Source organism: Polaribacter sp. (genome assembly GCF_051251875.1).
GTDB lineage: Bacteria > Bacteroidota > Bacteroidia > Flavobacteriales > Flavobacteriaceae > Polaribacter.
In genome coordinates, this window is record NZ_JBPOGL010000022.1 from 1 (window position 1) to 57,671 (window position 57,671).

Genomic DNA, 57,671 nt, shown 5'->3' on the forward strand with positions numbered 1-57,671 from the left:
AATGATCCAATGTCTTTTTTTATCACAAAGATCTAATTATTTTTACGCTTCACACACAACTTTTGAGATTGATCCAATTAGGATCAAGTCTAAAACTTGTAGGATTTAGGAATTATACATAAATATTACTTAGTCTAAACAGAAAGAATTTAAATATCAAAGTGCTTAATTCTTATACAACTCCACAACTTTTTGTATTAATCTCTGGTGCAAGCAATACAAAGCTGTGGAGTAGTAAAACAAATATTAGAATAAATTATAAAAACTGTATAATCTCTAATTTTATGAAGAGAAACAAATCACAGAAACTTATTTTTTTTTGAAATTTTAAAAAATTATTTTTTTCTATTAAATTATTAATCGTAATATTGCAATGAATAAATAAAGAACCAAAATGGGATTAGCAAAAACAGAAATGTTTACCGATGAACAAAATGAAATTGCACTGTTTGCAAAAGTGTTTGGGCATCCGGCAAGAGTAACAATTTTACAACATTTATTTAAAATTGATTCTTGTGTTTGTGGAGACTTGGTAAGCGAAATAGGATTGGCACAACCTACCATTTCTCAGCATTTAAAAGAATTAAAACACTTAGGTTTGATAAAAGGAAGTGTAGAAGGAACTCGTGTTTGCTATTGTATTCACAAAGAAAACTGGACAGCAATGAAAACTGTGATGTCTGAGTTTTTAAATCAAGATCTATCTCAACAAACAGGTTGCTGTTAAAAAAATTTACATTCATTAATCGTAAAATTGCAATAAACAAATATAATATTATGAAACTATCAGAAGTTAAATTAGCTTTAAACAACTTAAAAACCATTGGTTTTCAATTACCAAACGGCCAATTAGTACCTAGCCACTTTCATGTTACAGAAGTAGGTAAAATAACAAAACATTTTATTGATTGCGGTGGAACCGTAAGAAATGAAGAAGTAGTAAACTTTCAACTTTGGAATGCAGATGATTATGACCACAGATTGCATCCAGAAAAATTGATAAACATTATAGAACTTTCTGAAAAGGTTTTAAAAATTGAAGATCTAGAAATTGAAGTAGAATACCAAGCAGAAACCATTGGTAAATTCGGACTTGATTTTGACGGAACAAATTTCTTATTAACTTCTAAACAAACAGATTGTTTGGCAAAAGACCAATGCGGAATTCCAGAAGAAAAAACAAAATTACAATTTTCAGAACTATCAGCAGGAAACTCTTGTGCTCCAGGTAGCGGATGTTGCTAAAATAAAATCTATAGATCTAGTATTTATGATACCTGTAAAAAAAATTGTGATCTCTTGTGTAATCAGCGAGTAATAATTTTAAAATATTCCAAAATTATCTCGCAGATTTTACAGATTCACTCAGCGTAAATAAAAGAAAAACAAACAATCAATTTTTAAAAAAATGACCACAACACAAACAACACTATTTTCTGAAATAGAAAACGTAATTAAAGGTTTAAACCCTGCAACTATTTCCGAAGAACGTAAAATTGTTTTACAACCTTTAGCAGATTTTATTCAATCTAAAGTTGCTACTCAACAAAAAATTAGCATCAACTTTATTTGTACACACAATTCTAGAAGAAGCCATTTATCTCAAGTTTGGGCGCAAACAATAGCAAGCTATTTTAATATTAAAAATGTATTTTGTTATTCTGGAGGAACGGAAGCTACCGCACTTTTCCCAATGGTTGCTAAAACATTAAAAGGTGCTGGTTTTAAAATTAAAACAATTGCAGAAACAAACAATCCTATTTATAGTATTAAATATGGAGAAAATGCACATCCTATTATTGGGTTTTCTAAAAAATTAGATGATGATTTTAATCCAACATCAGAATTTGCGGCAATTATGACTTGCTCGCAAGCAGATGGCGGCTGTCCGTTTATTGCTGGCGCAGAAAAACGCATTCCTATTACGTTTGAAGATCCTAAGGCATTTGATAACACACCTGAACAAGCAGAAAAATACAAGGAAAGAAGTTTGCAAATTGCAACAGAATTATTTTACGTTTTCTCTCAAGTAAATTTATAAAAATGGCTTTAAAAAAATTAAGTTTCCTAGATAGTTATTTAACTTTATGGATATTTGTTGCCATGGCTTTTGGTGTTGGTTTGGGATTTTTTATTCCTAGTTTTCCAAACATTATCAATTCATTTAGCAGCGGAACCACCAATATACCTATTGCAATTGGTTTAATTCTAATGATGTATCCGCCTTTGGCGAAAGTAAACTACGCGCTTTTACCTAAGGTTTTTAGAAATACAAAAATCTTATCAATTTCACTTCTTTTAAACTGGGTTATTGGTCCTGTTTTAATGTTTATTCTGGCAATTACATTTTTACGTGAGTATCCAGAATACATGGTCGGTTTAATTTTAATTGGCTTGGCGCGTTGTATTGCCATGGTTTTGGTATGGAATGATCTTGCTGAAGGAAGTAGCGAATATGGTGCGGGTTTGGTAGCTTTAAATAGTATTTTTCAAGTATTTGCTTACAGCTTTTATGCATGGCTTTTTATCACTGTACTTCCACCCTATTTTGGTTTTGAAGGTGCCATTGTAGATATTTCTGTAGCAACCATTGCAGAAAGTGTTGCAATTTACTTAGGAATTCCATTTATTTTAGGCATTTTAAGTAGACTTATTCTAGTAAAATTAAAAGGTGAAGATTGGTACACAAACAAATTTATTCCAAAGATTTCTCCATTAACATTAATTGCATTGTTATTTACAATTGTAGTCATGTTTTCTTTAAAAGGAGAATTAATTGTTCAAATTCCTATGGATGTTTTAATTATTGCTGTTCCTTTATTAATCTATTTTACTTTGATGTTTATTATTGGATTTTTCTTTACCAAAGCAACAGGTGCCGAATATGATAAAACAGCAGCGGTAGCTTTTACGGCAGCAGGTAATAATTTTGAATTAGCCATTGCTGTAGCAATAGCCGTTTTCGGATTAAATTCCGGACAAGCATTTGCAGGAGTTATTGGACCATTAGTTGAAGTTCCTGCTTTAATTTTATTAGTGAGAGTTTCTTTTTGGTTGCGAAAAAAATATTATAAAAAAATAACCATTTAAAAAATAAAAACAGAATAATAATCAGCATTTTAATGTATAAAAGTTAAATTTGTCTTTAGTCATTATAAGAAATTAAAAGAATGAATTTAACCATTGAAAATATATTATTAGTTGGTTCTATATTACTTTTTATAAGTATTATTGTTGGTAAAACTTCCTATAAATTTGGAGTACCAACTTTAATACTTTTTTTAGCTATAGGAATGATGGCGGGTTCGGAAGGTATTGGTGGCATTCGTTTTAACGACCCAAAAGCCGCACAATTTATAGGAATTGTTTCCCTTAACTTTATTTTATTTTCTGGTGGTTTAGACACCAATTGGACTGCTATAAAACCAATTCTTAAAGAAGGGCTTGTATTATCTACTGTAGGTGTTTTACTTACAGCACTCTCATTAGGTACCTTTGTTTGGTTTGTTACAGATTTTACCATTTATGAAAGTATGCTGCTGGGTTCTATTGTATCTTCTACAGATGCTGCTGCCGTATTTTCTATTTTAAGATCGAAAAATTTAGCGTTAAAAAACAACTTAAGACAAACTTTAGAGCTAGAAAGCGGAAGTAATGACCCCATGGCTTATGTATTAACATTGGCTTTTTTAACCTTGGTAATTAATCAAGATTTAAGCATTACAGCTATAATTCCTATGTTTTTTCAACAAATGATTTTTGGCGGAATTGCAGGTTTTGGTTTTGGTAGATTAAGTAAAATAATCATAAATAGAATAAAATTAGATTTTGAAGGATTGTATCCTGTTTTGGTCATAGCACTTATGTTTATCACTTTTTCTGCTACAGATGCTGTTGGTGGAAATGGATTTTTAGCAATTTACATCTGTGCTGTGTATTTAGGAAATCAAGATCTTATACATAAATCTACCATTTTAAAAATGTTTGATGGTATTGCTTGGCTGATGCAAATTGTATTGTTCCTTACTTTAGGATTGCTTGTTTTTCCTTCGCAAATAATACCGTATATGGGTATTGGAATCTTAATTTCTATTTTCTTAATTCTAATTGCAAGACCCATTAGTGTTTTTATAAGTCTATTGTTTTTTAAAATGAAACTTCAAAGACGATTTTATATTTCTTGGGTTGGTTTGCGTGGTGCTGTGCCAATTGTATTTGCAACATATCCGCTTTTAGCGGGAATAGACAAAGCAAATATCATTTTTAATATTGTGTTTTTTATTTCAGTAACATCGGTATTAATTCAAGGTACAACCTTATCTATTTTTTCTAAATGGCTAGATGTTGCTTTGCCAGAAAAAATAAGACCTATAGCAGAAAACGATCGGTATATTTTAAATTTACCAAAATCAGCCATGAAAGAAATAGAAATTCCTGCAGATAGTTCTGCTGTAAATAAACGCATTATCGATTTACATTTTCCAACATCAGCATTTATAAGTATGATAAAAAGAAAAGGAAAATTTGTACGTCCGGGAGGTGCAACTATTATAGAAGCAAACGATACACTTGTTGTTTTATTAGATAATGAAGAAAGTTTAAACGAGGTGTATAAATTATTTCATGAAAACAACATGGATTATAAAGATAAAACAACCGAAGTATAAATATTGATAAGATTACAAGTTGCTTATGTTTCTTATTTTACTTTCACAAAACAGAATTGCCTATTTAAATATTGAAAGTTCGCAGCAATAAGAAGAAAAAAAATAAACTTTAGGCATTACTACCACAAAAAATAACTTTGGCAAAAATTGTTGTTTTGATATTTAGTGCAAATAGCCTTGGCTAATTACAAGTAAATTAATTTCAACAGCGAAACCAAACAAAATATTTTCATCTTTAGAAGAAGTTTAGAATCAATACCTAATTTTATTGTTTTAAATTTATAGGCATGAAATATCTTATAGCTGAAGACGAAATAGAATTACAACAATCTATTGTTACTTATTTACAACGCGATGGAAATATTTGTGAAGTTGCTTCAGATTATAGAGAAGCTTCAGAAAAAACGGAAATTTATGATTACGATGTCATTATTTTAGATATCAATTTGGTTTCTGGCAGCGGTTTAGAAGTGCTAAAAACATTAAAAAAAGAAAAGAAAAAAGCGGGTGTTATTATCATTTCTGCCAATAATTCTTTGTCTGATAAATTAGAAGGTTTAGATTTGGGCGCTGATGATTATATTACAAAACCTTTCCATTTAGCTGAGCTTAACGCAAGAATTAATGCAGTACTTAGAAGAGGTAAATATGGTGGTAATGACATTATAGAATTTAATGAAATACAAATTAACACCAAGGCCAAAACTACCCATATTGATGGAAAACAGATTTCATTGACTCGCAAAGAATACGATTTATTAATCTTTTTTATTTCTAATAAAGGACGTGTTTTATCAAAAGAAATTATTGCAGAACACCTTTGGGGAGATGATAGCGACTTACTAGATAATTTTGATTTTATTTATGTACACATCAATAATTTGAGAAAAAAACTAACGACAGAAGGAGCAAAATATATTAAAACCGCTTATGGTAGTGGCTATAAATTTATTGAAGATTAACCCATGTCTAAAAAAATAACACTGTTAAAAAAAACCTCTAAAAGATTCTTATTTACAGGTTTATTTTTAGCCTTTATAAGTACTGTAGCCTTATATTTTTATACAAAACACCTTTTAAAAAGTGAAATTGAAGAAGAACTTTACTCTACAGAAGCAAGAGTTGTTGATGCCATAAAAAAAGGAGTTATAGGATTCTCACTTCCACCAGTTACAGAAGTAATTGTTATACAGCACTTAAAAAATAAAGTTTTAAAAGACACTATTATTTATGATCCTTCACAAGATGAAATGGAACTATTTAGAGAGTTGTCTACTTTTAAAAATATTAATGGAAAAAACTATAAAATAACTGTTCGTAATTTAGTTGTAGAGTCCGAAACCTTTTTAGTAGCCATTGTAATTTCTAATATCATTATTTTGGGATTGACTTTTATCTTTCTCTTTTATTTTAATACAGCAAGAAACCTTCAATTATGGAATCCATTTTTTAAAAATTTAGCGCAAATGAAACACTTTTCTCTAACATCTAAAGAACCAATTGCGCTTATAGATAGTGATATTCTAGAATTTTCAGAATTAAAAAATGAAATTGAATTACTCACGAATAAAGTAAAAACAGACTACGAAAATTTAAAACAGTTTTCCGAAAATGTATCTCATGAAATGCAAACGCCTTTAGCTATTATTCAAGCTAAAATAGATAATTTAATAAATGAACAAGGAATTAATGACAAACAATTTGTGCAAGTAACTTCCATTCAAAATGATATTCAACGACTAAAACAACTGAATAAAAAAATCACCATTCTTACTAAAATAGACAACAATCAGTTTATACATATAGAAAATGTAAATCTTTCTAAACTTATCAATGAAAAAATTGAAAACTTTCAAGAATTAAAACAAGTACATTTAGCTCACAATTCAGAAAAAGAATTAATAATTCCTATGGATTCTTACCTGGCAGATATTCTTGTAAATAATTTAATTTCTAATGCCATAAAGCATGGTAAAAAAGATAAAGAGATTACAATTTACACCAACAAATCTATGATGAGTATTTCTAATTTTGGTGAAAAAGCACTTGTAAATCCCGAAAGTATATTCTTACGATTTTATAGAGAATCCAATAGAAAACACTCCACAGGGTTGGGCTTAGCCATTGTTAAAAAGATTTGCGACTTTTATAGCTTTACGCCATCATATTCTTTTAATGAGCATCAACATTTTTTCTCTGTTCACTTTAAATAATGCAATTATCAAAACTTAAGAATAACTTAAGATTTCAACCTTATTATTGCAAGAAAACATTAATATAATGCTCAAAAAAGTAATATTATTTGTCGTAGCACTTTCATTTTCTACCACCTTATTTTCTCAAAATAAAGTCACCATTTCCGGAAACGTATTAGAAAACAACAGTGAAAATGCCATTGCATACGCAAATGTAGTTTTAAAGTCGAAATTAGAAAATGCCTTTGTAGCAGGAACCGCAACAAATGAAAATGGTTTATTTACAATAAGCAATGTAACGTCTGGAAACTATTTTTTAGAAATTTCTAGTATTGGTTTTCTAACACATAAAGAAGCTATTTATATAGGTACGTTATCTAATTTTATCAATTTAAAAACAATACAACTTACGGCAGATGTTACTAGTTTAAATGAAATTGTAATAGACACTAAACAGCAAGAAGTAAGTGCTAAAATGGATAAAAAAACCTATTCTCTAAAAGACAATATCAATCAAAGTGGTGGATCTGTATTGCAAGCCATGCAAAATTTACCAAGTGTAAGTGTTTTAGATGGCAAGGTAAAGTTACGAGGAAATGATAAGGTTATTGTACTTATTGATGGAAAACAAACAGCACTTACTGGTTTTGGAAATCAAGCTGGTTTAGATAACATTCCGTCTTCTGCCATTGATAGAATTGAGGTGATTAATAATCCTTCTTCTAAATATGATGCCAACGGAAATGGAGGTATTATAAACATTATCTACAAAAAAAATAAAGTACAAGGTTTTAACGGAAAAATAGGTTTTACAGGAGGCTTGGGTGCTTTGTGGGAACGTAAAGAAAACCTGCCAAATATAAGACAGCAATATTCTGCAACGCCAAAAATAAATCCATCGTTATCTTTAAATTATAGAAAAAATAACGTTAATATTTTTTTTCAAGGTGATTATTTATATACTGAAACGTTGAATAAAAACGAATTTGTAACTAGAACTTATGATGATGGTACCGTTATTAAACAACAATCTAAACGAAATAGAGACACACATTTTTCAACCTTAAAATCTGGAATAGATTGGAATATAGATGACAAAAACACCTTTACTTTTTCTGGTTTATACGGTACTGAAGTAATTATTGACAATGGAGATCAACCTTTTTTTAATGAAGATTTGAGTGAGCGATTTAGGCTTTGGCAATTTCTAGAAGATGAAGTAAAAATAACAGCAATGGCAACCGCTAGCTATTTGCACAAATTTAAAGAAGCCGGACATCACTTAACACTTGGTTTTAATTACACGTTTCACAGAGAAGATGAAAAATATTTTTTCGATAATATTTTACCAAACCAACCTGTAAGCAAAAACTCTTTTAAATTACTTTCAGACGAGCAGGTATACGATTTTAATATCGATTATGTGAAACCATTAAAATATGGTAAAATGGAAACGGGGATAAAAGTTAGAAAAAGAAATATCCCTATAAACATGCAGTTTTTTCCAGGAACCAATACACCACTTGATATAGAAGCTGGTGGAGAAGCAGAATACAAAGAACTGATTCCTGCCGTGTATGGAAATTATATTTTTGAAAATGAAAAGTACGAAGCAGAAATAGGTGTACGTGTAGAATATGTTGATTTAAACTATTACGTAAATCCAGACCATAATACTTATAAAAATGGTGGATATGATTATTTTGAACCGTTCCCAAATGTTCGATTTGCTAAAAAAATTGACGAAAACAATAAAATTTCTATTTTTTATAACAGACGTGTAGACAGACCCAACGAAGTTGATATTCGTATTTTTCCGAAATATGACGACGCAGAAATTATTAAAGTAGGAAACCCTAATTTACGTCCGCAGTTTACAAACTTATTAGAATTAGGTTATAAAACTAGTTGGACTTCCGGTAGTTTATACGCTGCTATGTACCATCGTTTTGCAGACGGAACTATTACTAGAATTTCTAGTACTGTTGGCAATGATTCATTAATTTATGCCATTTTTCAGAATGCGGGTAAAAGTTACAATAGTGGTATAGAAATGGTGTATGCACAAGAAGTTTCAGATACATATTCTTTTAACTTCAATGGAAATATGTATCAAAATACTATAAATGCTTTCTCTGTAGTAAATCTATATCCAAGTGAAAATATTTTTTCCGCAGGTAAACAAAAAATAACTTCCGGAACGTTAAAACTAAACAATACCTTTCATTTTTCTAACAAACTAGACGCACAAGTAACGGCAAGCTATTTAGCTCCAGATATTATTCCGCAAGGTAAAAGAGCTGCAATGTTTTCTTTGGATGTAGGACTTAAAAAATCGATACAAAAAGGAAAAGGAGAACTCTTCTTTAACGCCACAGATTTACTTAATACAATGGTTATCAAAAAAACAATTGAAGGAGAAACTTTTAATTATACCAGTAATAATTATTACGAAACACAAGTTATTCGATTGGGGTATACGTATAAATTTTAATTCGCTTTAGAATGTCTTAAGATTTCTTCATTAATTTTAAAACTAAATACTTTTAAATTAAATGAATACAAAATGCACAAAAACGCTTTTAGTTAACTTTATTATAATAGTTTTCCTAAGTTCATCGCTTTTAGGGCAAAACAATAATACTACAAAAACAACTCAAAAAATTGGAGACGTACTACTCTTTGCAGTGCCAATAGCAACTTTGGGAACTACTTTTATTATTGATGATAAAAAAGGTGTTTGGCAATTTACAAAAGGCTTATTAGCCTCAAATGCCATTACCTACGGATTAAAACTAAGTATCAATAAACAACGACCAGATTTTAGCAATAACAATTCATTTCCATCCGGTCATACATCTACAACATTTCATAGCGCAGGATTTATACACAGACGTTTTGGATTTAAATATAGTATTCCTGCTTATGTTCTTGCTGGGTTTGCTGCTGCAAGTAGAATCGATTCAAATAAACACGATATTCTTGATGTATTAGCCGGAGCTGCAATAGGGCTTGGCAGTAACTTATTATTTACATCAGAATATAAGCAAAAACACATGGAACTTACTTTTAACACACGTAATAATGAATATTTATTAGGATTTAACTATAACTTTTAAAGCGATCCTTTACATTTTATAAAAACTAAAAAAACCTTGATAATTGATATCAAGGTTTTTTTATAATATTAAATTCGAAAAATAATATCTTATTTAGCCAACATTTCTTTAGTTGCAACAGTTCTAAAACCAATATGATCTGAACCAGAATTTGGCTCCATTCCCATTCTTGCAGAAATTCTAAAACTTGCACAGTAAGATTCATGACATAAAAAAGAACCACCTTTCATTACATATTCTACTTGATACGGATTGCTTGGCGTGTAAGACTTGTCTGCTCCTTTTGGATTTTTTAGAATTGCCGCTGGATCTAATGTTTGATAGTAATTCACATTAAACAAATCTGAAGTCATTTCCCAAACATTTCCAGCCATGTCAAATATTCCAATATTGTTTGCTGGATACGATTTTACAGGAGAAATATATTCAAATCTATCTTCAGACATATTTTCAGTAGGAAATTTACCTTGCCAAGTATTTGCATTTGCATTTAAATCTTCATACTTATTTCCCCACGTATAAATATTATCTTCAAATTTACCTTGAGCTGCAGCTTCCCATTCTGCCTCTGTTGGCAATCTTCTGTTAGACCATTTACAATATGCCAAGGCATCTTCTTGAGCAACATGCACAACTGGTAAATTATCTTGACCTTCAATAGAACTTCCTGGTCCTTCTGGCTGTTTCCAATTTGCACCAATTTTCCATGCCCACCATTGCCCATAATCATCCATAGAAACTTCACCATTTGCATGTTTATTAAAAATTAAACTACCCGGTTGCAAAACTGAGTCTGCTGGCTTTGGAGTATTTGGTGGCAAATCTTTTTTCATTTCTTCCCAATCTATTGGCCTTTCTGCAACGGTAACATATTTTGTAGCATCAACAAATTTCTTAAATTGTTTATTGGTTACTTCACTAGCGTCTATAAAAAAGCCATCAACTGCTACTTTATGAGCAGGTTTTTCACGCATCATTGCGAATGTATCGCCCTCTTTTGCGCCCATTAAAAAAGTTTTAGAATCAACCCAAACCATACCTTCTGGCGCTGCTACTTCACTGGTATTTTTTACCGTTTTTGTTGCTGTATCTTCTTTTGATGTTTTCTTTTTATCACAACCAATAACAAAAATTGAAAGAGTTAAAAAGGCTATTAATAATGGTTTTACATTCATGTTCATATTTAATATTTAAGATGTTTTGAGCAAATATAGATATTCTTCTAATGAATAGATTTAATTCAATTAAAATCATTTTTTTATTTAACAAAAAATTATTGTTTAACAAAATCATAATTACGTTAAACATTTGTATCTTTACATAAATTCAATACAATATGGCGCGCAAGAAAAACATCAACAAAGACACTCTAATTTCCTGGTACATGGAATTTGTTTTAGAAAATGATCATCAACCAAAATCAGTATTTAGTTTTGCGAAAGAAAATAATTTTGAAGAAGCAGACTTTTATAAATTCTTTGGTTCTTTTGATGCCATAGAAGAAGCCATTTTTTCAGAATTTTTTAATCATACTATAAAAGTTTTAGAAAAAAGTGACGCGTATAAAAATTACGACCCAAGAAATAAACTTTTAAGTTTCTATTTTACTTTTTTCGAAATTCTAACAGCCAATAGAAGTTATGTAGTATACGCTTTAGAAAATGCGCAAAAAGATCTTAAAAAATTAAAGTGTTTAAAATCTTTAAGAACAACGTACACAACTTATGTTGAAAGTTTAAATATTGAAAGAATAGACTTAAAACAAGAAACTTTAGAAAAAATTCAAAACACAACTATTAAGGAATCTTCTTGGATTCATTTGGTAATAACAATGAAATTTTGGCTAGATGATGTTTCTCCTTCTTTTGAAAAAACGGATATTTTTATTGAAAAATCTATCAACGCACGTTTTGATTTAATGGACATAAAACCTTTACAGAGTATTATAGATTTTGGGAAATTTATTTTAAAAGAAAAAGTGAATTTCAATTAATTAGAAGACATTAATATAAAACTAGCGCATATGAAAACTATTGATTCTATTCCTACTTCAAAAATACAACGTGCTTCTAAACTTGTTACTACAGGCGCAAAAATTGGTGTAAATTATCTTAAATATTATGGAGATAAAATAACCAAAACGGAAGATGAAGCAAAAGCGCGTTTAAATGAAAATAATGCTGAAGATATTTATGATGGCTTAAAAACTTTAAAAGGAAGTGCTTTAAAAGTTGCTCAGATGTTAAGTATGGAAAAAAGCATTTTACCGCAAGCTTATGTAGAAAAGTTTTCACTTTCGCAATTTTCTGTTCCGCCACTTTCTCCTGCGTTGGTTACAAAAACATTTAAAAAGTATTTTGGTAAAAACCCAAGTGAAATTTATGATAAATTTGATGCCGTTTCTGTAAACGCAGCAAGTATTGGTCAGGTTCATAAAGCCGAAAAAGATGGTAAAAAATTAGCTATAAAAATTCAATATCCGGGTGTTGCACAAAGTATTGCATCAGATTTAGCTTTGGTAAAACCTATTGCAATTAAAATGTTTAATATTAGAGGTAAAGATTCTGATAAATACTTTAAAGAGATTGAAAACAAGTTAATTGAAGAAACAAATTATATTTTAGAAGTTGCCCAAAGTAAAGAAATTGTTGCAGCTTGTAAACATATTCCAAACCTTAATTTTCCTGAATATTATGCAGATTTATCATCTGACAGAATAATTACAATGGACTGGATGCAAGGTGTTCATTTATCTGAATTTAAAACAGACAATCAAGACGTTGCCAATAAACTAGGACAAGCATTGTGGGATTTTTACATGTTTCAAATTCATACATTAAAGAAAGTGCACGCAGATCCGCATCCTGGAAATTTTTTAATTTCTCCTGAAAATGAATTAATTGTAATTGATTTTGGCTGTATGAAAACAATTCCTAATAGTTTTTATATTCCTTATTTTGAACTCGCTAAAAAAGAAAACATTTCTAATCCTTCTTATTTTGAACAAAAATTATATGAATTAGAAATATTAAGAAAAGATGATTCTAAACAAGAAATAGTTTTCTTCAGCGCAATGTTTCATGAAATGTTAAGTTTATTTACCCAACCTTTTCACCAAGAAACTTTTGATTTTTCCGATGAAGTTTTCTTCGGTAAACTTTCTGAACTAGGCACAAAATACGCCAAAAGTACAGAACTAAAAGACATGAATGGCAATAGAGGTTCTAAACACTTTATCTACATTAACAGAACCTTTTTTGGCCTGTATAATTTAATGCACGACTTAAAAGCAAAGGATATAAAAATTAATAATTATCAATATCTATAATGGCCTTTTTTAACAACAGAAAAATACAAGATTTAGAACATCTGTATAAGATAAATTTAATAAACAATTGCCTTACCAAAGACCTAAAAATACAGCATAAAAACTATGAAAATTCTTGTAACAGGAGCAACCGGATATATTGGTAAACGCTTAATTCCGTTATTAGTAAATGACGGACACACTATAATTTGCCCTGTAAGAGATAAAAAAAGAGCTGAAAGTTATTACAAAAATCAAAAAAAAGTACAACTAGTTGAAGCTGATTTTTTAGATAGCGATAGTTTAAACAAAATTTCAAAAGACATAGACACGGCCTATTACTTAATTCATTCTATGTCTAATTCCGCAAAAGAATTTCACCTTTTAGAAGAAAAATGCGCTATTAATTTCAAACAATTTTCAGAAACTACATCCATAAAACAAGTAATTTATTTAAGCGGAATTACCAACGACACCAAATTATCTAAACATTTATTGTCAAGAAAAAATGTAGAAGACACCTTGTCATCAGAAAAATATGCTTTGACAACTTTTAAAGCAGGAATTATTGTAGGATCTGGAAGTTCTTCTTTTGAAATTATTAGAGATTTAGTTGAAAAATTACCGGCAATGATTGCTCCTAAATGGTTAAACACAAAAACCCAACCTTTAGCAATTAGAGACGTGTTAGCTTTTTTATATAAAGCATTAGAAAAAAAAGAATTATACAATACTTCACATGATATTTTTGGACCAGAAATTCTAACTTATAAAGAAATGCTTTTACAATTTGCTGAAGTAAGAAAACTAAAAAGATATATTGTAACGGTACCAGTTATGACACCAAAATTATCTTCTTACTGGTTGTATTTTGTAACCTCTACTTCCTATAAATTAGCAAGTTCTTTAGTAAATTCTATGGGTGTAGAAGTTATTGGCAACAAAAGCAACATTAACCAATTACTAAACATTACACCAATGTCTTACAAGAAAGCTGTAGAACTAGCTTTTAAAAAGATTGAACAAAATAGTATTATTTCTAGCTGGAAAGATTCTTACATCAGTAGCGGAAAACTAAAAAACTATGTACACGAATTCATCAATGTACCAGCATATGGATGCTATAAAGATTTAAAGAAAAGAAAAGTAAAAAACAGCAAAAATGTACTTGATAAAATTTGGGCAATTGGCGGAAATACAGGCTGGTATTATGGCACTTTTCTATGGAAAATTCGCGGATTTATAGACCAACTTTTTGGAGGAACAGGACTACGTAGAGGAAGAAGACACCCTACAGAACTAAACGTAGGAGATGCTTTAGATTTTTGGCGTGTTATTTATGCCGATAAAGAAAAAGGAATACTACTACTCTATGCAGAAATGAAACTACCTGGAGAAGCATGGTTAGAATTTAAAATGGAAGAAGACATTTTGTACCAAACAGCCACTTTTAGACCTCATGGATTAGCAGGCAGAATGTATTGGTATGCCGTAATTCCGTTTCATTGGTTTGTTTTTAACGGAATGATAAACAACATTAATAAATAGCCATAAACAATAACACAAGATCCTTAAAAACACTATTTCTTATAGAAAAACAGTACAATAAATACCTAATACACAAACCCTTAAAAAACATAATGTTATGTTAATTTTTGTTTAACATTAATACACGTTTGTTAAACATTTATTATATTTGAAGAAATAGGTTTTAAATCAATGAATAACATTTTTTTCTGATTTCTTAATGTTTATTATCTAAGTACAATTAATTTTTTTTAGATAAGATTTTTTCAATTAATGATAATCTATAAATAAAAAAATCCTGAAAGCATTTCAGAAGTTTTACGACAAAGTAGTTAGGCAAAACCTCTAAAACAACAAACTATACCGTTATAAAATAAATCTATCAACACCCCTTATAAACGGCATAACAATTGACCAATTATAGGTAGAAAACGCTAAGTAAAACTAAATTTATAAAAATAACATTAAAAAATAATTTTACAAACTATCAATCCGTGCTTTGCTTTTAAGAGTAAAATTTCTTAAAGACAGCACATTAAAAAGACCAAAATGATTAAAGAATTAGAAGTTAAAAAAAATAAAGTTTCAACTAAATTAAACGGATTCTCATTTGAAGAAGTTGGAGACGAGCATTTTTTTACCGGACTTGAAACACCTATGAAAAAACAAGCTTTTAAACTTTCTGATGAAGAAAAGAAAGAAAAAATTGAAGGTTTATTCTCGCAAATAATGGATGTTATGGGACTAGATTTAACAGATGATTCTTTACAAGGCACACCTAAAAGAGTAGCCAAAATGTATATTGATGAAATTTTTTCTGGTTTAAACCCAGCCAACAAACCTAAAATTGCGTTGTTTGATAATAAATATCAATACAATCAAATGTTGGTAGAAAAAAATATTACTTTTTATTCCAATTGCGAACATCATTTTGTACCAATTATTGGTAAAGCACACGTGGCTTACATTTCTTCGGGAAAAGTAATTGGTTTGTCTAAATTGAATAGAATTGTACAATATTACGCAAAAAGACCTCAAGTACAAGAACGATTAACAAATCAAATTGCTGCAGAATTAAAAGCAGCTTTACATACGGAAGATATTGCCGTTATTATTGATGCAAAACATCTTTGTGTTGCATCAAGAGGAATAAAAGATGATACTTCTAGCACAGTAACCTCTTATTTTGGAGGAAAATTTAACACATCAGAAAAAATAGCAGAATTACAAAACACCTTAAAATACTAAAGAATGAAATTAATAGATAAAGCATTAGAATTTGAAACAAGAAAAATGAGATTTCCAACTACTAGCGATAGAATTATGGCCGCTAGAGAAGCAAAGGATTTAATTTTAAGCTTAAATGAAGTTTATAAAGAAAGCAAAGATTCTGAAATAATGGATGTTATGAAAAGATTGACTTTAATTAAGCAAAAAATTGAAAGACGTTTAAAAGGAAAACCATTAACAGCATAATAAATTCAATTTTGTATTGCTTTTCTAACTTTTATAATTATATTCGGAAATTATAGCATAAAACAGAGAAACACAGAATGAATTTATTAGAAAGATCTGAAGAATTTGAGAATAGAAAATTCTCTTTTAAAACCACAAGTGATAGAATTTTAGCTTCAAGAGAAGTAAAAGCATTAATACTAGAACTTAATGAAGTTTATAAAGTAGAGAAAGATCCAGAAATTATGGATTTAATGAAGCGCCTAACCGCAGTAAAACAAAAAATTGAAAAGCGCTTGAAAGGTAGACGATAAAAACCGATGAGAAAAATTTTAGTTGTAGGAGGAAGCAAAGGAATTGGAAACGCAATTATAACATCTTTAGTTGATAAAAATTCAATTATTAATATCAGCAGATCAGCTCCTTTACTTTCCCACACTAACCTCTCGCACTTTACCTGTAATATTCTTACAGATGACTTACCTATAATTAAAGAAATAGATACCTTCATCTATTGTCCAGGAAGCATCAATTTAAAACCAATTTCTAGACTTAAACTAGAAGATTTCAGAAATGATTTTGAAATAAACGTAATTGGTGCTGTAAAAGCTATTCAACATTATTTACCTTCTTTAAAAAAAGGAAATAAACCATCAATACTATTATTTAGCACGGTTGCAGCAAAATTAGGAATGCCTTTTCACGCTAGTGTAGCCGCAGCAAAATCTGCTGTAGAAGGCTTAACAAAATCTTTAGGTGCAGAATTAGCACCATTCATTCGTGTAAACGCAATTGCGCCCACGGTTACAGATACAGATTTGGCTTCTAAATTATTGCGCAATGAACGAATGATGGAGAACATCAAAGAACGTCATCCTCTAAAAAAATATTTAGTACCACAAGAAGTTGCAGACTTGGCTACTTTTTTAATTTCAGAAAAAGCAAGTGCTATTTCAGGTCAAATTTTTGAGTTAGACTGCGGAATTGTCAGTTTTAAACTATAAATAAATTAGAACAAAATGAATATTTACGATATAGAGATTAATAGTCTCCAGAATACTCCTATTCTTTTATCAGATTTTAAAGGTAAATATATACTCTTTGTAAACGTAGCTTCTAAATGCGGCTTTACACCGCAATACAAAAATTTAGAAGAATTACATAAAACTTTTAACAACAAAATAGTTGTTGTAGGAGTTCCTTGCAATCAGTTTGGACAACAAGAACCAGGGAACTCAACAGAAATTCAAGAATTTTGTGAAGCAAATTATGGGGTCTCCTTTCTAATTACAGAAAAAATTGACGTAAAAGGTACACATCAACATCCATTATATGCATGGCTAACATCAAAGAAATTAAACCATAAAAAAAGTTCTTCTGTAAAATGGAACTTTCAAAAATACTTAGTTTCTCCAGAAGGAAAATTAATTGACTATTATTTTTCAATTACAAAACCAATGAGTTCAAAAATTACAAAACATTTAAAACCATAAAAATAATGTTTGGCCTGTTTAAAAAGAAAAGTGAACTAGAAAAGTTACAAGATTCCTATAAAAAAATAATGGAAGAAGCTTATAAATTGCAATCTATAAATAGAACTAAAAGCGATCAGAAATACTTAGAAGCAGATAACATCTTAAAGAAAATAGCTTCTTTACAATCAAAATAATACGTTTATGAAACAAGTTAAACTTACACTATTATTTTTAGTTATTAACTTTGGTGGCTTGGCTATTGGCAGTTATCTAATGAATAACGGACCGCTTTCTGACTGGTACATCAACTTAAACCAAGCACCTTGGACACCACCTGGTATTGCTTTTGGCATTGCTTGGACATTAATAATGATTTGTTTCTCTATCTATTTAGGAAAACTTTTTACCGTAGAAAATACACAAAAAAATAAACTTATATTTTTAATTCAGTTTATTTTAAACGTTAGTTGGAACTTCATCTTTTTCAATCAACATTTAGTTTTGGTAGGCTTGGTAACCATTACACTACTCACTTTACTACTATTCTATTACTTTTTTAAAGTAAGTAAAAACACAGCTAACTATAAATATGTTTTACTACCCTATATGATTTGGTTGTGCATTGCAACGTCTCTAAACCTCTACATTCTAATTCATAATTAAAATGAAAATTTACACATTCCAAAGAAAACAGAATTTACCAATATCAGTAAAAAAGGCTTGGGAGTTTTTATCAAATCCGAAAAACTTAAAAACCATTACGCCAGATTATATGAGTTTCGACATTCTTTCAGGAGCAGAAAAGCCCATGTTTGCGGGTCAAATTATACAATATATTGTTACTCCAATTCTTGGGATAAAAACCAAATGGGTTACAGAAATTACGCATGTAAAAGAAAATGAATACTTTGTAGATGAACAACGTTTTGGGCCTTATGCGTTATGGCATCACAAACATTTTATCAAAGAAATTAAAGGTGGCGTAGAAATGGAAGACATTATAGATTATAAAGTTCCTATGGGAATTTTGGGTCAAATTGCACAACCAATTCTGGTAAAACCAAAATTAGAAGAGATTTTTGCCTACAGACAGAAAAAGTTAATTGAACTTTTTGGAGAATACAAATAAATGAAGGAAAATATCAACATTTTTTGGTTTAGAAGAGATTTGCGGTTAGAAGACAACTGTGGATTATATCACGCATTAAAATCAGGAAAAAAAATAACACCTATTTTTATTTTTGATAAAGAAATTCTAAGGAAACTTGATAAAGAAGATGCCAGGGTTTCTTTTATACATCAAGAAATTGTAAACATAAATAATCAACTACAAGAAATAGGAAGTTCAATTGCTATTTTTCAAGGAAAACCCATGGATATTTATGCGGATTTATCAGAAAAACACACCATTGATACTGTTTTTACAAATCATGATTATGAGCCTTATGCCATAAAAAGAGATTTAGAGGTTAAAGAATATCTAACATCAAAAAACATTCACTTTAAAACTTTTAAAGATCAAGTAATTTTTGAAAGGAACGAAATTGTAAAAAAAGACGGAACACCGTATAAAGTATTTACACCCTATTCAAAAAAATGGATAGAAGCATTTTATTTTAAAGAACTAAAATTTTATCCCTCTGAGGAAAATCTTGAACATTTTATCAACAATAAAAAACAACCTTTTTTAACCTTAAAAGAAATTGGGTTTACTAAATCTTCCATACACGTTGCTTCCTATAACGTTTCTACCACACTAATAGACACCTATGAAGAAACTAGAAACTTTCCCTCTAAAGATAGTACTTCTAAACTAGGTACACATTTGCGTTTTGGTACAGTTAGCATTAGAAAAATAGTCAACAAGGCTTCAAAAAGCAATCAGAATACATTCTTAAAAGAATTGATTTGGCGCGAATTTTTTATGCAAATTTTATGGCATTTTCCGCATACTGTTAAAGACAGCTTTAAACCAAAATACGATAGAATTCTATGGAGAAATAATGAAATTGAATTTAAAAAGTGGTGCAAAGGAGAAACGGGTTATCCATTGGTAGACGCAGGAATGAAAGAATTAATCCAAACCGGTTTTATGCACAACAGAGTTAGAATGTTAGTGGGTAGTTTTCTATGCAAACATTTATTGATAGATTGGCGTTGGGGCGAAGCTTATTTTGCAGAAAAACTACATGATTATGAACTATCTAGCAATATTGGTAATTGGCAATGGGTTGCCGGCTGTGGTGTTGATGCTGCTCCTTATTTTAGAATTTTTAATCCCACTACACAAATTCAAAAATTTGACAAAGAACTAGAATATATTAAAAAATGGGTTCCAGATTTTCAGGAGCTCAACTATCCCACACCCATTGTAGAACATAAGTTTGCAAGAGAACGCTGCTTAGAAACCTATAAAAAAGCATTAAAAGATTTCTAATAAGCATTTAAAATTTCATAACTTTGGTGTCAACTTAAAAATTTATACAGATGAACACACAACAAGTGGCAACAAAATGGCAAGAAATGTGCCTGCAAGGTAAAAATTTAGAATGTATTAATGAATTATACGCAGACAATATCATAAGTAAAGAAATGCCAGGAGTACCTTATGGCGAAATTGTTTCTGGAAAAAAGGAAGTATATGAAAAAGCAAAACAATGGTTAGAAGATGTTGTAGAATTTCATAAAAGTGATATTACAGACCCCGTAATTGCAGAAAGTTTTTTTTCAAGTAAAATGTCTTTTGATGTTACTTTTAAAAGTAGAGGAAGACAACAGATGGAAGAAGTTTGTGTATTTGAAGTACAAGATGGCAAAATTAAATCGGAACAATTTTTCTATAAAATGTAATGTGATTTTTACACAAAACAAAGTTTTAAGTACTTTGAAAATTTATTTAAAATAATTGAAATTTCTTTTGGTACTTTTTAAAATTTACACTTAATTTGCGCTCTCGAAAATAAAAGCCGATGTAGCTCAGCTGGCTAGAGCAGCTGATTTGTAATCAGCAGGTCGTGGGTTCGAGTCCCTCTATCGGCTCAAATTAAAAAAGTCTCAAATTAATATTTTGAGACTTTTCTTTTTATATTAGCAATCATATACCAAACAAATTTTAAAATGACAAACTCAAAATTTGAAATCTATTTGGCCATATTCGGGATGTAGCTTAGTCCGGTTAAAGTGCTGGTCTGGGGGACCAGAGATCGGAGGTTCGAATCCTCTCATCCCGACAATTATTCTACCTATTTTTATCGTAGTAATCTTCGAATTAATTTAAATTAATCATCTTTGTAAAAATTAAAATTTTATATCTTTATAAGATATTTAATTTTTACTAATATAAGTATCAAAATATACAAATTATATGCTCATAATTGGAATAGCTGGGGGAACAGGAAGTGGAAAAACCACCGTTGTTAATCAAATTGTAAAACATTTACCTTCGGATGAAGTTTGTGTAATATCTCAAGATTCATATTATAAAGAAACAGATGGTTTATCTTATGAAGAACGCACAAAAATTAATTTTGATCATCCAAGAGCCATCGATTTCGATTTATTAGTAAAACATTTAAAAGCCTTAAAAGCGGGAAAAATTATAAATCAGCCTGTTTATTCATTTGTAACACACAATAGAACCAAAGACACCGTAAAAACACACCCTAGAAAAGTAATTATTGTAGAAGGAATTTTAATTTTTAATAGTGAAGAATTGCGTAGTTTGTTTGATATAAAAATATTTGTGCACGCAGATACAGATGAACGTTTGATTCGAAGAGTGAGAAGAGATATTTCTGAACGAGGAAGAGATATAGATGAAGTTTTAAACCGTTACCAAAACACCTTAAAACCTATGCATCAGCAATTTATAGAACCTACTAAAAATTTTGCAGACATTATTATACCTAATGACAGACACAATACAGTAGCAATAGATATTGTTAGAACCGTGATAAATGAACGTTTATAAAAACATGATTTTACATAATTTAAAAAATAAAAAAGCAGTAAAATTTATTACAAATATTTTTGTATTAATTTTAATACCGTACATAATTTGGATGTTTTTTTTCGATGAAAATTCCTATCTGGTACACAGAAGATTTGATAAAGAAATTAATGAATTAGAAAACAGCATTACATTTTACAAAACTAAGATTGAAAAAGACAAAGCAACTATAAAAAAATTACAAGACTCGCTACAATTAGAAAGGTTTGCAAGAGAACAATATGTAATGAAAAAGGAAAATGAAGATATCTATATTATAGAATTTGATACCATAGAAAAATAATGAGCGCATTTCTGTTTACTGAATTTGAAGGTACTTTGCCAGCTGCTTGGAAACAAAAAATTCAAGTAGATTTGAATGGTGCAGATTATAATGAAACCCTACTTTGGAAAACCAATGAGGATATTGTTGTCAAACCTTTTTACACAAAAGAAGACAGAAATCATGAAGTAATAAATTTGCCAAAAAAAGGTTTTTCTATTTGTCAAACTATTTTTGTTGATGATGAAAAAATAGCAAATTCCTTAGCTGTAGACGCCATAAAAAGAGGCGCAAATTCCATTCAGTTTAAAGCCGAAAAAAAATTTAATTATACTGTTTTATTGCAAAATTTAGATGTAAAAAAAACGACTCTTTATTTTAATTTTTCTTTTTTAAATGATGAATTCCAAATAGCACTTTCAAATTTCATCAACTCTAAAAACACCTATTTTCAAACAGACATCATTGGCAATTTAGCAGTTACTGGCAATTGGTTTGTAAACTTAAAAGAAGACCATAGAAAACTAGAAAACTTAGTAAAAAAAACTAGTAATTGTATTACAATTTCTGCTGATGTTTATCAAAATGCTGGAGCAAACTGTGCACAACAATTAGCCTATGCATTGGCGCATGCAAATGAATATATTCATCATTTTGGAGAAGAAGTAACTTCTGCAATTCATTTTAATTTTGCCGTTGGTAGCAATTATTTTTTCGAAATTGCAAAACTAAGAGCTTTTAGAATCCTTTGGAAAACACTTTTATCAGAATATAAAACAACACAAACAGAAGCCCATATTTTTGCGCAACCCACTTTACGCAACAAAACTTTATACGATTATAACGTAAATATGTTGCGTACAACATCTGAATACATGAGCGCCATTTTAGGAGGCGCCAATACAATTGCTAGCATTTCTTATGATGCATTGTTTCATAAATCTAATGAATTTGGTGAACGAATTGCAAGAAACCAATTGTTAATACTACAAAAAGAAGCTGGTTTTTCAGAAGCTCAAAACATTGCAGATGGCACCTACTATATAGAATCTTTAACGCAGCAACTAGCGGAAAAAGCGCTCGTTATTTTTAAACAAATTGAAAAATCTGGAGGTTTTTTACATCAATTAAAAGCGGGTGTTATTCAGAAGAAAATAGACGAAAGCGCTAAAAAAGAAGATGCAGATTTTAACAATAAAAACATTGTTTTATTGGGCACAAATCTTCAAGTAAACAAGTATGATACAATGAAAAACAATTTAGACCTGTATCCTTTTGTAAAACAAAGAAATATAAAAACCATCATAACACCAATCATTAAAAAACGACTTTCAGAAACCATAGAAAAAGAAAGATTAGCCAAAGAAAATGTCTAGAAAATCATTCGAACATATAAAAATATCACCTAATACTTCAAAGCCCAAATTACATTTTCTTCACGAAGATTTTGTAGCCGGAATTGCACCCAATTTACGTGGCCCCTATGCTACAATGTATGTAAGAAGACCTTGGACTATTAGACAATATGCTGGTTTTTCTACAGCCGAAGAAAGCAATGCTTTTTATAGAAGAAATTTAGAAGCGGGTCAAAAAGGACTTTCCGTTGCATTTGATTTAGCCACACATAGAGGTTATGACTCTGATCATGAACGTGTACAAGGAGATGTTGGCAAAGCCGGTGTTGCAATTGACTCTGTAGAAGATATGAAAATTTTATTTGACCAAATACCGTTAGATAAAATGTCGGTTTCTATGACAATGAACGGAGCCGTTTTACCAATTTTAGCATTTTATATTGTTGCTGCAGAAGAACAAGGAGTTGCAGCAAACCAACTTTCTGGAACTATTCAAAATGATATTTTAAAGGAATTTATGGTGCGCAACACCTATATTTATCCACCAACTCCATCCATGAAAATTATTGCTGATATTTTTAAATACACCAGTAAAAACATGCCAAAATACAATTCAATTTCTATTTCTGGTTATCACATGCAAGAAGCAGGTGCAACCGCAGAAATTGAATTAGCATATACGCTTGCAGACGGAATAGAATATATTAAAAAAGGTATTGAAGCCGGAATGGATATTGATACTTTTGCTCCAAGATTGTCTTTCTTTTGGGCCATAGGCATGAATCATTTTACCGAAATTGCCAAACTAAGAGCAGCAAGAATGTTATGGGCAAAAATGGTAAAGCAATTTAACCCAAAAAATCCAAAATCTTTGGCTTTAAGAACGCATTGCCAAACAAGCGGTTGGTCTTTAACAGCACAAGATCCTTTTAATAATGTAGCAAGAACAACCATAGAAGCAATGGCTGCCGCTTTTGGTGGCACACAAAGCTTGCACACCAATGCATTAGATGAAGCCATTGCATTGCCCACAGATTTTTCGGCAAGAATAGCAAGAAACACGCAAATTTATTTACAACAAGAAACGCAAATTACCAAAACAGTAGATCCTTGGGCAGGCAGTTATCAAATAGAAAAATTAACAAATGAAATTGCCAATAAAGCTTGGCTCTTAATCAAGGAAATAACCCAATTAGGTGGCATGACAAAAGCCATTGAAAAAGGAATTCCTAAAATGAGAATTGAAGAAGCTGCCGCAATAAAACAAGCAAAAATAGATAGCGGTAAAGATGTAATTGTTGGTGTTAATAATTATCAACTTAAAAAAGAAGATCCGCTACATATTTTAGATGTTGATAATGAAGCTGTGCGTATATCTCAAATAAAAAAACTACAACACTTAAAAGCTACTAGAAATAACAAAGAAGTTCAAAAATCTTTAATAGCACTAACTGAAGCAGCTAAATCTGGAAATAATAATTTACTAGATGTAGCAGTAACAGCAGCTCGAAATAGAGCTACTTTAGGTGAAATTTCCGATGCTTTAGAAATTGTTTTCGGAAGACATAAAGCACTTCATAAAACCATCTCTGGTGTGTATAGTAAAGAAATGAAAGACGACAAACTCTTTCAAAAAGCAACTGAATTAGCCAATAAATTTACGGAATTAGAGGGCAGACGACCACGTATAATGATTACCAAATTAGGGCAAGACGGTCATGATAGAGGTGCAAAAGTGGTGGCTTCTGGTTATGCAGATTTAGGCTTTGATGTAGATATTGGTCCTTTATTTCAAACCCCACAAGAAGCAACCAAACAAGCTGTAGAAAATGATGTACATATTTTAGGAATTTCTTCTTTAGCGGCTGGTCATAAAACCTTAGTTCCTAGAGTTATTGCAGAATTAAAAAAATATGGTCGTGATGATATTATGGTTATCGTTGGTGGTGTAATTCCTGCACAAGATTATCAATTTTTATTTGACGCTGGTGCTGTTGGTATTTTTGGCCCTGGTACTAAAATTTCGCAAGCAGCTATAGATTTATTAACTATTTTAACCAACGATATGGTTGATTAATAAAATCTTACATAAACAAATGCTCTTTATTTGATACATTTTCTTTTGATCCTTTACTATAAAATTCCTATTAGGGATAATATGATTGAGACCATAAAAAATTCAAGAATAAAACTAGTTACTTCTTTAAGAAATTTTGATTTTCTCTCAGATTTCTTAGAAAAGATATTATGATGCCAGGAAGTTCAACTGATTTACAAGAAAAATTTGTTCATCAAAATTTAAAGAATTAAAAATTATGAAAAAAGCAATAAGTATAAACCCTGCCACAGAAGAAGAAATTGCAAGTTATGAAAGAATTTCAGATAAATCAGCAAAAGAAAAAGCAGCCAAAGCAAACGAAGTATATCAAACTTGGAAAAAAACAAACTTTAAAGAGCGTTCTAAATTGATGCATAAACTTGCCGTTATTTTTGATGAGAATAACGAGAAATATGCCCAATTAGCAACCCAAGAAATGGGTAAAACCATTGCCCAATCTAGAAGTGAAATAGCAAAATGCGCACTTATTTGTAGGTATTATGCAGATCATATAGAAGAATTATTAGCAGATAAAATTATACAGACAGAAGCAAGTAAAAGTTATGTTGTTTTTCAACCATTGGGTGTAACTTTAGCTATCATGCCATGGAACTTTCCTTTTTATCAAGTTATTCGTTTTGCTGCTCCTGCTATCATGACAGGAAACACAAGTGTGATAAAACATGCATCAAACGTGCAAGGTTGTGCTTTTGCATTAGAAAATGCTTTTACCGAAGCGGGTTTTCCCCAAGGAGTTTTCACAAACCTAAACGTTTCTTCATCCCAAATTAAAAACATTATTGAAAATAAAAATATTGTTGCAGTAACATTAACAGGAAGTGAACCAGCAGGACGTTCTGTTGCAAAAATTGCCGGAGAAAATTTAAAAAAAACAGTTTTAGAATTGGGCGGAAGTGATGCTTATATTATTCTTGAAGATGTGGATTTAGAAAAAGCCACAGATGTAGCTACTTTTGGACGATTACAAAATAACGGCCAAACTTGTATTGCTGCAAAACGTTTTATTGTTTTAGAAGAAATTTATGATGATTTTCTAAAACTATTCTCTAAAAAAATGAAAGCTGCAAAAATGGGAAACCCCACAAAAGAAGATGTTTATTATGGTCCTATGGCGCGTATAGATTTGCGTAATGAAATTCATCAACAAGTAAAAAAAACAATACAGCAAGGCGGAACATTAATTTTAGGAGGTAAAATTCCAGATAGAAAAGGCGCCTATTATCCGGCAACAATTTTAACAGATTTAAAACCTGGAATGACGGCTTTTGATGAAGAACTTTTTGGACCTGTTGCTTCTGTAATTAAAGCAAAAGACGAAAAAGAAGCCATTGAATTAGCAAATAAATCAAATTTTGGCTTGGGTTCTGGAGTACTTACAAGTGATACTAAAAGAGGAGAAAAAATTGCATTACAATTAGAAGCCGGTAATAGTTTTGTAAATAAATTAGTTACCTCCGATCCCAGATTGCCTTTTGGCGGTATCAAAAATAGTGGTTATGGTAGAGAACTTTCTAGTTACGGAATTAAAGAATTTGTAAATACTAAATCTATTTGGATAGCATAAATAAGAATCATTTGGTTTGATAGATTTTCAATATTAAACCACAGAAAATTAGTGTGTTTAGATTTTTACCCCTAAAATTAACACAGGTTTTTCATTTAGGCTTTATCCTTGTTATTTCTATTTTCTACCAACACCATAATTTCTTCGGGAGATAAATAATATTTTTTAATTCTATTTTTATAAACTTCAGAAATGTCTGCATTGTTTAAAATAAAATTCTTCGTTTTTAAAATATAGTCTTCCATTTTATGCTTTACAGCAAAGCTATCAGCAGCTCTTTCAGCTTCAACAATATGATTTTCAGAAAACAAATATTTAATCCCAAACCATATTAAATTCAATTTATCTCTATTTTGATAATCCATAATATGGCCCAACTCATAACCAATCCAACCAATAAAAATATCCTTAGGAATTTCTGTAGTTAAAAACTGTTTATCAGAAATTTTAAACTTTTTACTAATCAAAATTACATATTTTCGTTTATTTTTTCTTCTAAAAAAACTATCAAAAGTAGGTCTTGCCTGCATGGTAGATTTTTTTATACTTTTCTTAAACTTAAACTCTAAATTTACATTTTTTAATTCTGGGTAAAACGCTAAAGCAACCAATACTTGCTCTTTAATATTTACTGGTATAATGTGTGTTTTACTCATATAGTATCACTGTTTTGTTTTAAAATTATAAGATACAAATAGCACCTATATTTTCATAAAATAACTTGTTAATTCTCACATAAATTTCATTTTCCTTTTTTTAACAAATCTTAACAGTAAAAAAGACTTTCCTACATGTAGATTTCTGTCTTTTATCCCTAAATTTGCAACACTTTTTAAAGCACAACTTTCGGATGAAAAAAATATTAAATATCCTCTATTCTACTCGTTTAACAGCACTTTTATTTCTAATTTTTGCAGCAGCAATGGGGATTGCCACATTTATAGAAAATGATTTTGGAACTCAAACCTCTAAAGCTCTTGTTTACAACACCTGGTGGTTCGAGGGAATTATGATTTTCTTTGTTATTAACTTTTTTGGTAACATTTTCAGATATCGTTTATACAGAAAAGAAAAATGGCCTGTTATGCTATTTCATGGTGCATTTCTATTTATTTTAATTGGCGCTGGTGTAACTAGATATGTTGGTTACGAAGGCATTATGCTCATTAATGAAGGTGAAACCACCAATGAGTTTTTATCTGAAACTACGTATTTAAATGTAGTTGTTGATAATAGCGACGTTCAAAAAACTAAACATAAACCACTTCTTTTATCTGCTTGGGGAAAAAATAATTGGTCTTTTTCTGATGATTTTAAAGGCTCTAATTATACGATTAATTTGGTTGATTACATTCCTTGGGCGGAAAGAAAATTAGTAGAAGATGAGAATGGTGAAGAACATTTGTTCTTTGTTGAATCATCAGAAGGCAGTCGTCATGAACATTGGATTAAAAAAGGAACTTTACAAAATATTCATGGAATTTTAGTTGGTTTTGATGCCACTGACAATAACGCTTCTATCAACTTTACAAACGAAGGTGGTAATTTAAAAATGCTAACCAAAGCCGATGGAGATTGGTTTAGAATGGCAGATCAACAAAAGGGAAAAATAACGAAAGATTCTATTCAGAATTTCCAATATTTAACGCTTCATAACATTGCAGGTTTGCAATTTGTAATTCCAAGACCCGCTGAAAAAGGTATTATGAAGACTATTAGCGGGCCGAAAGATGACCAAAAATTAGATGTAATAATTTTAGATGTAACTGCCAATAACAAAACAGAAAGGGTAGAATTAACTGGTGGAAAATACAGTAGTGATAATGCGGAAGAATTTTCAATTGCCAATTTAAATTTTAGAATGTGGTACGGTGCTAAAACACTGCGAACACCTTTTAGTGTAAAACTAAATGATTTTCAATTAGAAAAATATCCTGGTTCTGAAAGTGCAGCATCTTACGCCAGTGAAGTTACTGTTATTGATGGAGAAGAAAAATTTGATTTCCGTATTTTCATGAATCATATTTTAGATCATAAAGGCTATAAATTCTTCCAATCTAGTTATGATTTATCTGGTGAAACCGAAGAAACACACTTGTCTGTAAACCACGATTTTTGGGGTACTTTAATTACCTATTTTGGTTATTCTCTTTTGTATACGGGTTTAATCTGTATTCTTTTTGCTAAAAACACACGTTTTGATGATTTAAAAAATGGGTTAAAAAAAATAAGAAAGAAAAAATTAACCTTATCTGTGATTGCTACCTTATTTTTATCTAGCATTACTTTTTCTCAGCACACAACTCATCAACCAAACAACATTACCAACCAACAAATAGATTCTATTTTACAAGCCAATTTAGTGGATGTAAAACATGCAGAAAGTTTTAATAAATTGGTAATACAAGATGCGGGCGGACGCATGAAACCAGCTCACACATTTGCTTCTGAATTGGTTAGAAAAGTTAGCCAAACAGAAAACTTTAACGGCATGAACCCTAGTCAGGTTTTATTGTCGATCATAGAAAACCCTAGACTTTGGTACGAAGTTCCTGTTATTTATTTAGAAGATGGAAACACTAAAATTAGAGAGGTTTTAAATGTAGATAAAGACGCTAAATACGCTCGTTTAGCAAATTTTATTACTCCGAAAGGTGTGTATAAAATTAAAGATCTAGTGGCCGAAGCTCAAAAGAAAAATGTTAAAAATAAATTTGAAAAAGATCTTATTAAAATAGACAGAAGAGTTGGTTTATTGTACAGCGCCATTGGTGGAGGAATATTGCGTATTTACCCTATTCCTAATGATGATAACAATACCTGGGTATCGCAACCAGAAACGTTAAACGCTGGTTTTAAATCTACAGACTCTGTGTTTGTACGCCAATCTTTACCTGTATATATTCAGTTTTTACAAGAAGCTAAACAAACTAAAGATTATACAAAAGCAAATCAAATTTTAGATGGAATTAAAAAATTTCAACAAAAATTTGGCGAAGACGTGCATCCTTCAGAAAAAAGAATTGATTTAGAAATTGCATACAATAAGGTTCAACCATTTCAAAGACTTTCAAAGTATTATGGTTTTTTAAGTTTATTTCTAATCATCTTTGTTATTTGGCAAATATTTAGTACTAAAAATTGGATAAATTACGTTGTAAGATCTTTAACAGCAATAGCTCTTGCTTTATTTGTTTTTCATACTTTAGGTTTGGCGTCACGTTGGTATATAAGTGGTAATGCACCTTGGAGTAATGCCTACGAATCTATTATTTATGTTGCTTGGGCAACCATGTTGTTTGGATTATACTTCGGAAGAAAATCATCTTTAACAATTACTGCAACTACTTTTTTAACGGCTATAATTCTAGCATTTGCACATCAAAATTGGTTAGATCCAGAAATTGCAAACCTACAACCTGTATTAAATTCTTGGTGGTTAATGGTACATGTTTCTATTATTGTAGCAAGTTATGGGCCTTTTTCTTTAGGGATGATTTTAGGAATATTTGCACTCTTTCTAATAATTTTTACCAATGAAAAAAATAAACATAAAATAGGTTTAAACCTTAAAGAAATTACAATTATTAATGAAATGGCCATCACCATTGGTTTGGTAATGTTAACCATTGGTAATTTCCTTGGCGGAATGTGGGCTAATGAAAGTTGGGGACGTTATTGGGGTTGGGATCCTAAAGAAACTTGGGCGTTAATATCTATTATGATCTATGCTTTTGTGTTACACATGCGTTTAATTCCTGGATTGCGTGGTAGATTTACTTTTAATCTATGGTCTATTCTTGCCTATTTTTCAATAATGATGACGTATTTTGGTGTAAACTTTTACTTATCCGGATTACATTCTTATGCAAGCGGAGACAAAGTAATAACACCAACTTCTGTGTATTATTCACTTGGTTTTGTTGCTATTTTAGGAAGTTTAGCGTATTATAAATATCTTAAATATTATAAAAAATAACTTCATTACTACAAGGTTTTGCTACTTCCTTTATTTCAGTATCAAACCTTGTAGGTATTTTAATTTTAAAATGTATTTTTGCATCTCAATTTAAATAACTTCTCTACGATTCTCGAAGAGACCATTAAAAAACAACTTCATGTTTCATAAAAATATAAAATTAGGTTTAGCAGGTTTAATTACGGTTTGGGCAATATATCAATTTGCGCAAGGAAATATAATGAACGGAATTTCTATCTTACTTTTAGCAGGAATTTTTGTCTTATTCTATTTTAAAAACGAGTTTATCTTATTAGCTTTTTTACAATTACGTAAGCAAAATTTTGAAGGTGCTAAAAAATGGCTAGATTATATTAAAAACCCTGAAGCTGCTTTAATTACAAAACAACAAGGATATTTTAATTACTTACACGGTATTATGTTAAGTCAGACCAACATTACACAAGCTGAAAAGTTTTTGCGAAAAGCTGTTAAATTAGGTTTGTCTATGGATCATGACTTGGCAATGGCTAAGTTGCAATTAGCAGGGATTGCAATGACAAAAAGACGCAAACGCGAGGCTACAAACTTAATGGCAGAAGCTAAAAAATTAGATAAAAACGGCATGCTTAAAGAGCAAATGCAAATGATGAAACAACAAATGAAGAAGATTTAAAACTTCATTTGTTTTTCAATCTTATAGAAACAACAGTTTTCCAATCAAAAAAAAATCCGCTTTTCAACGGATTTTTTTAGTTTTATTTTGTAGCGTATTTACAAGTATATCATTTTGTTTTATAAAAATACTTCGATAAAACAAATGCTCTATTTCAATCTAATCAAGCTTAAATCAGGATTGTATTGTAAAATAAATAAGCCATTATTCTCAGAAACTCCAAATAGTTTAGAATGATAATCAAACTTACTTTCTATTCTAAAGGAAGCACCTTCTTTAAACGTTGATTTTAAATTGTTACCAGAAGCCAATCTTATTAAAATATCATAGGTTATATCGAAACCTTTGGTAGCATAATCAGACGGTAATGCATTGTTTTTATCAGAATATTGCTTGTTAAATAATTGTGTAATTTTTGATTTTTCATCAACATACTCATCACTCACATAGGTAAAACCGATTTTTGCGAGCTTTAAATTATCGATTTTATCAAAAGCAACTCCTTTATCATAGGTAAATACTTTAACCGTAGTTTCTTCTGGCAAACTTATTAAACTATTGATGGCATCTGCCATAATAACATTATCATTAGTACTTAAAATTACCCAATTTTTTTGATTTGGTTTTAAGATACTTAAAAAACGATCCTTTTTAATATAGCCATTTTCAGGTTTTAAGATATGAACCTTAGAAATAGAGTCAGAAGTTATTAATGCTTGTTGTATTTGATAAGCAGCGCTATTAGATGCCGATTTTCCATCACCAACTATAATAAGATTTCCTGTATTAAAATTATCTTTTATATAACTCACCAACTCGTCTCTAAAAACTTTTTTCTCTGGTGATGACTTTATAATTTTAGAAGAAGTAAACTTATATTGATTTCTAGAATACAAAGGAAAAATTACCGGAACATCTACCTTTTTTGCAATAATTTCTGCTTCTTCAGAATACAAGGGCCCAATAATTACAGAATTATCATTTAAATTTTCTGAAGCAATAATGGCATTAATTCTACTTCTATTTGTACCCGTATCAAAAACATTCAATTCAATTTTTACACCTTGTTTTCTTAAAGAATCTATTGCTATTTCCGCTCCTAAATAAAAATCTGTTACAATGTTAGCCAACTTACTTCTACTAAAAATATGGTCCGATGAAACCGTATCATACTTTATGGTTTTAAAGGGTAATAATAAAGCTACTTTTAAAAGAGAATTTCTATCTATAATATCTTCATAAACATTATTTTCTACAATTTCTTCTCCTTTAACTATTGGTTTTATTTTTATGATTTGACCAATTTTAAGACCTTCAGACAAACTAGGATTTAAAAGCAACAAATCTTCTTCGGTTACATTATAGAATCTCTTTAAACCATAAATTGTTTCTTTTGGTTTTACTACATGTACTACAAACTCTTTTCTTAGTTCTTCTAAAAGTTTGTCTTCCTTTTCTTTAACCTCCTCTTTATCAGTGTCTTTTATTTCTATATCCGGATTGGTTATATCAACCTTATCTGTTAATTTTGCCATCTTTTTATTAGGAACAATAATAACGGTATTGGCTACAGGTCTTCTTTTAACTCCAGGATTTAAACGAAATAAATCTTTAGTATTCATTGCCAATCTCTTGGCAATACTACTTATAGATTCTCCTTCTTTTACTTGATATTCAACGTATTTTTTTTGTTGACCGCAAGAAACAGTAAACGTTAAAACACATAGGAAAACAAAAAATTTTAAATGTTTCATATATTCTATTCCCATTCTATAGTTGCAGGCGGTTTAGAGCTAATATCATAGACAACTCTGTTAACACCTTTTACTTGATTTATAATTTTATTAGACGTTTTTTGTAAAAATTCATACGGTAAATTCACCCAATCTGCGGTCATACCATCTGTACTTTCTACCGCTCTTAAAGCGACTACTTTTTCGTATGTTCTTTCATCTCCCATTACGCCCACAGAATTTACAGGTAGTAACATTGCACCGGCTTGCCAAACTTTATCATACAAACCATCTTCCTTTAAGCCGTTTATAAAAATGGCATCTACTTCTTGTAAGATTCTCACTTTTTCTGCAGTAATATCTCCTAAAATTCTTATTCCTAAACCAGGTCCTGGAAAAGGATGACGCCCTAATAATTCTGGATCAATACCCATAGAAGTCCCTACTCTTCTTACTTCATCTTTAAAAATCATTTTTAAAGGCTCAACAATTTTTAATTTCATAAAATCTGGCAAACCTCCCACATTATGATGACTTTTAATAGTTGCTGATGGACCTCCATTTACAGAAACAGACTCTATAACATCCGGATAAATAGTTCCTTGTGCTAACCAAGTTACATCTGAAATTTTATGAGCTTCATCATCAAAAACTTCTATAAAAGCATTACCAATTGCTTTTCTTTTTTTCTCTGGATCTGTTAACCCTTCTAAGGCTTTCAAAAAACGTGCCGATGCATCTACACCTTTAACGTTTAATCCCATTCCTTCGTATCTTTTTAATACTATTTCGAACTCATTTTTACGTAAAAGTCCGTTATTAACAAAAATACAATATACGTTTTTGCCAATGGCTTTGTTTAATAAAACCGCTGCTACAGAAGAATCTACACCACCAGAAAGCCCTAAAACCACCTTATCGTTACCAATCTTTTCTCTAAGTGCTGCTACTGTACTTTCTACAAAAGAATCTGGAGTCCATGTTTGTGCTACGCCTGCAATTTTAACTAAAAAGTTCTCTAATAATTGTTTTCCATCTTTAGAATGATATACTTCTGGATGAAATTGAATTGCAAAAGTTTCTTCTCCATTAATTTTATAAGCCGCATTTGCCACGTCTTTTGTACTTGCCAATAACTCTCCGTTTGTTGGCAATTCTTTTATAGTGTCTGAATGACTCATCCAAACTTGACTTCCTTCAGAAATGTTTTCAAAGAAGGTTTCATCACTTTTTATGTATGATAAATTGGCTCTTCCATATTCTCTTGTGTTAGAAGGAGCAACTTGTCCGCCTGCATAATGCGCTAAATATTGCGCTCCATAACAAACTGCTAAAACAGGTTTTTTTCCTCTAATTTCTGATAAATCTGGATGTAAAACATTTTCTCCTCTAACAGAATTTGGGCTTCCTGATAGGATAACCGCTTTAAATTCTGATTGATTTTCTGGAGGATGGTTATACGGATGAATTTCGCAATAGATATTTAATTCTCTAACTCTTCGTGCAATTAATTGTGTGTATTGCGATCCGAAATCTAATATAAGTACGTTGTGTTGTTGCATGCGCAAAAATAATATATTGATTTGAAATTAAACGCAAACTACACTAAGAATTTTCGATAAGTGTATAAATAAATATTACGAAAAGATAGTGTTTGCTACAAAATTTTATCCAAATAATTATAAAGCGAACCTTATAGAAACGTTGGTAGCTATTTATCTCTTATACAGTAAAATTAAAAAGAACAAAAAGCATGCAAATATGTGCTAGATTTGAAAAAAAACAACAAAATAATTTTACGTAATAATTTTTTTAAAATCGATACACAATGGCATTAATATTCATGCCAGAACCTACAGAAGCAAACATAACTACGTCTCCTTTATTTACCTGATGATTTTCTAATTTTCCTTTTAAAACTAAGTCTAACAAGGTTGGTACAGTTGCTACAGAACTATTTCCTAACTCACGAATACTCATTGGCATAATGTTTTCTGGCATTTTATGTTTGTACAATCTGTAAAAACGCTTTACAATAGCCTCGTCCATTTTTTCATTGGCTTGATGAATAAAGATCTTTTTAACTTCATCTATAGAAACACCACTTTTATCTAAAGCAGTTTTCATAGCCGCAGGAACATTTGTGATGGCAAATTCGTAAATTTTTCTACCCAACATTTTAATATAGCGCATATCTTTATCCTCCTCTTTATTGAAAGAATTTCCAAAATATAAAAAATAGGCTTCGTCTTTTGCAAAAGTTTGTGATGCATGACTTAAAATTCCTGAACCATTTTCAGTTGTTTTTTCAATAACACAAGCTCCTGCTCCATCACTAAAAATCATAGAATCTCTATCATGTTTGTCTATAACTCTAGATAAAGTTTCAGCACCAATTACCAAACATTTTTTAGCAATACCTGCTTTTATAAAGGCCTGTGCTTGTACAACACCTTCTATCCAACCTGGGCAACCAAAAAGCACATCATACGCAACACAATTAGGGTTTACGATGCCCAATTTATATTTTACTCTTGTAGACAAACTTGGTAACAAATCACTCTGAATTGTACCTTGTCTTACATCGCCAAAATTATGAGCCAAAATAATATAATCTAATTCTTCTGGGTCTATATTTGAGTCTTCAATTGCTTTTTGGGCAGCAAAAAAGGCCAAATCAGAAGTTGTGTATTCTGCCTTTGCATAACGCCTTTCTTCAATACCCGTAATTGTTTTAAATTTATCTATAATAACGTCATTTTCTAACGCAAATGCAGAACCATCGTCGTTTAAAAAATGTATATCTAAAAATTCTTTATTTGCTTTTTTTATAGTTGGAATAAAAGTACCTGTTCCTGTTATTTTTGATGAAATCATCTTCTATTTTTTTATTGAGATAAAGGTAATAAAAACGAACAATTTTGAGGCCGATAAAAGAAAAAAACAATGAAACTCAACCCAAAAAAAACAATTCCCGCCTTACTATTATTAATTTTTGTAAACACCCAGTTTTAACTCCATTACAGTAGCAATAGACCTTGCCCTATTTTTCATATTAAGGGCATTTTGCCCATCAAAATAAGTATCAATTGTTTCAAATAAATACGATATCCAAATAGCAAAATGTTCTTTCTTAAACTGTACAAAAGCATTTTTATCTATATGTTTTTGCATGGTATTATTTTTATAGGTAGTTGTATCAAAAAGAATATCATTCCAAAAATCTGTAATAACTTCTAAATGTTGTTCTAGATGATTTTGAGCTACAATATCCTCAAAAAAAGGAATCATTTTATGATCAACCAATAATAAATCATAAAACTTTGTCATGATTAATTTTATGTCTTTTCTTGTGGAAATATCGGGTTTCATATTTATTATTAAATACTTATAAGAGATTTTACAAATACGAGCTATCAAATGAAAAAGGCAATAAAGAAAGTAAAGACTCCGTTTTTACAACTTCGCCAACTTCTCCCATAAATAGCACTTCAAAAGGTTGTTTTTGATTTATTTCGTATTCAGATAACGTTTGTCTGCATGCGCCACAAGGCCCAATTGGTTTGTTAACATTGGTTATTGTTGAACTTGCAGAAATTGCTAACTTTTTTATTTTAATTCCCGGAAAACTAGAACTAGCTTTCCAAATTGCAACTCTTTCTGCACACATTCCTGAAGGATACGCAGCACTTTCTTGATTGTTTCCTAAAACAATTTCATTATTTTCTAACAATAAAGCTGCGCCAACACTAAATTTAGAATAGGGTGCATAAGCAGTTTTTCTTGCTTCTATTGATTTCTCCATCAACATTTTATCTTTTGAAGAAAGTTCTGAAATATCTTTAAAAATGGTTGCTGATGAAGTAATTTCAATTTTTTTCATAGAATAATTGGGTCAAAAAAAGCAGCCTTTTATAGACTGCTTATATGTTGTTCTAAATTTACTAAAAATAATTGGTTTTTAAACTTAATTTAAAAGGGAACCAGTTAAAACCGATATAAAACCCTTTGTTAAGTTAGAACGTTTAATTAATAATCATCATAAATTTCTCCTAAATCAAATGATAATGAAAAACGAAGTGAATTTTCTAACGGATTATTAACATCAGAAGCATTAATTAAATAAGACAAATCTATGTTTAATGCATTGGTTTTAAAGCCACCACCCAAAGTAAAATACTGTCTATTTCCTTTGTCTGCACTTTCATGAAAATACCCAGTTCTTAAAGCAAACGCATTGTTATACAAATATTCTGCACCCAATGCATAGGTAAATTCTTTAATCTCTTCGCTAAAACCACCTGGCGCATCACCAAAAGAGCTAAACATACCAGACACCCAACCTTTATCTTGTTCAGATTGATCTGGTTGTGGAGTTGGCACTAATAACTTAGTAAATTCTACGTTGGTAGAAATAATATTATAATCGTCTAAAATAAAATCGAAACCACCACCTAATTTTAAATTTGTAGGAATAAAATCTTCTTGACCTGGTGTGTAAGAAACTTTTGGTCCTATATTGGCAATGTTAAATCCTAGTCTATAACGCCCATTAAAGTTTCCATAATTTTCTTCGTAAGATTGATAATATCCAGAAACATCTACTGCAAATGAGTTTATTGGCTCAAGATTATTTCCGTTAGTACCATTAAATGCCAAGTTAGAACGGATGTATTTTAAAGAAACACCTCCAGAAAAAGTTTCGCTTAATTTTAAAGCATAAGAACCTGTAAACACCAATTCATTTGGGTTTATGCTTCCGTTAGGGTTACCGCTAGAATCTGTTAAATCTATTTGACCTAAAGAGAAATATTTAAAATCTGCACCCCACGCTGCATTATCACTAAATCTATTAATGTAAGAACCACTTCCTACAAAAATATCATCTGTTAAATTACGTAACCACGGAGAATAGGTGATTCCTGTTTTAATTTGTCTGTTACTAAAAGCAATTTTTGCTGGATTGTGAAAAAGAGAAAAAGCATCTGCAGAAGTTGCAACACCAATATCTCCCATACCTCCTGCTCTAGCGTCTGGCGTTATTAATAAAAACGGCATTGCTGTTGTTATTGCATTTTCTTGCGCATGTACTTTTAATACTAAAAGTGTAAATAAAATTAATAAGCTAATTTTTTTCATTGGTTCTATTTTTTACAAATATCTAATTTTTATTGCAGTATTACTAATTTTTCATATTTCTCTGAAACGAGATTACTTACGGTAGAAGTAACTTTTAATTTATAAACATACACCCCTTTTCCTATTTTGTTTCCAAAATCATCTAAACCATTCCAGGTAATACTTCTAGCTAAATTACCCATTGTTTGTACATTTTGATTGATTGTTTTTACCAATTTACCAGAAACCGTAAAAACTTGTACTTGCACTTCTAAAGGCTCATTGGGCTTGTTATGATTAAACCAAAACTCTGTGTAATTTACAAAAGGATTTGGATAATTTAAAACATTTTCTAAATTTAAAATTCCATCACTAACAACCACAAAGTTTAACGTTGCTTCAGATGAATTATTGTACGTATCCCAAGCTTTTAATGTTAAGGTGTGAGGCCCAACCTCTAAATCTCTTAAAGTGTAATTTACTTTACCGTTGGTAAAATCGTTTAATTCTGTTTGATAAAAATCATTCAGAATAATAGGATTACTTGTATCGCCATCTAAAACTCCCACAATATCATGATCTACAGCAGTTATAGATGTATTTATTCCGCTAGAATCCGATAAAACGGCAATTAAATTTGGTGATGCGTTTGTGTTACCACCATCAATAAAAGACTCATCATTCATAAAGAGTTTTATTTCTGGCCCAACAGTGTCATCGGGTGCATTTTCATTAATACCACCAACTTTTACATCTATATTATAACCTGCTTTATCTATGGCACCATTTTCTGCATAAAAACTCATTTTTGCATATCCGTAGGCAATTTTTATATCTTTGGGCACAATAAAATCAAACTTAAATACACCGTTTTCTACGGTAGATTTCCCTCTAAATATTTTACTATCTTGGGTATCAAATTCATTATTTACACCAAAACCATCATTATCTAAGGTTGTTTTAATTAAAGATTTATCAAAGACAGTGGTAGAAAGTGAACCATTAAAATCTGTTAAAACAACATCTGCATTATTAACCACAACACCTTCAAAACTAACTTTAGAAAGGGCTTTTAATGTATCTAAAGGTTGTGTAATATCTTTGTTGTTCATTTTTGTAATGCGCACATTGGGTTTTGGAATTGCCAATTTCATGGCAGGATCGCCAAACGAATAAATAAAGAATTTTTGAAAACTAGAAAAACTATTTTTTACCTCTGCCAAAGATTCTGCAATGGTCATGTCTTCATTATTATAGGCTAATAAAACACTAATTAATTCTTTATTAAAACTTTGACCAGTAGAAATAAAAACTTCTCTTGTGGTGGTAATCATGTTTGCTGCACCTCCGTTTGCGTTCCAAAAAGTGAGTTCTCCTGCAGTAATTCTACTAGGATTATCAAATCTAGAAAAATCACAAGTAACCGTTATTAATAAAGGTAAAGATAATGGATTGTTAAAATCTTGAATTTGAGGTTTTTCTAAAATTCGTTCTGCCGCAAAACCATCTTCACCTCCATGCCCAAAATAATCGAATACCAAAGTTCCTTTTTCAATGGCATTTGTAATAGCTTCATTTACTTCTGGGTAACGCTCTCCTCCAGAAGAGTTTTCTTGCACATAGGCATCAACATATATTTTATTTACATTAAAAATTGGCTTGTTCGCTTTTATTTCATCTGCAATTATTTCTACACCAGGCTGTATTGGTTTATCAAAGTCATCATCTATATCATCTGCCAATAAAGTTATGGTATTACGCCAATCACCAATAGCATCTTGGCTGTAATAACTTAAAATTTTTGTAACAACATCTGTTGCTTGTGCTATTGTAGATACCGGAATTCTGCTAGAAGCAACATCTACTGTATGTGCTGTAGCCATGTCTCCTTCATTATCATCTAGCATCACAAAAAAGTCGTCTGTAACCCAAGAACTTGCCAAATTAAAACTATCTACTGCTAATTTTACAGGAACTATATTATTATTACTTGTTACTCTGTCTTTATAATCGTAAGAAGCATCACCAAAAAAACAAACAAATTTTAGTAATTTTTCTGCGGATGAATTTGTGGTATACAAATGTTTTATAAAATCTCTTATACCCGTAATGTCTTTAGAACCCGAAGAAAATTCATTATAAATATCATCTAGCAACACCACTTTTGTGGTTAAATTAGAATTATTCTGATGGTAATCTGCCAACCTTTGGGCTTGTGCAGACAAATCTTCATTGGTAATAATTAAATAATTAATATCTTTTAATGCGTGTAAATTTTGATTGACAACTTTTGCATTTTGAATAGTATTAGGAATTTTAAAGTCAGTATTATGAACTACAATATATTCCTTTAAACTACCCGCATTGTCTGTAAAGCTAAAATCGCTAGCTGTACTTTCATTATTTATATTTGTAGGATTAAGTGCGTCAGTTACATCCCATACTTGAAAAATATTGTTAGTGTTTTGAATTTGATACCCAACTGCACCGGTTGTATTTGCTTGCGTAAAACTTCTAAATGAAAATTGACTATCATTTACAACCAAGTGTTTTTTACCCACAATTTCTATATAATCTAAATACGCATTTGCAGAAGGGTTTCCACCATTATTATAAGTTATAGAAACATTAATAATTTCAGATGAATTTTGAATAGAAGCTGTTCTTTCTGAAGGATTTGCTTTGGTTAATCCTGCTGAATTTACAGCACTATAATTAATAGTATATAAATCTTGACCATTTACTTTAACCTCCATTGAAGACCCAGAAATAGAATTAGAAACGCCTCTAATTTTTACATTTATATTTTCATTTGCAACCGCATTTGGAAACGGTATTGCAAAACTTTGTGTGTTTTCTACATTAAAATCTTCATTAAAAAACCATTGAGTACCCACTTGAAAAAGATTTCTTTCTTCCTTTTCATAGAACGTAAAATCATCAAAAGTGTTAATTTGTATGCTTGGCGTGGCCGTTACTGCTGCTTTTTGTTGTATTCTTTTGCCGTCATCTGCATTTACAGTAATAAAATAATACGCATTTTCTGTATAAATATTCTGCCTGTGTGTAGCTGTTTCATTTGTTGTATTTACCTGCCAATCATGCGGACCTTTTGCATAAAAAAGAATAAAATCATTGGCATCAAAAGCGCCATCATTTTCGCCTTCTACATAAATAGCATTTTCTTGTAAATCATCAAACCTAAAGTCTGAATTTAAAGTAGGCAATAGGTTTCCGCCATTTCCATAAATATGAATTTTCTTTGGATTTAAACCATTTGTAGAAACACCAATTTGTTGTAAAAGGTTTCTGTCTATTTTAAAAACGCCAGTTGTATCTACCGAAAATTTATACCAATCTCCAGTAGCCAACACAGAATTGCTAACTTGAGAGAAAGAAATTTGACCTAAAAAACTAAAAATAAAGAGTAAAATGTATCTTTTCATAATTGTATTCAAATAACGCAAATAATTTGTAGATATTTTAGCACTTATAAAGATAAATTATACTAAAATTTAAAAGTTGTCGTTTTAAAGAATGTGAATTAAAAATGAAGCGTTAAATTTTGCAATTTACTTGCTTGAAAGTATTATTATTGTAAATTGCATCGCTATAACAAACATCAAACAATTTTCAATTTAGGAAATGAAAAACATAATTAAAATATCTTTGGTTGTTTTAACAACATTGCTTTTTGCAAACTGTAATAAATCATCTACATCAAATAAATCTACATTAACAGGTATTCCTTTTAATAATCCCAAATATGGTAATTATATTAAAGGTAACGATTTTAAAGCAGAAAAACCTCCTTTAGGAATGGTTGCTGTAGAAGGCGGTGCTTTTACCATGGGGCAAGTACAAGATGATGTAATGTTTGACTGGAACACCACTCCCAAAAAAATGCACATTCGTTCTTTCTTTATGGACGAAACAGAAGTAACAAACTCAGAATACTTTTTATACGTACAATATACAAAAGATGTTTTTCCTCCTTCTGATGAAAAATATAAGCATGTATACAATTCTGTTTTACCAGACACCTTGGTTTGGAGAAAAAGCTTAGGAAATACAGATATTTTAACAGATAATTATTTCCGTCATCCAGCATATTCAGATTATCCGGTGGTTGGTGTTAGTTGGTTACAAGCAAATCAATTTTGTAAATGGCGTACGCAAGCGGTTAATTTAAAGACTTTAATAGACAAAGGCCATATAGAAAATGTTTTTGAAAATGATTCTGTAAGAAACTTCTTTGATACTGAAGTTTTTTTAGCAGATTCTGATAAATTATTTGAAGGCGATAGCACAATTTACAAAAGAGGTGTAAGAACCGCTAGAAGAAAAGGAGATGCTAAACCTTCTAGAGATGCATTTCAAGGTAGAAAAATTACAAAAGCTGATGGTATTTTAAGTCAGAATTATAGATTACCAACAGAAGCTGAATGGGAATTTGCTGCAAAAGCAAATATAGAAAATAGAGAATACAACAATATTAGAGGTAGAAAGAAATATGCCTGGAATGGTAAATATTCTAGAGATAAAACCAAAAGAAGAAAAGGAGACCAATTGGCCAACTTTAAACAAGGACAAGGTAATTATAGCGGTTTACCTGGTTGGAGTTCTGACGGTTCTGATATTCCTATTAGAGTAAAATCATACCCTCCAAACGGATTTGGTTTGTATGATATGTCTGGTAATGTTGCCGAATGGGTATCTGATGTTTATAGACCTATTATTGACAATGAAGCTAATGATTTTAATTATTTTAGAGGTAATATTTTTACTAAAAAATTGATTGATAAAGAAGGTAAAGTTGTTATTGCCGGTGATGATACAGGTGCAGAAATGGAATATGACACCTTACCTACAGGAAAAATTGTTCCAAGAGTATTACCAGGAAGCATAAAATACATACCAATTACAAAAGACGATGTTACTTTAAGAAGAAACTTTACAATTTCTGACAACTCTAATATTGGTGATGGAGATTTATATTCTTCTAGATTTTATGAAGATGATGAAGATCAATTTTCTACAAAACCTAGCATGTACAACTCTCCTCAAAGTCCTACTAGAGAAAGAGATTCTATTACAGGTAGAGACATTTTAACAATTGATTCTAAAAAAAGAACCACGTTAATTAGCAACAATACAAGAGTATATAAAGGAGGCGCTTGGTCAGATAGAGAATACTGGTTAGACCCTGCACAAAGAAGATACTTACCAGAATATATGGCAACAAATTACATTGGCTTTAGATGTGTAACAGATAAAGTTGGCCCTATGAGTTCTCAAAACAAAACAGCTAGAAGTCCTAGACAATAAAAATTTATTTTTCAAAAAATTGTAGCCTCATTGTTTTATTTACAATGAGGTTTTTTATATTTAAAAAATGAAATTAACAGCTTTATATAAATTGTATTCCCAACATTTTTTGGTAGATACAGACACTAGAAACATCAGAAAAAACACCCTTTTCTTTGCTTTAAAAGGAGACAATTTTAATGGCAATACTTTTGCTGATGAAGCATTAAAATTAGGTGCAAGCTTTGCCATTATTGATGAAAAACAATACCAAACAAACCCCAATATTATTTTGGTTGATGATGTTCTAGAAACCTTACAACAGTTAGCAAAATATCATAGAGAACAGTTAAAAACACCTATTATTGGCTTAACCGGAAGTAATGGAAAAACAACCACGAAAGAGTTAATAAATGCTGTTTTAAGTAAAAAGTATGTTACCACCGCTACTAAAGGAAATTTAAACAACCATATTGGTGTGCCATTAACACTTTTATCCATGACTCCAAAAACCGAAATTGGTATTGTAGAAATGGGCGCAAACCACCTAAAAGAGATTGAGTTTTTATGTGCAATTGCACAACCAGATTTTGGATATATAACAAATTTTGGAAAAGCGCATTTAGAAGGTTTTGGCGGAATAGAAGGTGTAATAAAAGGTAAAAGTGAATTATACTCCTATCTAGAAAGCAATCATAAAACTGCTTTTGTAAACCCAAAAGATGAGAGACAAATTGCAAACACTAAAAACATACAAACTGTTCTATTCTCTGAAAATTTAAATTTTAAAGCGGTAAACCCATTTGTAAAATTAGAATTTAATACCATTAGTTTACAAAGTAATTTAATAGGAAAATACAATTACACCAATATTGCAGCAGCAATTACTATAGGCACTTACTTTAAGATACCTGCTACCGAAATTAAGAATGCCATTGAAGAATATACACCAACAAACAACCGTTCTCAGATACTACAAAAAGGCACAAATAATATTGTGTTAGACGCTTATAATGCAAATCCTTCTAGCATGAAAGCTGCTTTAGAAAACTTTGCAGAACTTAAAGAAAACGCCAAAACTGTTATTTTAGGCGATATGTTTGAATTGGGAAAAGAAAGCCTACAGGAACATCAAAACATTGTAAATTTAGCTGCAACATTCAACTTTGATACAACGCTGTTTGTTGGTGAAAACTTTTACAAAACAGCAACAAACAAACTGCAATTTAAAACCTTTGAAGCTTTAGAAAATTATTTAATAAAAAAACCTCTAGAGCAACAATCTATTTTAATAAAAGGCTCTAGAGGTATGCGTTTAGAAAGAATTTTAAAAATAATTAAATAAACTATTTTATATTTTCTTTATGATATGCTAACAAATTATCTATTGGTCTTTGTATAACATCTGTAATTTTAAGGTTGTTTTTAGTTGCTATTTTTTCTAAAATATCTTTAAAATAAAAAGCAATTGAACCAATAAAATAAATAGGTGTTTCGGCAGTCTTTTTATAAGGTAGTATTCTATATTTAAAAAATTCTTGAAATCCTTTTTTAATAATTCTTTTAATGTACTTATCTTCTTTAAATTCGAACATAAACTTAGCAAAAGAAGCTAAATACATATTTGGATTTGGCTCTCTATAAAGATTCTTTTTAATATGATCTGCTTCTAAATTGAATTCCTTTTTAAATTTTTTCGCAATTCTTTTAGGCATTCTATCATAATAATAATCTATTAATAGTTTTTTACCAAAATAATTACCACTTGCTTCATCCATTAAAATATACCCTAAAGAAGGCACTAACATTTCCATTTCAGTTCCGTTAAAATAGCAACTATTAGAACCAGTTCCTAAAATACAAACCAAAGCAGGGCTTTTTCCTGAAGCTGCATACACAGCCGCCAACATATCTTCTGCAATAAAAACTTCTGCGTTAACAAAAATAGACTTTAATATATTTCTTAAAATTTCTACTGGTTTTGGTGTACCACAACCTGCACCATAAAAATGAATTTCTTCAACATCATCTTTAACGTTAATTAACTGAAACATGTGAATAATTCTATTGTGCAATTCTTCTTCTGGCACTATTGCAGGATTTAACCCTAAAGTTTTTACTCTAAACACTTCTTTCTTTTGGCTGTCTACTGCAATCCAATCTACTTTTGTAGAACCTCCATCTGCAATTAAAATCATATTTGGTTATTTTTTACCCAAATATATTACAACTAAATTGGATACACAATAGATAGATGAACTTCAATCGTTTTCGTTCTCTATAATTCTTATGAAACTGAAAAATTCTTTTAAAAAATTGTAAATTTGCTACAAATAATATGCAATGATTTTTTTTAGAAAAAAAACAATTCCAATAGCCAAAGTTTTTCCCAAAGGATTTGTAGATATTCATTCTCATTTACTTCCAGGTATAGATGATGGAGCAAAAAACTTAGATAATTCTATTGAATTAATCTTAAAAATGCGATCATACGGAATTCATAATTTTATTACAACACCGCATGTTTTAGGAACTGTTTACCCTAACTCTTCAGCAACTATAAAAGCAAAATTAAAAGAAGTTAAAGCAGAATTACAACATAGAAACATAACAGATGTTTCTATACATGCAGCTGCAGAATACATGATGGATGAGCAGTTTTCTGAACTTTTAAAAAATGATGATATTCTTACTTTAAAAGACAATTATATCTTAGTAGAAATGTCTTATTTTAACGCGCCAAATAATCTTTTTGATATACTATTTGAAATTCAGTTAAAAGGATACAAACCAATTTTAGCACATCCAGAACGCTATATTTTTTATCACAATAATTTTGAAATTTATTACAAGCTTAAAACGGCTGGTTGTTTATTTCAATTAAATTTATTGTCTCTAACAGAACAATATGGCAAACATGTTTTAAAAACGAGTCATAAATTATTAAAAGAAAACATGTATGATTTTATTGGTTCAGACGTGCACCATCACCATCACTTAGCTTTATTAAAAACAATTGGGACCAAAAAGAATATTGATAAAATTAACCACTTACTTACAAATAATAAGCAATTTCTTATCTAAGCATTATCACCTGCTTAATTCTATGAGAACACAAGAAACAAAAAAACCCGAAAATTATAAAATTTTCGGTTTTTTTTTGTTTAAAATTGTGTATATGAATGCTATAAACAAACATTTTTACAGACAAATTAACACCTGTAAAAAAGTTATAAAGTCTTAAATATCATCAAAAGAAATATCTGTAAAACTTTCTGTAGTGCTATTGTTTTCAGAAGTATTTTCTTCTTTCTTAAAATCTTTTTGATGACGTTCACTAATTACTTCGTTGCCTTTTTCTGCAATAATATAATCTGTAGCTTTACTTAACATTTCATGAAAATCAGAAAAATCTTCTTTGTATAAATAAATTTTATGCTTTTGAAAATGGAAGGTTCCATCATCATGGGTAAATTTTTTACTTTCTGTAACCGTTAAGTAGTAATCGTCTGCTTTTGTTGCTCTAACATCAAAAAAATAAGTTCTTCTTCCAGCTCTTAATACTTGCGAAAAAATTTCCTCCTGTTCAACTCTCTCTGCCATAATTCAATTTAATAGTAGTTATAAATTATTTTTACTCAACAAATCTAACAAATTATTTTAGGTAGCAAAGCTAAAGATTAATTTTCTTTTTCTAAAAGTTGTTGCTCATACAAATCTTTGTAATATCCAGTTGTTGCTATTAATTGATTGTGAGTGCCTTCTTGTATAATTTTACCATCGTCTAAAACAATTATTTTATCGGCATTTTTTGCCGATGAAATTCTATGACTTATAATAAATGTGGTCTTGTTTTTAGACACTTTTTCTAAGTTGGAAAGAATTTTTTCTTCTGTTTCTGTATCTACCGCAGATAAACAATCATCAAAAATTAAAATTTTAGGGTTTTTAATAATCGCTCTAGCAATAGAAACCCGTTGTTTTTGACCTCCAGAAAGTGTTACGCCACGTTCTCCTAAAATCGTTTGATATCCGTTGGAAAATTCTACAATATTTTTATGAACATCAGCATTTTTTGCGGCTTCAATAATTTCTTGTTCCGTAGCATCTTCTTTACCGAATTTTATATTGTTTTCTATACTATCAGAAAATAAAAATGGATCTTGTGGTACCACACCAATCTGACTTCTTAAATGGTCTAAATTAGCTTCTTTTATAGGTTTTTCATCTAACAAAACTACTCCGTTTTTCACATCATACAATCTAGAAATAAGTTCAATAATGGTAGATTTCCCAGAACCCGTTTTTCCTAAAATTGCTATTGTTTGTCCTGCATCCACAGAAAAACTTACATTTTTTAAGGCTGTAATATTTGTATCATCATAGGTAAAAGTAACGTTTTTAAAGCGTACTTTTCCTTCTAAGTTTGTAGGTGTATGAGTAGTATTTATAATTTCTGGCACTTGTTGTAAAAATTCATTTATTCTTACTTGAGATGCTTCTGCTTGCTGTACCATAGAGGTTACCCAACCTAAAACGGCTACTGGCCAAGTAAGAATATTTACATACAACATAAACTGAATTATAGTACCTATTTGTATTTCGTCATTAATATATTGCTTACCACCAACATAAATAACAATTAAGTTACTTAAACCAATTAAAAAAATCATCAACGGAAAAAAAAGTGCATTTGCTTTGTGTAAATGGATGTTTTTCTCCTTGCTTTCATTTGCAATTTTATCAAAATCCCTTATAATTGACGCTTCTGTTCCGTATGATTTTACCACATCTATTCCAGAGAAAAATTCTTGATTAAACGTTGTTAATTTTGACAAATATTGTTGAACAACTGTACTTCTTTTATGAATTATCTTACTTAAAACAAAAATAGAAACCGATAATAACGGAAAAGGAATAAGTGTGTATAAGGTTAGTTTTACATCAACATTTATCATCTGTGTAAAACCTACTGCAAAGAGTACAATCATATTCATAGTGTACATAATGGCTGGGCCTACATACATTCTTACTTTAGAAACATCTTCAGAAATTCGGTTCATTAAATCTCCCGTTCTATTTTTTTTATAGAAATTAAGAGATAATTTTTGATATTGCTGATAGATTTCATTTTTTAAATCGAATTCTATTAATCTGGAGGTAACAATTATAGTTTGCCTCATTAAAAATGTAAAAATACCTGCCAACACTACAACGCCAATAATTACTAAAACATTTATTAATAATTGATGTTCTACAACAGACAAATCTGTTACAATACCCTTCTGATAGTCTTCTACAACATTTAAAGAGTCTCCAACAACTTGAGGCACTTTTAAAGCCAATAATTTTGATAGAATGGTAAAAAAAAGACCACCTATTATACGCCATTTGTATTTAGAAAAATATTTATTTAAGTATTTTAAGGCTTTCAAAAAAAAGTGAATTTAAAATTTTTAACAGCAGTTTTGCAGCCACGAAGATACCCCTAGTTTTAAAAATGTACAACAAAGAATTAACCCACGTTAAAAAGAATTAAAATTTACCAAAGAATAAAAATAAAATAATCTTATTTTTGCGGCGGCTTAGAAAAATTTCTTTGCACTATTTTTAAAATAAGTTCTTTAGAATGATTAACAGAAGACATATTAGAGTTAAAGTAATGCAATCTGTATATGCTTTATTACAATCTCATAATGATGATATTATCAAAGAGGAAAAGTTTGTAAAGCATAGCATTTTAAAAACGTACGAATTGTACGTTTTAAACTTATTACTTTTAGTTGAAGTGCAAAAATTAGCTGCTAAAAAAATAGCACTTTCTAAAAAGAAAATTCTAGCTACTAAAGAAGAATTAGTTCCAAATACAAAATTTATAGATAACAAATTAATTAATACGCTTGCAGAAAGCATTAGTATTGAAGGTTTTGTTGAAATAAATAACCTTACTAATTGGAATGAAGACAAAGAATATGTTAGAATTATTTTTGAAGAATTACTAGAAAGTAAATTATACAAAGATTATCTACAAAACTCAGAAGATTCTTTTAAAATAGACAAAGCTTTTGTTATTGATTTCTTTAAAGAAATTATTGCTCCGAATGAGAAATTAGCAGAACATTATGAAGATACTTTGATTTCTTGGGCAGATGATATCCCTTTTGTAAACACGTGGGTTGTAAAAACATTAAGTAAACATAAAAAAGACACAATATTCACGCTAGGAAAACTATATAAAGACAAAGATGATGAGGATTTTGTTTCTAAATTGTTTCAAAAAACAGTTTTAAAACAAGCTATTTACGAAAAAGATATTACAGAAAAAACACCCAATTGGGAAACTGATAGAATTGCCGATATAGATATGATTCTTATAAAGATGGCACTAACAGAGTTCTTAAACTTTCCGTCTATACCAACCCGAGTTACCATTAATGAATATATAGAAATTTCTAAAGATTATTCTACTGATAAAAGTAGTTACTTTATAAATGGCGTGTTAGACAAAATTTCTAAAGAGTTTATACAAAGCAAAAGAATTGTTAAAATTGGAAGAGGTTTACTCTAATTTATTATTTTTACACTAAATTATAATCAAAATGAAAAAAATAACAATTTTATGTGCATTTGTGCTTTCGGCAATGGTTTTTACAGCTTGTAAAAACGGAAACAATGCAACAACAAAAATTAATAAGGAAAATTTAGACAACGCTAAATCTAGAGATGTAGAAATAAAAAAAGGTACTGCTTCTATTTCTTTTGATAAAACTGAATACGATTTTGGTGTTGTAAATGAAGGTGAAATTGTAGCAACTACTTTTGTAGTAACTAACTCTGGTAAAACAGATTTGGTAATTACTAATGCAACAGCAACATGTGGTTGTACAGTACCTGTTTGGCCAAAAGCACCTATAAAACCAGGAGAGTCTGGTGATGTATCTGTAAAGTTTAACACTACAGGAAAACCTAATAGACAACAAAAATCTGTAACATTAACAACAAACACAGAAACCGGAAGAGAAATTCTTACCATAAAAGGTTCTGTAACCCCTAAAACAAAAAAATAATATGTTTACAACCATTTCTTTACAATTTGGCGGCTTAGATTTAAATGCCTTAATTTTTCCATTGGCAATGATTCTTGTCTTATATTTCTTTATGATTAGACCACAAAGAAATAAAATGAAAGCTGAAAAAACGTTTCAAGCAGACATAAAAAAAGGAACAAAAGTTGTTACTTCTAGCGGTATTCATGGTAAAGTAGCAGATATAAATAATACAGATAATACTGTTTCTATTGAAACTGGCGCTGGGAAAATTAAATTTGAACGCTCTGCAATATCAATGGAATTAAGTAAAAAATATTTAGCTCCAGCAAAAAAATAAAATATATTTTAAAATTTTATAAAGTGAGCATTATCTAATTAAATAATGCTCACTTTTTAGTTTAAATACTTTTGTATAGCTTGCATAAATTCTTAAATTAGTGAAGAAAAATAATAAAATATCAAAAACTTTTATCAGTTTTTTAATAGCATCTATTAGTATTTGGTTGTTAATAACACTTTCTAAAGAATATGTTACCAATATAAATTTACCTGTATTATATACCAAAATTCCACAAGACAAAATCTTACAAACACCACCAAAAAATAATATAGAGTTAGTTGTAAAAGCTACAGGATTTAATATAATTAGAGCAAAATTTAAGAATAAACCCATTTCTTTAGCAATTAATAAAAGTATAAAAAAATCTTCTAACAACTATTATCTTTTAACCACAAACCAGCTTACTAGCATACAGCAACAACTGCTTTCTAACATGCAATTGCAAGAAATTATTCAAGATACCATTTTCTTAGAATTAGGTAGTTTAACCTCAAAAAAAATACCTATAAAATCTAATCTAGAGCTCAACTTTCATATTGGTTATGATCTTGTTAAAGACATAGAAATTTCTCCAGACAGCATTCTTGTCTCAGGCCCAGAATCTCAAATAAAAAACATTAAACAAATACTTTTAACACCACTAAAATTAAAAGATATAAAAGCTGATTTCTCTAAAAATATAGCGATTTTAAAACCTAAAAACAGCAATAATCTTAAATTTAAAACAACTAGTGTAACTGTTAAAGGAAAGGTAGAAAAATTTACAGAAGGTAGTTTTAAAGTACCTTTTAACATTATTAATTTACCAAAAAACATTCAACTTACTTCGCTTGCCAAAACTATTGATGTGTATTTTATTATTAGTTTGTCTCACTTTAATGCTATAGACGCAGATTCTTTTGAAATTGAATGTGATTACAGTATTTCTGAAAAAAATAATTTAGAATATTTAATCCCTAAATTGGTCTCAAAATCTAATTTAATTAAAAGCTACAAACTTGTTCCTAATCAAATAGATTTTCTAATTCAAAAATAATATGATTGTTGGTTTAACTGGTGGTATTGGAAGCGGAAAAACAACCGTTGCAAAAATGTTTGCCAACTTTAAAAATGTTGCCGTTTATATTGCAGATGTAGAGGCAAAAAAGTTAATGAACTCTTCAGAAAAGATAAAATCAGCATTGATAAAAACCTTTGGAGACCAAGCATACAAAAACAACACATTAAACAGATCTTTTATTGCCAATATTGTTTTTAAAAATCCAGAAAAACTTACAGTATTAAATGCTATTGTGCATCCAGAAGTAAAAAAACATTTTCAAGAGTTTGTTCTTTTAAACCAAAAAGCATCCTATATTTTATATGAAAATGCCATATTATTCGAAACAAAAAACAACCTGTTTTGTGACATTATCTTAGTGGTTTCCGCTCCTTTAAAAACAAGAATAGAGCGCATTATTTTACGCGACAATACTACAGAAGCCGAAATTATAAATAGGATGAAAAACCAATGGTTGGAAGATAAAAAAATACTACAATCAAATTATATTATTGAATCTTTATCACTTGAGAAAACACAAAATCAAGTAAATAATATTCATAAAATTTTAACAAAAAAAAGTTGTTAGATTTCATTAAACTTACTGATTCTGTTAAAAACATCATAAAATTAAAACAAAACTGTTAATTTAGGTTAAAAACCTTAAAATCAATTTCTGAATGTATTAACTTTGATTTATGGGCAAGAAGATGTTTGTACTTATTGTAATTTTAATGAGCGTTTCATTAATTGGAATTATTGCTGTTCAGGTCTTTTGGATCAACAACGCACTTGAAAGTAGGAAGGAACAATTTAAGAATGATGTACAAAAATCTTTAGGTAGCGTTTCTGAGAAAATCAATTTAAAAGAAGAAGCTTTTTTTGAGAAAAAAATTGAAGGTCTTATAGAAAAAATGGGATTGGCAAATGATGCTCAAATAAGAAATTATCTTTTTCAAGAAATAGACACTACTACCAAACAGAAATTAACTTTTGGAGCTACTTTTTTAGAAGAAAATTTTAAATTACCTACAGATTTTTTAGACAGTGATTCTATTATTGTAAAAAGAATCTCCGGTAAAAAAGACTTTTTTCAATCTAAAACAATAAAAGGTGTAGATAATATCTTTACCAACACAGATGATAAAAGATATTCATTTACCAAAAGGTATTCTAATATAGAAAAATTTTACACCAATGATATTTTTAAGGACTATATAAATAGAAAACCTATACATCAAAGAATTAGTAATAAAGAGTTAAATAACACCATAAAAGAAGAATTAGAAAAGAGAAATATTTATTTAGATTTTAAATATGGCGTGTATAGTAAAGATGGATTGGCTACCAAATTAAAATCTGGATATTATACAATCAATAAAAAAGAAAGTTATCCATACCCACTTTTTTACGATACTGAAGATGAAGTTTCTTATAAATTATATGTAACTTTTCCTACCAAAAATGAGCATATTCTATCAGGAATTTCTAATATTTTATTATTATCGTTACTTTTTATTTTTATCATAATTGTTGCTTTTTCAAGTTCATTATATCAACTAATTAGACAGAAAAAAATATCAGAAATAAAAACAGATTTCATTAATAATATGACGCATGAGTTTAAAACTCCCATTGCTACTATTAATTTAGCTTTAGATTCTATAAAAAATCCAAAAATAATAAATGATGAAGAAAAAGTGCTGCGCTATGTAAAAATGATTAGAGATGAAAATAAACGCATGCACTTGCAAGTAGAAAATGTGTTGCGCATTTCTAGATTAGAAAAAAATCAGATAGATCTTAGTAAAGAAACTATAGACATGCACGACACAATAGAAGACGCAATAACGCATATTAGTTTGTTAATAGATGATAGAAAAGGAAGTATAACCACACACTTTAACGCCATTATACCAGAAATTAACGGGAATCCGTTTCATCTTACAAATGTTGTGGTTAATATGTTAGAAAATGCCATAAAATATTCTGTTGGACCACCAAAAATTGAAGTTTTTACAGAAAGCACAAATAAGTTTTTTATCTTTAAAATAAAAGACGAAGGTATTGGGATGAGTAAAGCCGTTCAAAAACAAGTTTTTGATAAATTTTACAGAGAACAAAAAGGAAATATACATGACGTAAAAGGTCATGGATTGGGATTAGCATACGTAAAAGAAATTGTAGAAAAACATCACGGAACAGTTTTTGTTGAAGGTGAAAAAGGAAAAGGGAGTATTTTTACAGTTAAATTACCTTTAATATAAATAATAATAATATCATGGGAAGTAAAAAAATTTTATTAGTAGAAGACGATCCAAATTTTGGAACAGTTTTAAAAGACTATTTAGCACTAAACGATTATAACGTAACACACGCTAAAGACGGTATAGAAGGATTAATTATGTTTAAAAACAGCGATTATGACCTGTGTATTTTAGATGTAATGATGCCACGTAAAGATGGTTTTTCTTTAGCACAAGACATTAGAAGTACCAACAAAGAAGTACCAATTATTTTCTTAACGGCAAAAACCTTAAAAGAAGATGTTTTAAAAGGATATGCAGTTGGTGCAGATGACTATTTAAATAAACCTTTTGATTCTGAAGTATTATTGCACAAAATAAAAGCAATTTTACAAAGAAAAGATACAGATAAAACCGCAGAATCTGAACAGTTTGAATTTACAGTTGGTGGTTTTTTCTTCAACTCTAAACTACGTCATTTATCTGTAGGAGAAACAGGAGAACCTATAAAATTATCTCCAAAAGAAAGCAAATTATTGCGCATGTTAGCAATTCATAAAAACGATTTAATGCCTAGAGAATTGGCATTGACAAAAATATGGAGAGATGACAATTACTTTACATCAAGAAGTATGGATGTTTATATTGCAAAACTGCGTAAATATCTAAAAGATGATGAAAATGTAGAGATTTTAAATATACACGGAGAAGGATTTAGAATGGTGGATAAATCATAATTTTAAACAATCTTCCCTAAAATAGAACTCAACTTGATAATATCGAGTTGAGTTTTTGTATTTTTATACTTTTATTATTCGTTAAAAACACTTGTAAAATAAACTGATACCATGGCAAAATTCATCAAAATATACAACCAAAATCCGAATCAAAAGGAAATTGATACGGTTGTAAAAATTTTACAAAATGGTGGTTTAATTATTTATCCAACAGACACTGTTTATGGCTTAGGTTGTGATATTACCAATACAAAAGCACTAGAGAAAATTGCAAAAATTAAAGGCGTTAAACTAGACAAAGCAAATTTTTCTTTTGTTTGTAATGATTTAAGCCACTTGTCTGATTATGTAAAACAAATAGATTCTTCAACTTTTAAATTATTAAAAAGAGCTTTACCCGGACCTTATACCTTTATTTTACCCGGCAGTAATAACCTGCCAAAAGCATTTAAAAAACGTAAAACTGTAGGAATTAGAATTCCTGATAATAATATTGCAAGAGCGTTGGTAGCTACACTAGGAAACCCCATTATTTCTACTTCTATACATGATGAAGATGATGTTTTAGAATACACCACTGATCCTGAATTAATTTTTGAAAAATGGAGCGCTATTGTAGATGTTGTTATTGATGGTGGTTACGGAGATAATTACGCTTCCACCGTTGTTGATTTAACCACCAATGAACCACAAGTATTAAGACAAGGAAAAGGTAGTTTAGATATTCTTTAGAAACTTATCCTTTATTTCAATTCTTCAAACTTTTTTCTACCCAAAACAAAATATTGCCAAACAATACTAGTGTGTAAATTATAATCTTGCCTTTTTTGTAAACTTTTTCGTTTTTTTAAAAACTTAAAAAAGTTTGCATAAAAACTAATATGTGCTTTTAATATTGCCCAAGTGTGCAATGGTCTTAATTCAATCATAAATTTTAATCCTGCAATTCCGTCTAAAATTAAACGTGAAAAAACCACCAATAAAAACCACTTTTTAGGAACATTTTTGACCACGTTTAACAAACTATTTCTAAAATTTAAAAACGTTTTATGCGGGTTCGACTCTTCTAAAGTTGCTCCACCAACATGAAAAACAGTGGCAGAACCAACATATTTTACGGTGTAACCTATATTTTGTGTTCTCCAACACAAATCAATTTCTTCTTGATGCGCAAAATAATCTTCATCAAAACCACCTAATTGATGATATACCTTTGAACGTATAAAAAAACAAGCGCCAGATGCCCAAAAAACATCCACAACATCATTAAATTGCTGTTCATCTTTTTCTAGTTGATTAAACACACGACCTCTGCAATACGGATACCCAAATAAATCTATAAAACCACCGCCAGCACCAGCATATTCAAATTTTGTTGTGTCTTTAAAATCTAAAATTTTGGGTTGTATAATGGCCGTTTTTTCATCAGCATTAAAAACCTGTAAGATGGGTTGTAGCCAATTTTTTGTAACCGCTACATCAGAATTTAAAAGACAATAAATATCTGCTACAATATGTTTTAAAGCATCATTATAACCTTTCGCATATCCTCCATTTACAGCATTTTTAATAATTTTTACGGAAGGAAAATACTCTTTTATGTAAGAAATAGAAGCATCTGTAGATGCATTATCTGCAACATAAACTTCTGCTTCATGAGCACTAAAATTTACAATAGCTGGTAAAAACTGTTCTAGCAGTTTTTTTCCGTTCCAATTTAATATGACAATTGCTGTTTTCAAGTTCGCAAAATTACATTTTATATGTTAGTTAACTTCTAATTTTCTCTTAATTGTACTCCTATATTTAAGTAGTATGAGTTAAAGCAAAAAAAACTTCATGAATAGGGTACCAAGAATACGTATTCATAAAGCTGCTAAAAAATATGCTTTAAAAAAGACAAAATTTGTTCTATAACCTCTTGGAATAAAAGAAGCACTATTTATAATCAGGAATTTCTTTTAAAAAAATATACGTTTCATTTTCAAAATCCATTTTGCAATAAAAATGTTCTAAACCATTGGTTACGATTAAATAATTGGCCTGTAATTTTAAATTATAACGTGCAATTTGATCAAAAGTATCTTGTGTAATTTTTATTTTTGGGGCTTTACATTCTACAATAATATCAGGTTTTCCGTCTGTATTAAAAATTAAAATATCAGTTCTTTTTTTACGATTATTAATGGTTAACTGTTTCTCTAAAGCAATTAAAGAAGTAGGATATTTTTTTTCATCAATTAAAAACATCACAAAATGTTGACGCACCCATTCTTCTGGCGTTAAAACCATATATTTTTTTCTCAATTTATCAAAAATAAGCACCTTATTTTCGTTACTTTTGAGTTTGAAATTATAAGTAGGAAGGTTGAGTTTTTGCATTGTTCAAAAGTAAATAAAAATCAGGTATGATA

At 29.9% G+C, this 57,671-nt stretch carries 55 protein-coding genes and 2 tRNA genes (1 of these 57 running past the window's edge); 43 read left to right on the forward strand and 14 right to left on the reverse strand.

What is annotated here, in order from left to right; translation table 11 throughout:
• The first annotated feature begins 394 nt into the window (after positions 1-394).
• The 9 genes from ACSHW5_RS10655 (at position 395) to ACSHW5_RS10695 (ending at position 9,981) form a co-directional block, all read left to right on the forward strand.
• Positions 395-727 carry an ArsR/SmtB family transcription factor gene (locus ACSHW5_RS10655; protein WP_435676116.1) on the forward strand — a complete coding sequence of 111 codons (333 nt, stop codon included), beginning with the start codon at positions 395-397 and terminating at the stop codon, positions 725-727.
• A 50-nt stretch (positions 728-777) separates the two neighbouring features.
• Entirely contained in the window at positions 778-1,245 is a 468-nt protein-coding gene (locus ACSHW5_RS10660; protein WP_435676117.1) for a DUF6428 family protein, read from the forward strand.
• A 163-nt stretch (positions 1,246-1,408) separates the two neighbouring features.
• A complete protein-coding gene (locus ACSHW5_RS10665; protein ID WP_435676118.1) occupies positions 1,409-2,041 on the forward strand; it encodes a low molecular weight phosphatase family protein in 633 nt (210 codons plus the stop codon).
• 2 nt (positions 2,042-2,043) lie between these two features.
• On the forward strand, positions 2,044-3,090 hold the full coding sequence (arsB, locus tag ACSHW5_RS10670) for an ACR3 family arsenite efflux transporter (protein WP_435676119.1): 1,047 nt from the start codon (positions 2,044-2,046) through the stop codon (positions 3,088-3,090).
• An 80-nt stretch (positions 3,091-3,170) separates the two neighbouring features.
• Entirely contained in the window at positions 3,171-4,667 is a 1,497-nt protein-coding gene (locus tag ACSHW5_RS10675) for a potassium/proton antiporter (protein WP_435676120.1), read from the forward strand.
• A 287-nt stretch (positions 4,668-4,954) separates the two neighbouring features.
• Positions 4,955-5,629: a response regulator transcription factor gene (locus ACSHW5_RS10680; RefSeq protein ID WP_435676121.1), complete on the forward strand. Its 675-nt coding sequence runs from the start codon at positions 4,955-4,957 to the stop codon at positions 5,627-5,629.
• Between the two features lie 3 nt (positions 5,630-5,632).
• Positions 5,633-6,880 carry a sensor histidine kinase gene (locus ACSHW5_RS10685; RefSeq protein WP_435676122.1) on the forward strand — a complete coding sequence of 416 codons (1,248 nt, stop codon included), beginning with the start codon at positions 5,633-5,635 and terminating at the stop codon, positions 6,878-6,880.
• Between the two features lie 67 nt (positions 6,881-6,947).
• Positions 6,948-9,356 (forward strand): outer membrane beta-barrel family protein, encoded by a 2,409-nt coding sequence (locus tag ACSHW5_RS10690; protein WP_435676123.1) that lies wholly within the window; start codon positions 6,948-6,950, stop codon positions 9,354-9,356.
• A gap of 61 nt (positions 9,357-9,417) precedes the next feature.
• The gene (locus ACSHW5_RS10695; RefSeq protein ID WP_435676124.1) at positions 9,418-9,981 is read left to right on the forward strand and encodes a phosphatase PAP2 family protein; all 564 of its coding nucleotides are present in this window, start codon (positions 9,418-9,420) and stop codon (positions 9,979-9,981) included.
• 89 nt (positions 9,982-10,070) lie between these two features.
• On the opposite strand, the gene ACSHW5_RS10700 is transcribed toward ACSHW5_RS10695, so the two are convergent.
• Positions 10,071-11,162, reverse strand: a complete 1,092-nt coding sequence (locus ACSHW5_RS10700) for a formylglycine-generating enzyme family protein (RefSeq protein WP_435676125.1) — start codon at positions 11,160-11,162, stop codon at positions 10,071-10,073.
• A 155-nt stretch (positions 11,163-11,317) separates the two neighbouring features.
• Here ACSHW5_RS10700 and ACSHW5_RS10705 point away from each other — a divergent pair, with 155 nt between their 5' ends.
• The 20 genes from ACSHW5_RS10705 to ACSHW5_RS10800 all read left to right on the forward strand — a co-directional run bounded on the left by ACSHW5_RS10705 (position 11,318) and on the right by ACSHW5_RS10800 (position 27,054).
• Positions 11,318-11,974, forward strand: a complete 657-nt coding sequence (locus ACSHW5_RS10705; RefSeq protein ID WP_435676126.1) for a TetR/AcrR family transcriptional regulator — start codon at positions 11,318-11,320, stop codon at positions 11,972-11,974.
• A gap of 30 nt (positions 11,975-12,004) precedes the next feature.
• On the forward strand, positions 12,005-13,309 hold the full coding sequence (locus tag ACSHW5_RS10710; protein ID WP_435676127.1) for an ABC1 kinase family protein: 1,305 nt from the start codon (positions 12,005-12,007) through the stop codon (positions 13,307-13,309).
• A 105-nt stretch (positions 13,310-13,414) separates the two neighbouring features.
• Positions 13,415-14,836 (forward strand): SDR family oxidoreductase, encoded by a 1,422-nt coding sequence (locus ACSHW5_RS10715; protein WP_435676128.1) that lies wholly within the window; start codon positions 13,415-13,417, stop codon positions 14,834-14,836.
• A 528-nt stretch (positions 14,837-15,364) separates the two neighbouring features.
• The gene (gene folE / locus ACSHW5_RS10720) at positions 15,365-16,063 is read left to right on the forward strand and encodes a GTP cyclohydrolase I FolE (protein ID WP_435676129.1); all 699 of its coding nucleotides are present in this window, start codon (positions 15,365-15,367) and stop codon (positions 16,061-16,063) included.
• A gap of 3 nt (positions 16,064-16,066) precedes the next feature.
• Positions 16,067-16,291, forward strand: coding sequence for a hypothetical protein (locus ACSHW5_RS10725; RefSeq protein WP_435676130.1), 225 nt, complete (start codon positions 16,067-16,069; stop codon positions 16,289-16,291).
• A gap of 77 nt (positions 16,292-16,368) precedes the next feature.
• Complete coding sequence (locus ACSHW5_RS10730) at positions 16,369-16,584, forward strand: hypothetical protein (RefSeq protein ID WP_435676131.1); 216 nt, start codon at positions 16,369-16,371, stop codon at positions 16,582-16,584.
• A gap of 6 nt (positions 16,585-16,590) precedes the next feature.
• On the forward strand, positions 16,591-17,274 hold the full coding sequence (locus tag ACSHW5_RS10735; RefSeq protein WP_435676132.1) for an SDR family NAD(P)-dependent oxidoreductase: 684 nt from the start codon (positions 16,591-16,593) through the stop codon (positions 17,272-17,274).
• 15 nt (positions 17,275-17,289) lie between these two features.
• A complete protein-coding gene (locus tag ACSHW5_RS10740; RefSeq protein ID WP_435676133.1) occupies positions 17,290-17,763 on the forward strand; it encodes a glutathione peroxidase in 474 nt (157 codons plus the stop codon).
• A 5-nt stretch (positions 17,764-17,768) separates the two neighbouring features.
• On the forward strand, positions 17,769-17,939 hold the full coding sequence (locus ACSHW5_RS10745) for a Lacal_2735 family protein (RefSeq protein WP_435676134.1): 171 nt from the start codon (positions 17,769-17,771) through the stop codon (positions 17,937-17,939).
• A gap of 7 nt (positions 17,940-17,946) precedes the next feature.
• Complete coding sequence (locus tag ACSHW5_RS10750; protein WP_435676135.1) at positions 17,947-18,408, forward strand: TspO/MBR family protein; 462 nt, start codon at positions 17,947-17,949, stop codon at positions 18,406-18,408.
• 1 nt (position 18,409) lies between these two features.
• A complete protein-coding gene (locus ACSHW5_RS10755; protein WP_435676136.1) occupies positions 18,410-18,874 on the forward strand; it encodes an SRPBCC family protein in 465 nt (154 codons plus the stop codon).
• Positions 18,875-20,182, forward strand: a complete 1,308-nt coding sequence (locus ACSHW5_RS10760; RefSeq protein ID WP_435676137.1) for a cryptochrome/photolyase family protein — start codon at positions 18,875-18,877, stop codon at positions 20,180-20,182. It abuts the gene before it with no gap.
• Between the two features lie 50 nt (positions 20,183-20,232).
• Positions 20,233-20,595: a SnoaL-like domain-containing protein gene (locus tag ACSHW5_RS10765; protein WP_435676138.1), complete on the forward strand. Its 363-nt coding sequence runs from the start codon at positions 20,233-20,235 to the stop codon at positions 20,593-20,595.
• 115 nt (positions 20,596-20,710) lie between these two features.
• Positions 20,711-20,784 (forward strand) — tRNA-Thr (locus ACSHW5_RS10770).
• A 116-nt stretch (positions 20,785-20,900) separates the two neighbouring features.
• Positions 20,901-20,975 (forward strand) — tRNA-Pro (locus ACSHW5_RS10775).
• A 134-nt stretch (positions 20,976-21,109) separates the two neighbouring features.
• Positions 21,110-21,715: a uridine kinase gene (gene udk, locus ACSHW5_RS10780; protein ID WP_435676139.1), complete on the forward strand. Its 606-nt coding sequence runs from the start codon at positions 21,110-21,112 to the stop codon at positions 21,713-21,715.
• Entirely contained in the window at positions 21,702-22,037 is a 336-nt protein-coding gene (locus ACSHW5_RS10785; protein ID WP_435676140.1) for an FtsB family cell division protein, read from the forward strand. The genes udk and ACSHW5_RS10785 overlap by 14 nt, the downstream gene beginning before the upstream one ends.
• The gene (locus ACSHW5_RS10790) at positions 22,037-23,392 is read left to right on the forward strand and encodes a methylmalonyl-CoA mutase subunit beta (protein WP_435676141.1); all 1,356 of its coding nucleotides are present in this window, start codon (positions 22,037-22,039) and stop codon (positions 23,390-23,392) included. Before ACSHW5_RS10785 ends, ACSHW5_RS10790 begins: the two co-directional genes overlap by 1 nt.
• Positions 23,385-25,448: a methylmalonyl-CoA mutase gene (gene scpA, locus ACSHW5_RS10795; RefSeq protein WP_435676142.1), complete on the forward strand. Its 2,064-nt coding sequence runs from the start codon at positions 23,385-23,387 to the stop codon at positions 25,446-25,448. The genes ACSHW5_RS10790 and scpA overlap by 8 nt, the downstream gene beginning before the upstream one ends.
• Positions 25,449-25,686: 238 nt before the next feature.
• The gene (locus ACSHW5_RS10800; protein WP_435676143.1) at positions 25,687-27,054 is read left to right on the forward strand and encodes an NAD-dependent succinate-semialdehyde dehydrogenase; all 1,368 of its coding nucleotides are present in this window, start codon (positions 25,687-25,689) and stop codon (positions 27,052-27,054) included.
• A 95-nt stretch (positions 27,055-27,149) separates the two neighbouring features.
• Here the strand turns inward: ACSHW5_RS10800 and ACSHW5_RS10805 are convergent, their stop codons facing one another.
• Entirely contained in the window at positions 27,150-27,710 is a 561-nt protein-coding gene (locus ACSHW5_RS10805; RefSeq protein WP_435676144.1) for a hypothetical protein, read from the reverse strand.
• Between the two features lie 194 nt (positions 27,711-27,904).
• Between ACSHW5_RS10805 and ccsA the strand changes: the two genes are divergently transcribed.
• The gene (gene ccsA, locus ACSHW5_RS10810; protein WP_435676145.1) at positions 27,905-31,033 is read left to right on the forward strand and encodes a cytochrome c biogenesis protein CcsA; all 3,129 of its coding nucleotides are present in this window, start codon (positions 27,905-27,907) and stop codon (positions 31,031-31,033) included.
• A 139-nt stretch (positions 31,034-31,172) separates the two neighbouring features.
• The gene (locus ACSHW5_RS10815) at positions 31,173-31,688 is read left to right on the forward strand and encodes a DUF2892 domain-containing protein (RefSeq protein ID WP_435676146.1); all 516 of its coding nucleotides are present in this window, start codon (positions 31,173-31,175) and stop codon (positions 31,686-31,688) included.
• Between the two features lie 149 nt (positions 31,689-31,837).
• Here the strand turns inward: ACSHW5_RS10815 and ACSHW5_RS10820 are convergent, their stop codons facing one another.
• From ACSHW5_RS10820 to porU, 7 genes are all read right to left on the reverse strand, one after another.
• Positions 31,838-33,442: a LysM peptidoglycan-binding domain-containing protein gene (locus tag ACSHW5_RS10820; RefSeq protein ID WP_435676147.1), complete on the reverse strand. Its 1,605-nt coding sequence runs from the start codon at positions 33,440-33,442 to the stop codon at positions 31,838-31,840.
• A 5-nt stretch (positions 33,443-33,447) separates the two neighbouring features.
• A complete protein-coding gene (gene guaA / locus ACSHW5_RS10825; protein ID WP_435676148.1) occupies positions 33,448-34,983 on the reverse strand; it encodes a glutamine-hydrolyzing GMP synthase in 1,536 nt (511 codons plus the stop codon).
• A 250-nt stretch (positions 34,984-35,233) separates the two neighbouring features.
• Complete coding sequence (locus tag ACSHW5_RS10830) at positions 35,234-36,298, reverse strand: 3-oxoacyl-ACP synthase III family protein (RefSeq protein WP_435676149.1); 1,065 nt, start codon at positions 36,296-36,298, stop codon at positions 35,234-35,236.
• A gap of 111 nt (positions 36,299-36,409) precedes the next feature.
• On the reverse strand, positions 36,410-36,793 hold the full coding sequence (locus tag ACSHW5_RS10835; protein WP_435676150.1) for a group III truncated hemoglobin: 384 nt from the start codon (positions 36,791-36,793) through the stop codon (positions 36,410-36,412).
• 28 nt (positions 36,794-36,821) lie between these two features.
• Positions 36,822-37,304: a cytidine deaminase gene (gene cdd, locus ACSHW5_RS10840; RefSeq protein WP_435676151.1), complete on the reverse strand. Its 483-nt coding sequence runs from the start codon at positions 37,302-37,304 to the stop codon at positions 36,822-36,824.
• Positions 37,305-37,450: 146 nt separating this feature from the next.
• Positions 37,451-38,560: a type IX secretion system outer membrane channel protein PorV gene (gene porV, locus ACSHW5_RS10845; protein ID WP_435676152.1), complete on the reverse strand. Its 1,110-nt coding sequence runs from the start codon at positions 38,558-38,560 to the stop codon at positions 37,451-37,453.
• Positions 38,561-38,589: 29 nt separating this feature from the next.
• Positions 38,590-41,985, reverse strand: coding sequence for a type IX secretion system sortase PorU (gene porU, locus ACSHW5_RS10850; protein ID WP_435676153.1), 3,396 nt, complete (start codon positions 41,983-41,985; stop codon positions 38,590-38,592).
• Positions 41,986-42,184: 199 nt separating this feature from the next.
• Between porU and gldJ the strand changes: the two genes are divergently transcribed.
• Both gldJ and ACSHW5_RS10860 read left to right on the forward strand, forming a co-directional pair.
• On the forward strand, positions 42,185-43,867 hold the full coding sequence (gene gldJ, locus ACSHW5_RS10855; RefSeq protein ID WP_435676154.1) for a gliding motility lipoprotein GldJ: 1,683 nt from the start codon (positions 42,185-42,187) through the stop codon (positions 43,865-43,867).
• A 67-nt stretch (positions 43,868-43,934) separates the two neighbouring features.
• Positions 43,935-45,191: a UDP-N-acetylmuramoyl-tripeptide--D-alanyl-D-alanine ligase gene (locus ACSHW5_RS10860; protein WP_435676155.1), complete on the forward strand. Its 1,257-nt coding sequence runs from the start codon at positions 43,935-43,937 to the stop codon at positions 45,189-45,191.
• Between the two features lies 1 nt (position 45,192).
• Here the strand turns inward: ACSHW5_RS10860 and ACSHW5_RS10865 are convergent, their stop codons facing one another.
• Positions 45,193-46,044 (reverse strand): N-acetylglucosamine kinase, encoded by an 852-nt coding sequence (locus ACSHW5_RS10865; RefSeq protein WP_435676156.1) that lies wholly within the window; start codon positions 46,042-46,044, stop codon positions 45,193-45,195.
• Between the two features lie 145 nt (positions 46,045-46,189).
• Between ACSHW5_RS10865 and ACSHW5_RS10870 the strand changes: the two genes are divergently transcribed.
• Positions 46,190-46,930, forward strand: coding sequence for a tyrosine-protein phosphatase (locus ACSHW5_RS10870; protein ID WP_435676157.1), 741 nt, complete (start codon positions 46,190-46,192; stop codon positions 46,928-46,930).
• A gap of 156 nt (positions 46,931-47,086) precedes the next feature.
• On the opposite strand, the gene ACSHW5_RS10875 is transcribed toward ACSHW5_RS10870, so the two are convergent.
• Complete coding sequence (locus ACSHW5_RS10875) at positions 47,087-47,449, reverse strand: PUR family DNA/RNA-binding protein (RefSeq protein ID WP_435676158.1); 363 nt, start codon at positions 47,447-47,449, stop codon at positions 47,087-47,089.
• Between the two features lie 77 nt (positions 47,450-47,526).
• Positions 47,527-49,281: an ABC transporter ATP-binding protein gene (locus ACSHW5_RS10880; protein ID WP_435676159.1), complete on the reverse strand. Its 1,755-nt coding sequence runs from the start codon at positions 49,279-49,281 to the stop codon at positions 47,527-47,529.
• Between the two features lie 194 nt (positions 49,282-49,475).
• Between ACSHW5_RS10880 and nusB the strand changes: the two genes are divergently transcribed.
• From nusB to ACSHW5_RS10920, 8 genes are all read left to right on the forward strand, one after another.
• Positions 49,476-50,414 carry a transcription antitermination factor NusB gene (nusB, locus tag ACSHW5_RS10885; RefSeq protein ID WP_435676160.1) on the forward strand — a complete coding sequence of 313 codons (939 nt, stop codon included), beginning with the start codon at positions 49,476-49,478 and terminating at the stop codon, positions 50,412-50,414.
• A 31-nt stretch (positions 50,415-50,445) separates the two neighbouring features.
• On the forward strand, positions 50,446-50,913 hold the full coding sequence (locus ACSHW5_RS10890) for a DUF1573 domain-containing protein (RefSeq protein WP_435676161.1): 468 nt from the start codon (positions 50,446-50,448) through the stop codon (positions 50,911-50,913).
• Position 50,914: 1 nt separating this feature from the next.
• Complete coding sequence (gene yajC / locus ACSHW5_RS10895; protein ID WP_435676162.1) at positions 50,915-51,232, forward strand: preprotein translocase subunit YajC; 318 nt, start codon at positions 50,915-50,917, stop codon at positions 51,230-51,232.
• A 100-nt stretch (positions 51,233-51,332) separates the two neighbouring features.
• The gene (locus ACSHW5_RS10900; protein ID WP_435676163.1) at positions 51,333-52,271 is read left to right on the forward strand and encodes a CdaR family protein; all 939 of its coding nucleotides are present in this window, start codon (positions 51,333-51,335) and stop codon (positions 52,269-52,271) included.
• A gap of 1 nt (position 52,272) precedes the next feature.
• Positions 52,273-52,863 (forward strand): dephospho-CoA kinase, encoded by a 591-nt coding sequence (coaE, locus tag ACSHW5_RS10905; protein WP_435676164.1) that lies wholly within the window; start codon positions 52,273-52,275, stop codon positions 52,861-52,863.
• A gap of 109 nt (positions 52,864-52,972) precedes the next feature.
• Entirely contained in the window at positions 52,973-54,541 is a 1,569-nt protein-coding gene (locus ACSHW5_RS10910; RefSeq protein WP_435676165.1) for a sensor histidine kinase, read from the forward strand.
• Between the two features lie 14 nt (positions 54,542-54,555).
• Complete coding sequence (locus ACSHW5_RS10915; RefSeq protein ID WP_435676166.1) at positions 54,556-55,257, forward strand: response regulator transcription factor; 702 nt, start codon at positions 54,556-54,558, stop codon at positions 55,255-55,257.
• A gap of 111 nt (positions 55,258-55,368) precedes the next feature.
• Positions 55,369-55,989: an L-threonylcarbamoyladenylate synthase gene (locus ACSHW5_RS10920; RefSeq protein WP_435676167.1), complete on the forward strand. Its 621-nt coding sequence runs from the start codon at positions 55,369-55,371 to the stop codon at positions 55,987-55,989.
• An 11-nt stretch (positions 55,990-56,000) separates the two neighbouring features.
• On the opposite strand, the gene ACSHW5_RS10925 is transcribed toward ACSHW5_RS10920, so the two are convergent.
• Both ACSHW5_RS10925 and ACSHW5_RS10930 read right to left on the reverse strand, forming a co-directional pair.
• Positions 56,001-56,999, reverse strand: coding sequence for a glycosyltransferase family 2 protein (locus tag ACSHW5_RS10925; protein ID WP_435676168.1), 999 nt, complete (start codon positions 56,997-56,999; stop codon positions 56,001-56,003).
• A gap of 196 nt (positions 57,000-57,195) precedes the next feature.
• Positions 57,196-57,639: a type I restriction enzyme HsdR N-terminal domain-containing protein gene (locus tag ACSHW5_RS10930; RefSeq protein ID WP_435676169.1), complete on the reverse strand. Its 444-nt coding sequence runs from the start codon at positions 57,637-57,639 to the stop codon at positions 57,196-57,198.
• Positions 57,640-57,665: 26 nt separating this feature from the next.
• Here ACSHW5_RS10930 and ACSHW5_RS10935 point away from each other — a divergent pair, with 26 nt between their 5' ends.
• Positions 57,666-57,671, forward strand: partial view of an AAA family ATPase gene (locus ACSHW5_RS10935; RefSeq protein ID WP_435676170.1) — the beginning only. It continues 483 nt past the right edge of the window; 6 of the gene's 489 nt are visible here — the first part of the coding sequence; it begins with the start codon at positions 57,666-57,668; the stop codon falls past the right edge of the window.

Coding starts and splice junctions, on each gene's coding strand:
- ACSHW5_RS10715 (WP_435676128.1), top strand. CDS start 13,415: ATGAAAATTCTTGTAACAGGAGCAACCGGATATATTGGTAAACGCTTA.
- ACSHW5_RS10915 (WP_435676166.1), top strand. CDS start 54,556: ATGGGAAGTAAAAAAATTTTATTAGTAGAAGACGATCCAAATTTTGGA.
- ACSHW5_RS10675 (WP_435676120.1), top strand. CDS start 3,171: ATGAATTTAACCATTGAAAATATATTATTAGTTGGTTCTATATTACTT.
- ACSHW5_RS10860 (WP_435676155.1), top strand. CDS start 43,935: ATGAAATTAACAGCTTTATATAAATTGTATTCCCAACATTTTTTGGTA.
- ACSHW5_RS10785 (WP_435676140.1), top strand. CDS start 21,702: ATGAACGTTTATAAAAACATGATTTTACATAATTTAAAAAATAAAAAA.
- ACSHW5_RS10680 (WP_435676121.1), top strand. CDS start 4,955: ATGAAATATCTTATAGCTGAAGACGAAATAGAATTACAACAATCTATT.
- ACSHW5_RS10920 (WP_435676167.1), top strand. CDS start 55,369: ATGGCAAAATTCATCAAAATATACAACCAAAATCCGAATCAAAAGGAA.
- ccsA (WP_435676145.1), top strand. CDS start 27,905: ATGAAAAAAATATTAAATATCCTCTATTCTACTCGTTTAACAGCACTT.
- ACSHW5_RS10685 (WP_435676122.1), top strand. CDS start 5,633: ATGTCTAAAAAAATAACACTGTTAAAAAAAACCTCTAAAAGATTCTTA.
- ACSHW5_RS10735 (WP_435676132.1), top strand. CDS start 16,591: ATGAGAAAAATTTTAGTTGTAGGAGGAAGCAAAGGAATTGGAAACGCA.
- ACSHW5_RS10760 (WP_435676137.1), top strand. CDS start 18,875: ATGAAGGAAAATATCAACATTTTTTGGTTTAGAAGAGATTTGCGGTTA.
- ACSHW5_RS10725 (WP_435676130.1), top strand. CDS start 16,067: ATGAAATTAATAGATAAAGCATTAGAATTTGAAACAAGAAAAATGAGA.
- coaE (WP_435676164.1), top strand. CDS start 52,273: ATGATTGTTGGTTTAACTGGTGGTATTGGAAGCGGAAAAACAACCGTT.
- yajC (WP_435676162.1), top strand. CDS start 50,915: ATGTTTACAACCATTTCTTTACAATTTGGCGGCTTAGATTTAAATGCC.
- udk (WP_435676139.1), top strand. CDS start 21,110: ATGCTCATAATTGGAATAGCTGGGGGAACAGGAAGTGGAAAAACCACC.
- ACSHW5_RS10800 (WP_435676143.1), top strand. CDS start 25,687: ATGAAAAAAGCAATAAGTATAAACCCTGCCACAGAAGAAGAAATTGCA.
- cdd (WP_435676151.1), bottom strand. CDS start 37,304: ATGAAAAAAATTGAAATTACTTCATCAGCAACCATTTTTAAAGATATT.
- porV (WP_435676152.1), bottom strand. CDS start 38,560: ATGAAAAAAATTAGCTTATTAATTTTATTTACACTTTTAGTATTAAAA.
- ACSHW5_RS10755 (WP_435676136.1), top strand. CDS start 18,410: ATGAAAATTTACACATTCCAAAGAAAACAGAATTTACCAATATCAGTA.
- ACSHW5_RS10655 (WP_435676116.1), top strand. CDS start 395: ATGGGATTAGCAAAAACAGAAATGTTTACCGATGAACAAAATGAAATT.
- guaA (WP_435676148.1), bottom strand. CDS start 34,983: ATGCAACAACACAACGTACTTATATTAGATTTCGGATCGCAATACACA.
- ACSHW5_RS10790 (WP_435676141.1), top strand. CDS start 22,037: ATGAGCGCATTTCTGTTTACTGAATTTGAAGGTACTTTGCCAGCTGCT.
- ACSHW5_RS10695 (WP_435676124.1), top strand. CDS start 9,418: ATGAATACAAAATGCACAAAAACGCTTTTAGTTAACTTTATTATAATA.
- ACSHW5_RS10815 (WP_435676146.1), top strand. CDS start 31,173: ATGTTTCATAAAAATATAAAATTAGGTTTAGCAGGTTTAATTACGGTT.
- ACSHW5_RS10710 (WP_435676127.1), top strand. CDS start 12,005: ATGAAAACTATTGATTCTATTCCTACTTCAAAAATACAACGTGCTTCT.
- ACSHW5_RS10700 (WP_435676125.1), bottom strand. CDS start 11,162: ATGAACATGAATGTAAAACCATTATTAATAGCCTTTTTAACTCTTTCA.
- ACSHW5_RS10820 (WP_435676147.1), bottom strand. CDS start 33,442: ATGAAACATTTAAAATTTTTTGTTTTCCTATGTGTTTTAACGTTTACT.
- ACSHW5_RS10750 (WP_435676135.1), top strand. CDS start 17,947: ATGAAACAAGTTAAACTTACACTATTATTTTTAGTTATTAACTTTGGT.
- arsB (WP_435676119.1), top strand. CDS start 2,044: ATGGCTTTAAAAAAATTAAGTTTCCTAGATAGTTATTTAACTTTATGG.
- ACSHW5_RS10730 (WP_435676131.1), top strand. CDS start 16,369: ATGAATTTATTAGAAAGATCTGAAGAATTTGAGAATAGAAAATTCTCT.
- ACSHW5_RS10890 (WP_435676161.1), top strand. CDS start 50,446: ATGAAAAAAATAACAATTTTATGTGCATTTGTGCTTTCGGCAATGGTT.
- ACSHW5_RS10665 (WP_435676118.1), top strand. CDS start 1,409: ATGACCACAACACAAACAACACTATTTTCTGAAATAGAAAACGTAATT.
- ACSHW5_RS10805 (WP_435676144.1), bottom strand. CDS start 27,710: ATGAGTAAAACACACATTATACCAGTAAATATTAAAGAGCAAGTATTG.
- ACSHW5_RS10875 (WP_435676158.1), bottom strand. CDS start 47,449: ATGGCAGAGAGAGTTGAACAGGAGGAAATTTTTTCGCAAGTATTAAGA.
- ACSHW5_RS10660 (WP_435676117.1), top strand. CDS start 778: ATGAAACTATCAGAAGTTAAATTAGCTTTAAACAACTTAAAAACCATT.
- folE (WP_435676129.1), top strand. CDS start 15,365: ATGATTAAAGAATTAGAAGTTAAAAAAAATAAAGTTTCAACTAAATTA.
- ACSHW5_RS10865 (WP_435676156.1), bottom strand. CDS start 46,044: ATGATTTTAATTGCAGATGGAGGTTCTACAAAAGTAGATTGGATTGCA.
- porU (WP_435676153.1), bottom strand. CDS start 41,985: ATGAAAAGATACATTTTACTCTTTATTTTTAGTTTTTTAGGTCAAATT.
- ACSHW5_RS10870 (WP_435676157.1), top strand. CDS start 46,190: ATGATTTTTTTTAGAAAAAAAACAATTCCAATAGCCAAAGTTTTTCCC.
- ACSHW5_RS10765 (WP_435676138.1), top strand. CDS start 20,233: ATGAACACACAACAAGTGGCAACAAAATGGCAAGAAATGTGCCTGCAA.
- ACSHW5_RS10910 (WP_435676165.1), top strand. CDS start 52,973: ATGGGCAAGAAGATGTTTGTACTTATTGTAATTTTAATGAGCGTTTCA.
- nusB (WP_435676160.1), top strand. CDS start 49,476: ATGATTAACAGAAGACATATTAGAGTTAAAGTAATGCAATCTGTATAT.
- ACSHW5_RS10835 (WP_435676150.1), bottom strand. CDS start 36,793: ATGAAACCCGATATTTCCACAAGAAAAGACATAAAATTAATCATGACA.
- ACSHW5_RS10930 (WP_435676169.1), bottom strand. CDS start 57,639: ATGCAAAAACTCAACCTTCCTACTTATAATTTCAAACTCAAAAGTAAC.
- ACSHW5_RS10690 (WP_435676123.1), top strand. CDS start 6,948: ATGCTCAAAAAAGTAATATTATTTGTCGTAGCACTTTCATTTTCTACC.
- ACSHW5_RS10740 (WP_435676133.1), top strand. CDS start 17,290: ATGAATATTTACGATATAGAGATTAATAGTCTCCAGAATACTCCTATT.
- ACSHW5_RS10830 (WP_435676149.1), bottom strand. CDS start 36,298: ATGATTTCATCAAAAATAACAGGAACAGGTACTTTTATTCCAACTATA.
- scpA (WP_435676142.1), top strand. CDS start 23,385: ATGTCTAGAAAATCATTCGAACATATAAAAATATCACCTAATACTTCA.
- ACSHW5_RS10745 (WP_435676134.1), top strand. CDS start 17,769: ATGTTTGGCCTGTTTAAAAAGAAAAGTGAACTAGAAAAGTTACAAGAT.
- ACSHW5_RS10705 (WP_435676126.1), top strand. CDS start 11,318: ATGGCGCGCAAGAAAAACATCAACAAAGACACTCTAATTTCCTGGTAC.
- gldJ (WP_435676154.1), top strand. CDS start 42,185: ATGAAAAACATAATTAAAATATCTTTGGTTGTTTTAACAACATTGCTT.